48 protein-coding genes and 1 riboswitch (2 of these 49 running past the window's edge) are annotated in these 57,540 nt (G+C 73.0%); of the genes, 30 read left to right on the top strand and 18 right to left on the bottom strand.

All coding sequences use genetic code 11. The features are described from left to right. The 3 genes from HCC30_RS10285 to thiO all read right to left on the bottom strand — a co-directional run. Positions 1–430: the 5' portion of a thiazole synthase gene (locus HCC30_RS10285; protein ID WP_169442113.1), read on the bottom strand. It extends 413 nt beyond the left edge of the window; 430 of the gene's 843 nt are visible here — the first part of the coding sequence; its start codon is at positions 428–430; its stop codon lies off the left edge, out of view. 5 nt (positions 431–435) lie between these two features. Then, positions 436–684, bottom strand: coding sequence for a sulfur carrier protein ThiS (gene thiS, locus HCC30_RS10280; RefSeq protein WP_169442112.1), 249 nt, complete (start codon positions 682–684; stop codon positions 436–438). Continuing rightward, positions 681–1,916, bottom strand: a complete 1,236-nt coding sequence (thiO, locus tag HCC30_RS10275; RefSeq protein ID WP_169442111.1) for a glycine oxidase ThiO — start codon at positions 1,914–1,916, stop codon at positions 681–683. Before thiO ends, thiS begins: the two co-directional genes overlap by 4 nt. Further along, positions 1,914–2,025: riboswitch (TPP riboswitch) on the bottom strand. It overlaps the preceding gene by 3 nt. Before the next feature lie 216 nt (positions 2,026–2,241). Between thiO and HCC30_RS10270 the strand changes: the two genes are divergently transcribed. The 5 genes from HCC30_RS10270 (at position 2,242) to HCC30_RS10250 (ending at position 6,794) form a co-directional block, all read left to right on the top strand. Then, positions 2,242–3,426, top strand: a complete 1,185-nt coding sequence (locus tag HCC30_RS10270; protein ID WP_206323656.1) for an FAD-dependent oxidoreductase — start codon at positions 2,242–2,244, stop codon at positions 3,424–3,426. A gap of 33 nt (positions 3,427–3,459) precedes the next feature. After that, positions 3,460–3,825: an Rv2175c family DNA-binding protein gene (locus HCC30_RS10265; RefSeq protein WP_169442109.1), complete on the top strand. Its 366-nt coding sequence runs from the start codon at positions 3,460–3,462 to the stop codon at positions 3,823–3,825. Positions 3,826–3,941: 116 nt separating this feature from the next. Continuing rightward, complete coding sequence (gene thiE / locus HCC30_RS10260) at positions 3,942–4,604, top strand: thiamine phosphate synthase (protein ID WP_169442108.1); 663 nt, start codon at positions 3,942–3,944, stop codon at positions 4,602–4,604. Between the two features lie 100 nt (positions 4,605–4,704). Then, positions 4,705–5,622: a methylenetetrahydrofolate reductase [NAD(P)H] gene (metF, locus tag HCC30_RS10255; RefSeq protein WP_169442107.1), complete on the top strand. Its 918-nt coding sequence runs from the start codon at positions 4,705–4,707 to the stop codon at positions 5,620–5,622. Between the two features lie 41 nt (positions 5,623–5,663). Continuing rightward, positions 5,664–6,794 (top strand): hypothetical protein, encoded by a 1,131-nt coding sequence (locus HCC30_RS10250; RefSeq protein ID WP_206323609.1) that lies wholly within the window; start codon positions 5,664–5,666, stop codon positions 6,792–6,794. A 12-nt stretch (positions 6,795–6,806) separates the two neighbouring features. Here HCC30_RS10250 and HCC30_RS10245 read toward each other — a convergent pair whose 3' ends face one another. The 4 genes from HCC30_RS10245 to HCC30_RS10230 form a co-directional block, all read right to left on the bottom strand. Then, positions 6,807–8,270 (bottom strand): NAD(P)/FAD-dependent oxidoreductase, encoded by a 1,464-nt coding sequence (locus HCC30_RS10245; RefSeq protein ID WP_169442106.1) that lies wholly within the window; start codon positions 8,268–8,270, stop codon positions 6,807–6,809. Positions 8,271–8,833: 563 nt separating this feature from the next. Further along, positions 8,834–9,493: a TetR/AcrR family transcriptional regulator gene (locus HCC30_RS10240; protein WP_169442261.1), complete on the bottom strand. Its 660-nt coding sequence runs from the start codon at positions 9,491–9,493 to the stop codon at positions 8,834–8,836. A 155-nt stretch (positions 9,494–9,648) separates the two neighbouring features. After that, positions 9,649–11,781, bottom strand: a complete 2,133-nt coding sequence (locus HCC30_RS10235; RefSeq protein WP_169442105.1) for a YhgE/Pip domain-containing protein — start codon at positions 11,779–11,781, stop codon at positions 9,649–9,651. After that, positions 11,768–12,493, bottom strand: a complete 726-nt coding sequence (locus tag HCC30_RS10230; protein ID WP_240979487.1) for an ATP-binding cassette domain-containing protein — start codon at positions 12,491–12,493, stop codon at positions 11,768–11,770. Before HCC30_RS10230 ends, HCC30_RS10235 begins: the two co-directional genes overlap by 14 nt. A 342-nt stretch (positions 12,494–12,835) precedes the next feature. Here HCC30_RS10230 and HCC30_RS10225 point away from each other — a divergent pair, with 342 nt between their 5' ends. The 3 genes from HCC30_RS10225 (at position 12,836) to HCC30_RS10215 (ending at position 14,970) form a co-directional block, all read left to right on the top strand. Continuing rightward, a complete protein-coding gene (locus HCC30_RS10225; protein WP_169442103.1) occupies positions 12,836–13,390 on the top strand; it encodes an SAV_6107 family HEPN domain-containing protein in 555 nt (184 codons plus the stop codon). A 94-nt stretch (positions 13,391–13,484) separates the two neighbouring features. Further along, positions 13,485–14,255, top strand: a complete 771-nt coding sequence (locus HCC30_RS10220; protein ID WP_169442102.1) for a methyltransferase — start codon at positions 13,485–13,487, stop codon at positions 14,253–14,255. A 259-nt stretch (positions 14,256–14,514) separates the two neighbouring features. Beyond that, entirely contained in the window at positions 14,515–14,970 is a 456-nt protein-coding gene (locus HCC30_RS10215; protein WP_169442101.1) for a DUF3040 domain-containing protein, read from the top strand. A gap of 215 nt (positions 14,971–15,185) precedes the next feature. Here the strand turns inward: HCC30_RS10215 and HCC30_RS10210 are convergent, their stop codons facing one another. The 3 genes from HCC30_RS10210 to HCC30_RS10200 are packed head-to-tail and all read right to left on the bottom strand — an operon-like array spanning position 15,186 to position 19,995. After that, the gene (locus tag HCC30_RS10210) at positions 15,186–17,636 is read right to left on the bottom strand and encodes a DUF3488 and transglutaminase-like domain-containing protein (RefSeq protein WP_346776569.1); all 2,451 of its coding nucleotides are present in this window, start codon (positions 17,634–17,636) and stop codon (positions 15,186–15,188) included. After that, positions 17,633–19,003, bottom strand: coding sequence for a DUF58 domain-containing protein (locus tag HCC30_RS10205; RefSeq protein WP_169442100.1), 1,371 nt, complete (start codon positions 19,001–19,003; stop codon positions 17,633–17,635). The genes HCC30_RS10210 and HCC30_RS10205 overlap by 4 nt, the downstream gene beginning before the upstream one ends. Then, on the bottom strand, positions 19,003–19,995 hold the full coding sequence (locus HCC30_RS10200) for an AAA family ATPase (RefSeq protein ID WP_169442099.1): 993 nt from the start codon (positions 19,993–19,995) through the stop codon (positions 19,003–19,005). The genes HCC30_RS10205 and HCC30_RS10200 overlap by 1 nt, the downstream gene beginning before the upstream one ends. A gap of 688 nt (positions 19,996–20,683) precedes the next feature. On the opposite strand from HCC30_RS10200, the gene rsmH reads away from it, so the two are divergent. The 16 genes from rsmH to HCC30_RS10120 all read left to right on the top strand — a co-directional run bounded on the left by rsmH (position 20,684) and on the right by HCC30_RS10120 (position 39,060). Beyond that, the gene (rsmH, locus tag HCC30_RS10195) at positions 20,684–21,661 is read left to right on the top strand and encodes a 16S rRNA (cytosine(1402)-N(4))-methyltransferase RsmH (protein ID WP_169442098.1); all 978 of its coding nucleotides are present in this window, start codon (positions 20,684–20,686) and stop codon (positions 21,659–21,661) included. Beyond that, on the top strand, positions 21,658–22,035 hold the full coding sequence (locus HCC30_RS10190; RefSeq protein WP_169442097.1) for a septum formation initiator family protein: 378 nt from the start codon (positions 21,658–21,660) through the stop codon (positions 22,033–22,035). The genes rsmH and HCC30_RS10190 overlap by 4 nt, the downstream gene beginning before the upstream one ends. A gap of 368 nt (positions 22,036–22,403) precedes the next feature. Then, entirely contained in the window at positions 22,404–24,218 is a 1,815-nt protein-coding gene (locus HCC30_RS10185) for a penicillin-binding protein 2 (protein WP_206323651.1), read from the top strand. A gap of 117 nt (positions 24,219–24,335) precedes the next feature. After that, on the top strand, positions 24,336–25,943 hold the full coding sequence (locus HCC30_RS10180; RefSeq protein ID WP_346776568.1) for a UDP-N-acetylmuramoyl-L-alanyl-D-glutamate--2,6-diaminopimelate ligase: 1,608 nt from the start codon (positions 24,336–24,338) through the stop codon (positions 25,941–25,943). 6 nt (positions 25,944–25,949) lie between these two features. Then, a complete protein-coding gene (gene murF, locus HCC30_RS10175; RefSeq protein ID WP_169442094.1) occupies positions 25,950–27,386 on the top strand; it encodes a UDP-N-acetylmuramoyl-tripeptide--D-alanyl-D-alanine ligase in 1,437 nt (478 codons plus the stop codon). Further along, positions 27,383–28,447, top strand: coding sequence for a phospho-N-acetylmuramoyl-pentapeptide-transferase (gene mraY, locus HCC30_RS10170; RefSeq protein ID WP_169442093.1), 1,065 nt, complete (start codon positions 27,383–27,385; stop codon positions 28,445–28,447). Before murF ends, mraY begins: the two co-directional genes overlap by 4 nt. Then, positions 28,447–29,916, top strand: coding sequence for a UDP-N-acetylmuramoyl-L-alanine--D-glutamate ligase (murD, locus tag HCC30_RS10165; RefSeq protein WP_169442092.1), 1,470 nt, complete (start codon positions 28,447–28,449; stop codon positions 29,914–29,916). The genes mraY and murD overlap by 1 nt, the downstream gene beginning before the upstream one ends. 329 nt (positions 29,917–30,245) lie before the next feature. Further along, positions 30,246–31,682, top strand: a complete 1,437-nt coding sequence (ftsW, locus tag HCC30_RS10160; RefSeq protein WP_169442259.1) for a putative lipid II flippase FtsW — start codon at positions 30,246–30,248, stop codon at positions 31,680–31,682. A gap of 6 nt (positions 31,683–31,688) precedes the next feature. Further along, positions 31,689–32,783, top strand: coding sequence for an undecaprenyldiphospho-muramoylpentapeptide beta-N-acetylglucosaminyltransferase (gene murG / locus HCC30_RS10155; protein WP_169442091.1), 1,095 nt, complete (start codon positions 31,689–31,691; stop codon positions 32,781–32,783). A gap of 145 nt (positions 32,784–32,928) precedes the next feature. Beyond that, positions 32,929–33,651, top strand: a complete 723-nt coding sequence (locus HCC30_RS10150; RefSeq protein ID WP_169442258.1) for an FtsQ-type POTRA domain-containing protein — start codon at positions 32,929–32,931, stop codon at positions 33,649–33,651. Positions 33,652–33,889: 238 nt separating this feature from the next. Beyond that, positions 33,890–35,137 (top strand): cell division protein FtsZ, encoded by a 1,248-nt coding sequence (gene ftsZ / locus HCC30_RS10145; RefSeq protein WP_169442090.1) that lies wholly within the window; start codon positions 33,890–33,892, stop codon positions 35,135–35,137. Further along, positions 35,134–35,883 (top strand): peptidoglycan editing factor PgeF, encoded by a 750-nt coding sequence (pgeF, locus tag HCC30_RS10140; RefSeq protein ID WP_169442089.1) that lies wholly within the window; start codon positions 35,134–35,136, stop codon positions 35,881–35,883. The genes ftsZ and pgeF overlap by 4 nt, the downstream gene beginning before the upstream one ends. Next, the gene (locus HCC30_RS10135; protein WP_169442088.1) at positions 35,880–36,617 is read left to right on the top strand and encodes a YggS family pyridoxal phosphate-dependent enzyme; all 738 of its coding nucleotides are present in this window, start codon (positions 35,880–35,882) and stop codon (positions 36,615–36,617) included. Before pgeF ends, HCC30_RS10135 begins: the two co-directional genes overlap by 4 nt. Positions 36,618–36,748: 131 nt before the next feature. After that, positions 36,749–37,387 (top strand): cell division protein SepF, encoded by a 639-nt coding sequence (locus HCC30_RS10130; protein ID WP_169442087.1) that lies wholly within the window; start codon positions 36,749–36,751, stop codon positions 37,385–37,387. A gap of 73 nt (positions 37,388–37,460) precedes the next feature. Next, positions 37,461–37,745 (top strand): YggT family protein, encoded by a 285-nt coding sequence (locus tag HCC30_RS10125; RefSeq protein ID WP_019355489.1) that lies wholly within the window; start codon positions 37,461–37,463, stop codon positions 37,743–37,745. A gap of 52 nt (positions 37,746–37,797) precedes the next feature. After that, on the top strand, positions 37,798–39,060 hold the full coding sequence (locus tag HCC30_RS10120) for a DivIVA domain-containing protein (RefSeq protein ID WP_169442086.1): 1,263 nt from the start codon (positions 37,798–37,800) through the stop codon (positions 39,058–39,060). A gap of 171 nt (positions 39,061–39,231) precedes the next feature. On the opposite strand, the gene ileS is transcribed toward HCC30_RS10120, so the two are convergent. Continuing rightward, on the bottom strand, positions 39,232–42,369 hold the full coding sequence (gene ileS, locus HCC30_RS10115; protein WP_169442085.1) for an isoleucine--tRNA ligase: 3,138 nt from the start codon (positions 42,367–42,369) through the stop codon (positions 39,232–39,234). A gap of 451 nt (positions 42,370–42,820) precedes the next feature. Here ileS and HCC30_RS10105 point away from each other — a divergent pair, with 451 nt between their 5' ends. Both HCC30_RS10105 and lspA read left to right on the top strand, forming a co-directional pair. After that, entirely contained in the window at positions 42,821–43,738 is a 918-nt protein-coding gene (locus tag HCC30_RS10105; protein WP_169442084.1) for a TraR/DksA family transcriptional regulator, read from the top strand. A gap of 34 nt (positions 43,739–43,772) precedes the next feature. Further along, positions 43,773–44,348: a signal peptidase II gene (lspA, locus tag HCC30_RS10100; RefSeq protein WP_169442083.1), complete on the top strand. Its 576-nt coding sequence runs from the start codon at positions 43,773–43,775 to the stop codon at positions 44,346–44,348. Positions 44,349–44,411: 63 nt separating this feature from the next. Here lspA and HCC30_RS10095 read toward each other — a convergent pair whose 3' ends face one another. Continuing rightward, a complete protein-coding gene (locus HCC30_RS10095; protein WP_169442082.1) occupies positions 44,412–45,671 on the bottom strand; it encodes a peptidase M6 in 1,260 nt (419 codons plus the stop codon). Positions 45,672–45,806: 135 nt separating this feature from the next. On the opposite strand from HCC30_RS10095, the gene HCC30_RS10090 reads away from it, so the two are divergent. Both HCC30_RS10090 and HCC30_RS10085 read left to right on the top strand, forming a co-directional pair. Further along, complete coding sequence (locus HCC30_RS10090) at positions 45,807–46,748, top strand: RluA family pseudouridine synthase (RefSeq protein WP_169442081.1); 942 nt, start codon at positions 45,807–45,809, stop codon at positions 46,746–46,748. 3 nt (positions 46,749–46,751) lie between these two features. Then, positions 46,752–48,344 (top strand): Na+/H+ antiporter, encoded by a 1,593-nt coding sequence (locus tag HCC30_RS10085; protein ID WP_169442080.1) that lies wholly within the window; start codon positions 46,752–46,754, stop codon positions 48,342–48,344. A gap of 54 nt (positions 48,345–48,398) precedes the next feature. On the opposite strand, the gene HCC30_RS10080 is transcribed toward HCC30_RS10085, so the two are convergent. Further along, positions 48,399–49,493 carry a mechanosensitive ion channel family protein gene (locus tag HCC30_RS10080; RefSeq protein ID WP_206323648.1) on the bottom strand — a complete coding sequence of 365 codons (1,095 nt, stop codon included), beginning with the start codon at positions 49,491–49,493 and terminating at the stop codon, positions 48,399–48,401. Positions 49,494–49,612: 119 nt separating this feature from the next. On the opposite strand from HCC30_RS10080, the gene HCC30_RS10075 reads away from it, so the two are divergent. Further along, on the top strand, positions 49,613–50,185 hold the full coding sequence (locus tag HCC30_RS10075) for a dienelactone hydrolase family protein (protein WP_346776567.1): 573 nt from the start codon (positions 49,613–49,615) through the stop codon (positions 50,183–50,185). Positions 50,186–50,225: 40 nt separating this feature from the next. On the opposite strand, the gene HCC30_RS10070 is transcribed toward HCC30_RS10075, so the two are convergent. The 5 genes from HCC30_RS10070 to HCC30_RS10050 all read right to left on the bottom strand — a co-directional run bounded on the left by HCC30_RS10070 (position 50,226) and on the right by HCC30_RS10050 (position 56,813). Continuing rightward, positions 50,226–51,905: a serine/threonine-protein kinase gene (locus HCC30_RS10070; protein ID WP_169442077.1), complete on the bottom strand. Its 1,680-nt coding sequence runs from the start codon at positions 51,903–51,905 to the stop codon at positions 50,226–50,228. A gap of 5 nt (positions 51,906–51,910) precedes the next feature. Continuing rightward, the gene (locus HCC30_RS10065) at positions 51,911–53,506 is read right to left on the bottom strand and encodes an alkaline phosphatase D family protein (RefSeq protein ID WP_240979485.1); all 1,596 of its coding nucleotides are present in this window, start codon (positions 53,504–53,506) and stop codon (positions 51,911–51,913) included. Positions 53,507–53,810: 304 nt separating this feature from the next. Next, complete coding sequence (locus HCC30_RS10060; RefSeq protein ID WP_169442075.1) at positions 53,811–54,632, bottom strand: thioredoxin domain-containing protein; 822 nt, start codon at positions 54,630–54,632, stop codon at positions 53,811–53,813. Positions 54,633–54,698: 66 nt separating this feature from the next. Further along, positions 54,699–55,385, bottom strand: a complete 687-nt coding sequence (locus HCC30_RS10055) for a hypothetical protein (RefSeq protein ID WP_169442074.1) — start codon at positions 55,383–55,385, stop codon at positions 54,699–54,701. 72 nt (positions 55,386–55,457) lie between these two features. Next, on the bottom strand, positions 55,458–56,813 hold the full coding sequence (locus tag HCC30_RS10050) for a DUF2252 domain-containing protein (protein WP_169442073.1): 1,356 nt from the start codon (positions 56,811–56,813) through the stop codon (positions 55,458–55,460). A 268-nt stretch (positions 56,814–57,081) separates the two neighbouring features. Between HCC30_RS10050 and dnaE the strand changes: the two genes are divergently transcribed. Next, positions 57,082–57,540 carry the 5' portion of a DNA polymerase III subunit alpha gene (gene dnaE / locus HCC30_RS10045; protein WP_169442072.1) on the top strand. The gene runs 3,084 nt beyond the window's last position, so 459 of the gene's 3,543 nt are visible here — the first part of the coding sequence; its start codon is at positions 57,082–57,084; its stop codon lies beyond the right edge, outside the window.

Genomic DNA, 57,540 nt, shown 5'->3' with positions numbered 1-57,540 from the left:
CGGTGAAGCCGTCGTCGACGAGGGTCTCGGCCGCGTCCAGCAGTTCGACCGGGTCGGGCAGCAGGGTGTCCTCGTCGGCGATGACCTCCAGCTTCACCCAGTCCGTGCCCAGCGCCTCGCGCGCCAGCCGCGCGGTCAGCACCGCCTCGCCCGCGGTGTAGCAGCCCGCGGTGTTCGGCAGGACGCGGATGCCGTGCCGTTCCAGCACGGAGAGCACGGAGCCCTGCACCGTCGGGTCCAGGCGCCGCATCGCGACGGTGGTCAGCTCGGTGCCCGAGGCCAGCAGCGAGCGCTCCAGCACGTCCAGGCTGGGCGCCCCGCCGGTGCCCATGATCAGACGGGAGGCGAAGGAGGTGCCGCCGATGGTCAGCGGATCGGCGGCCGCGGACGGTGAGGGCGCGGCGTGCGGCAGCACGGTGGTGTCGGTCATGCCGCTCAGCCTCCCTGCACCGCGGTCAGCACCTCGACCCGGTCGCCCTCGGCCAGCCGCAGCCCGGCCCACTGGCCACGCGGCACCACGGCCTCGTTGACCGCGGCGGCCACCCCGGACGGCGCCGTGCTCAACGTGGCGACGAGCCGGTCGAGCGTGACCCCGGCCGGAACGCGGCGCACCTCCCCGTTCACGGAGACGTCCAGCGTGGCGTGGGGCTCGGGGGTTTCGGGGGCGGAGGACAGAGAGGTCATACCGGCAGCTCCGTGGATTCCGGTGGTGCGAGGACTGGGTGAGGCGGTGCCGCGGAACCGCCCGGCGTGAACCGCCCCGGCCGGAAGGCCCGCGCCCGCTCCGGCAGTTCGCCCGTGGTGAGGACCTCGGCCAGGATGTCGCCGGTGGCGGGGGTGAGCAGGATGCCGTTGCGGAAGTGGCCGGTGGCCAGGTGCAGGTCCGGCAGGGCGGTGGGGCCCAGCAGGGGGGCGTTGTCGGGCGAGCCGGGACGGAGGCCCGCGCGGCTCTCGGCCAGCGGGAGCTCGGTGAGCCCGGGCACCAACGCGTGCGCGTCCCGCAGGAGTTCGTAGACCCCGCCGGCCGTCACGGTCGTGTCCCAGCCCATCTCCTCGGTGGTGGCGCCGATCACCAGCTCGCCGTCGGCGCGCGGCACCAGGTACACCGGCCGGCCGCGCACCACGGCGCGGACCGTACGGGAGAGGAACGGGCCGTACTTCTCCGCCGCCGTGCCCGACGGCATCCGCAGCCGCAGCACCTGCCCCTTCACCGGGCGCACCGGCGGCAGGAGCTCCGGCGGCAGCCCCTCGATCCGGCCGCTGAACGAGCCCGCGGCCAGGACCGTCTGCCCCGAGCTCAGGGTGCGGCCGTCGTCGAGGGCGACGCCCAACGCGCGTCCGCCGTCGCTCAGCACCCGTACCGCGGTGGCCCGTTCGAAGCCGACGCCGGCCCGCTCGCAGGCGGCCAGCAGCGCGGCGGTCAGGCGGCGCGGGTCGGTCTGGTGGTCGCCGTCCACCCGCAGGCCGCCGCGGACGGACGGCGCGAGCATCGGCTCCAGGCGGCGGCTCTCCCGGCCCGTCAGCCACGCGGACTCCAGGCCGCAGCGCTGCTGCAACGCGTGCAGCTCGCGCAGGAAGGCCCGGTCGTCGGCGTCGAAGGCGACCGCGAGCGTGCCGCAGCGGCGGTAGCCCGTCGTGAGCCCGGTGGCCTCCTCCAGCTCCGCGACGAACGATGGATAACGCTCGGCGGAGGCGAGGTTGAGGCCGAGCAGGGTCTCCTCGCCGTAGTGGAGTTCGGTGACCGCGGCGAGCATCCCGGCAGCGACCTGTGCGGCGCCGCCGCCCGGAGCCGGGTCGACGACGGTGGTGCGCAGCCCGCGCTGCGCGGAGCGCCAGGCGGTGACGAGGCCGATCACGCCGCCGCCGACGACGGTCACGTCCGGAAGGGCCGCGCGTGCGGACAGCTCGGTGCGCATGAGAATCCTGCTCCTCCCTTCGCCGGTGTGAACCGGATCAGGTTCGTACGGTCGGAGGCCGCCAGCCTCCCTCTCAGCCCGGTGCGTCCGGACTCCCGCGTTCCGCGCGCGGCCGCCCTCGCGGGCCGCCGTACGCGGTGTGCCAATGCCGCCGACCACCCTACTGCGCCTCTCTCACGCCGGGTAAGGGGCCGGTGGGGACGCGGGGGACGGGGGAGCCCGGGCGGGAAGGGCGGTACCCGTGTGCCCGCGGGGTGCCGCGGCATACAGTGATCGTGTGAATGACAGTCAGAAGCGGCAGCGGGTGGTCGTCGTCGGAGCGGGCATGGCCGGGGTGCAGACGGCCGTGCAACTGCGGGCACAGGGGTGGAGCGGCCCGGTCCGGCTGATCGGCGCGGAGCCGCACCAGCCGTACGACCGGCCGCCGCTGTCCAAGGCGGTACTCCTCGGACAGGCCGAGAGCTCGGCCTTCGACGTCGACTTCGACGACCTCGGCATCGAGCTGGAGCTCGGCCGGGACGTGACGGGCCTGCGCCCCGAGGAACACCTCCTCGACACCGAGTCGGGGCCCGTCCCCTACGACCGGCTCGTCATCGCCACCGGGGCCGAACCGCTGACGCTGCCCGGCAGCGAGGGCGTGCCGGGGGTGCACCTGCTGCGCACCCTGGACGACGCGGCCAGGCTGCGGCCGGTGCTGGCCGGACGGCAGTCGGTGGTGGTCGTCGGCGCCGGGTGGATCGGCGCCGAATTCGCCACCGCCGCACGGGAGTCGGGCTGCGCCGTCACCGTCGTGGAGGCGGCCGAGGGGCCGCTGCCGGGCGCGCTGCCCGCCGAGGTCACCGCGCCGATGCGGGCCTGGTACGAGCAGAGCGGGGCCGAACTGCGCACGGGCGTCGCCGTCGCCTCCGTCGAGGAGGGCGGCGTCCTCCTCACCGACGGTTCGCGGCTGCCCGCCGACGCCGTCGTCGTCGGCATCGGCTCGCGCCCCGCCACCCGCTGGCTGGAGGGCTCCGGCGTCGCGCTGGACGAGCACGGTGCGGTGCTGGCCGACGCGCATCTGCGCGCCTCGGTGCCCGACGTCTACGCCGTCGGCGACTGCGCCTCCTTCCCCTCCGCGCGCTACGGCCGCAGGCTGCTCGTCCACCACTGGGACAACGCGCTCCAGGGCCCGCAGGCCGTCGCCGCGAACCTGCTGGCCGAGGGCTACGCCGACGGCACCCCCGAGGCGCGGGTCTACGACCCGGTGCCCTACTTCTGGTCGGAGCAGTTCGGCCGGTTCGTGCAGTACGCCGGGCATCACCTGCCGGGTGACGAACTGGTGCGCCGCGGCGACCCGGAGGGTGCGGCCTGGGCCGTGTGCTGGCTGCGCGAGGAGCGCCTGACCGCGGTCCTCGCCGTCGGCAGGCCGCGCGACCTCGCGCAGGCCAGGAAGCTGATGCAGCAGGGGACGCCGGTCGAGCGGGACCGTCTGGCGGACGTCTCCACCAGCCTGAAGAAGGCCGCGCGCTAGTGACTGTCGGTGCGGGATGGCAGGCTTGGGACCGTGACCGAGATTGACGCAAAGACCGATGCTCTCGTCCCCGCCTGGCTCAACCTTCCCGACGTCGCCGAGAAGCTCGGCGTCGAAGTGACGCGTGTCCGGCAGCTGGTCAAGGAGGCTCAGCTGATCGCGGTGCGCCGCGGGGAGAACCGGGTGCTCATGGTGCCCGCCGACTTCATCGGCGAGGGCCGGATCGTGAAGGGCCTCGTCGGCACCATCACGCTCCTCAAGGACGACGGCTTCAGCGACGAGGAGATGCTGGAGTGGCTGTTCACCGCGGACGACAGCCTGCCGGGAACCCCGGCCCAGGCCCTGCGGGAGAACCGCGGGACCGAGGTGAAGCGCCGCGCCCAGGCCCTCGCGGTCTGACACCGGCCGAACCGACCGGCGCCCCCGCGCGCCGGTGACGACACAGCACACCACCGCCCGCACGGGCCGGGGCGCCGCGCCCCGGCCCGTACGGGCTCGATCCGGGGGGACTCTTCGTGACCGCCACCGCCCGCCGACAGCTCGCCGACGCGCGGCTGTACCTGTGCACCGACGCCCGCAGGGAGCAGGGCGACCTGCCCGAGTTCCTGGACGCGGTGCTCGGCTCCGGCGTCGACATCGTGCAGCTGCGGGACAAGGGCATGGAGGCGGCCCAGGAGCTGGAGCACCTCGCCGTCCTCGCCGAGGCGTGCCGCCGGCACGGCAAGCTCCTCGCCGTCAACGACCGCGCCGACGTGGCGCACGCGGCCGGTGCCGACGTGCTGCATCTCGGCCAGGGCGATCTGCCCGTCCCCGCGGCCCGCGCGCTGCTCGGCGAGGCGCCGCTGATCGGCCGCTCCACCCACGCCGAGGCCGAGGTCGACGCCGCGATCGCCGAGCCCGGCACCGACTACTTCTGCACCGGCCCCTGCTGGCCCACCCCGACGAAGCCGGGGCGGCACGCGCCCGGCCTGTCCCTCGTCCGGTACGCGGCGGCGCGGGCGCCCGAGCGTCCGTGGTTCGCGATCGGCGGAATCGACGAGGACAACCTCGACGAGGTGCTCGACGCGGGAGCGCGCCGGGTCGTCGTCGTTCGCGCGATCACGGCCGCGAAGGACCCGGCGAAGGCCGCGGCCCGGCTCGCCGAGCGGCTCCGGGAGCGTGCCGAACCAGCCCCCTGACGTCCACGAAGTGGACAACCTGCGGAACGGAAGCGGACGGATGGGCACGTAACACCCCCGCTCTCGACCAGCCATGGCCCGATGGGACTAGCCTGCCCGTATGGCCATTGGTATCTCAGCTACCAGGACAGACCGCACGCCGACCGTACGTGAGCTCCTCGCGACCGGGGAGAAGTCCTACTCCTTCGAATTCTTCGCGCCGAAGACCGAGAAGGGTGAACGCACGCTCTGGGACGCACTGCGGCGCATCGAGGCCGTCTCACCGACGTTCGTCTCCGTCACCTACGGCGCGGGGGGCTCCTCCCGCGAGGGCACGGTCCGCAACACGGAGCGGATCACCTCGGAGACGACCCTCACCCCCGTCGCCCACCTCACCGCGGTGAACCACTCGCGCAGCGAGCTGCGCAACGTCATCGGGCAGTACCTCGACGCGGGCATCCGCAACGTGCTCGCGGTCCGCGGCGACCCGCCCGGCGACCCGATGGGCGAGTGGGTCAAGCACCCCGACGGGCTCCTGTACGCGGCCGACCTCGTCGAGCTGCTCAAGGAGTCGGGCGACTTCAGCGTCGGCGTCGCGGCGTTCCCGGAGATGCACCCCCGGTCCGACGACTGGGACACCGACGTCCGGCACTTCGTCAACAAGTGCAAAGCCGGTGCCGACTACGCGATCACGCAGATGTTCTTCCGCGCCGAGGACTACTTCCGGCTGCGGGACAGCGTGGCGGCCGCGGGTTGCGAAACGCCGATCATCCCCGAGATCATGCCCGTCACCAGCGTGCGGCAGATCGAGCGGTTTGCTCAGCTCAGCAACGCGACCATTCCGCAAGACATGTTGGACCGTCTCCGCGCAGTCGAAGACGACCCGGCGGCTGTACGCTCGGTCGGGATCGAGTGCGCCACGGAACTCTGCACGAAGCTGATGGCCGAGGACGTCCCCGGACTCCACTTCATTACGCTCAACCACTCCACGGCGACGCTCGAGATCCACGAGAACCTGGGACTGAACAAGCGGTCCTGAGCGAGCGCTGACCGGCCGCGGCAGCGGAAAGAGGGGCGGACATGGGCTGGACGGTCCTCTACATCGCCTTTGGCGTCGTCGCCTTGTGGCTGCTGGCAGAAGTCCTGCTGCAGTACAAGGCGCGGCTGCGGTGGCGGCTGCTCGCCTTCGCCGGATTCGCCGGAGTGGTGGCGGGGGCGGTGATCCCCTCGGTCGTCGTGATCGGGATCGGGATCGCCGCCTTCGCCACAGGACAGACCTATGTGACGCTCTCCCACCGGCGGGGATTCGTGAACGGCTGGGCGCTGACCGGGAAGCCGGGCGCCGGCCGTCGCGGGCGTCGCGAACGCGCCCCCGAGGCCGAGCCGACGCTCCAGGTCTCCGGCCTGGAGGCGGAGGCGCCGGGTGCCGCACCCGCCGAGGCCCCGGCCGCCGGCGGCTTCGACACCGGCACCTTCGAGATCCCCGCCTACGGCAGCCCGGGCTTCGGCCCGTCCGACCTGCCCGGGCAGCGGCCCGACGAGGACGTGCTGGCCGAGCCGTCCGTCTTCCAGCCGGGCCCGCTGCCCGACGAGACGGACCAGTACCCGGCCTACGGCCACTACGACCGCCAGCCCCAGGCCGACCTCTTCGGCGGCGGCTACGCCCCCGAGGACCAGACCGCCTACCCGGCGCAGGGCTACGACGGTTACGGCCACCCCGCGCAGGACGGCTTCCAGGGCCAGCAGTCGTACGCCGCCTACTCCGACCCGTACATCGCCTACGACGGCAGCGGCTCCTACGCGGGCCCCGACGGCTACGCGGCCCCCGGCGGCTACGACACGGGCTGGACGAACGCCCCCGGCTACCCGGCACCGGACGGGTACGACACCTCGGGCTACGACCCGCTGACCTACGACCCGCCCGGCTACGACCCGCTGACCGGGAACCCGGCACCTCAGCAGTACGCGGCGGACGGCTACGGCAGCCCGTACGGCGAGCAGCCCGGCCCCTACGGCTACGACGGGTCCTACGACGGGCAGTTCGCCACCCAGGGCGGTGCGGGCGACGGGCTCTGGTTCCCGCAGCAGCGCGACCCGAACGCGCCCTTCCCGCCGGAGCAGCAGTACTACGGCGCCGAGACGTACGGCGCGGCGCAGGGCTACGACCCGGCCGCGCCCGGCGTCCGCCCCGAGGAGCAGCGCGGCTACTGACCGCCCGCGCGGCTACTGCGAGCCGCGCCAGCCCTTGCCCTCCACGATGAGCCCGGCGGCCATCGCCCCGGACATGCCCGCGTGCGCCAGCCCGCCGCCGGGGTGCGCCCAGCCGCCCACCAGGTAAAGCCCGTCCAGCGGCGCGGTGTTGGGCGTGCGCGCGGGACGGCCGCCGGGCCCGGCGCCGGCGAGCGCGGGGGCGGGGACGAGCCCGTCGCGGGCGCCGGTCTCGGCCGCGTTGTCGGCCGGGGTGCGGATCTCGCGCCACAGCACCCGTGGGCCCAGCTCCAGCCCGGCCGCGTCGGCCGCGGCGAGCAGCCCGTCGGCGGCGGCCCCGTACTCCGGGTTCCGGGCCTCGGCGGCCGGGACGGGGACGGACAGGACGGCGGTGGCGTGCGCGTCGTCCGGGCGCAGCGCGGGATCGTCGGGGCGCAGCACGGTGAGCGGGGGCGCGTCCGCGCGGTGCACGACGGTGCGGTGCGCGGTGCCCTCGGGGTGCGCGCCGCGCAGCGCGAGCAGCACCGTCAGCCGGGCGCGCGCGGTGCCGTCCTCGCCCGCCCTCGTCACGACGTCGGGTCCGGAGCCGTCCGCCGCGCCGGGCAGGGCGTGCGGCGGGACGCCCGCGACCACGGCGTCGGCCTCCCGCGCCCCCTCGGACGTCTCGACGCCCACGGCCCGGCCGTCCCGCTCCAGAACGCGCAGCACCTCGGTGCCGAAGCGGAACGCGACGCGGCGCTCCTCGCAGCGCCGGTGCAGCGCGTCCGCGAGCGCGCGCATGCCGCCGCGTACGTACCAGGTGCCGAAGGTGTGCTCCATGTACGGCAGGACGGCGGCTCCGGCGGGGGCCGTCGCCGGGTCGAGCCCGTAGGCGTACGCGTAGCTCTCCAGGAGGGCGACGAGGCGCGGGTCGCGCAGTTCGTCGGCCGCGGCCTCGGCGAGCGTGGGCGTACGGCGGCGGAGCAGGCCCTTCCGGCGCAGCGCCGGATACGGGTCCCGGGCCAGCCGGGGCGGGGCCTGGGCATCCGGCGCGGTGGTGAGCGGCTCCTCCAGCAGCGGGCGGCGGGTGGCGTCCCAGCCCTCGCGGGCGCGGGTGAGCAGGTCCGTCCAGCGGGCGCCCGCGCCCTCGCCGAGCGCGGAGTCGAGCGCCGAAATGACGCCCGCGCGGGAAGAGTTGGGCAGCCGGACGCGGGTGCCGTCGGCGAAGACGTGCTCGGCCGCCGGGTCCGCCTGGACCAGCTCGACGCACTTCTCCAGCGGCTCGCGGCCGGTCTTCACGAACAGGTCGCGGTACACGGCGGGCAGCGGGAGCAGGCCGGGCCCGGTGTCGAAGGCGAAGCCCTCGCGTGCGTAGCGGCCCACTCCGCCGCCGTGGGTGGAGCCCCGTTCGTACACCGTCACCTGGTGTCCCGCCACGGCCAGCCGGGCGGCCGCCGCCATCGCGCCCATGCCGGCGCCGATCACCGCAATACGTGCCATGAGGAGCGACTTTATCCGGCGGCGGGGGAGCGGCGGCGGGCCGGGGCGGCCGCGCGGGGGCGCTCCCGTGGGGTCGGGTGCGCAGGCGTGAGTACCGCTACCTAGATCGCCGGTTGAGTAGCGCAGCGGATAGGCCGGCACCCTCCCGGGACGGCAGAGTGTGGGACACGGAAACGGGGCGCGGCGCCGCACCGCCGGCACGGGGCGGCGGAACGGCGCGGCGGCCCCCTCCACGGGGGTGAGGGGGCCGCGAAGGCGCCCTCGGGGGGAACGGGGATCACGGGGGATCCGCGGGGGGACCGACGGGGGTCGGGGGAACGACCACGGGGGAACCCGGGGGGCCGACGAGGACTCGGGGGAGTCCACGTCGGTCGTACGGGGGAACGGGGGAACCCACGGGGGAACACGGGGGAACGGGGGAAACGAAAGGGGCGGTGTGCCGCTCCCGGGGCCGGCCGGCAGTCGCCGGGGGCCACGGGGAAGCACACCGCCCCTTTCGTTCGCGTCCGGGCGCCTGCCGAACTCGCGTACCGCGTACGCCGGTCGGCAGGCGCCCGCGCCCGTCAGTCCGCGCGCGTCTCCCGGCGGGGTGTGCCGCCGACGCGGCCCTGCAACAGCAGGGAGAGCGAGGCGTGCACGTCGTCCAGGGAGCGTTCCGGCTGGAACGCCTTCCAGTCGAGCGCGGCGACGAGCACCATGCCGACCAGCGCGGCGGCGGTCAGCTTGATGTCGATCTCGTCGCTCAGTTCGCCCTCGGCGACGCCCTCGCGCAGCACCGTCTCCACGACGGCGACCGCCTTCTCGCGCACGACCATCAGCGTCGAGTTCCACGCCCGGTTGGTGCGCCACAGCTCGGCGACGTACAGCTGCGTGAAGGACGGGTACCGGTCGATGAAGACCAGGCCGGAGTGGACCATCGCGTCCAGCGCGTCCACCCGCCCGCCGCCCGCCGCCGCCGTCTCGTCGGCGGCGCGCAGCAGGTCGGCGGTGAGCATCTCGACGCCGTGCTTCAGCAGTTCCTCGAAGAGCTCGGTCTTGCTCGCGAAGTTGTAGTAGACCGTGCCCTTGGCGACCCCGGCGTGCTCGGCGATCTCCTCCACCGTGGTGGAGGAGAAGCCCTGCTCGGCGATGAGCGTGACCGCCGCCTGGAACAGCTTCTGCCGGGTGGCGGTGGTACGGGCGCGGCGCGGGCGGGCGCCCGCCGCGGTGCCGGCGTCCGGCATCGCGCCGTGCCCGTCGGTCGTGGCGTCCGCGTCGTCCCTGTCGCTCCGCTGAGGAGTGCCGCTCGTCATGGCGTCGATTGTCCCTGCCCCGGCGGTGCCGCCGCGCACGGTGGTCACCGCCGGAGTCCGGGAACCGGTCACGCCGGGGCCGCCGGTCACAGCGAGATCTCCGGGTGCAGCCGGTTGATCGACCACACCTGCTTCTGCCGCGCGGTGAACGCGGTCAGCAGCAGCGAGCCCACCGTGAACGCCAGCAGCACCAGGCATGCCCGCCACACCGTCCACAGGTCACCGCCCGTGATCAGGTGCCGCAGCCCCTCGACGACGTAGGTCATCGGCAGATACGGGTGCAGCGCGTTGAAGAAGCCCGGGCTGGTCTGGATCGGGTACGTGCCCCCGGCCGAGGTCAGCTGGAGCATCAGCATCGCCAGGACGAGGATGCGTCCGGCCGGGCCGAAGCGGGCGTTGAGGAACTGGATGATCGACGTGAAGCAGACCGTCACCAGGACCAGGAAGCCCACCGTGCCCGCGCCGCGCGCCATTTCGAGCCCGAGCCCCCAGTGCAGCACGCTGAGCAGCGCACCGACCTGGAGCACCCCGATCGCGGCGACCGGCAGCCACGCGGCCAGCGCGATCCGCCAGGCGGGAGCGCCGGAGGCGAGGGCGCGCTTGTTGAGCGGCTGGAGCAGCATGTACGCGACCATCGCGCCGACCCAGAGGGAGAGCGGGATGAAGTACGGGGCGAAGCCCGTCCCGTAGTTGGGCGCCGCGTGCACCTTGTCGGAGTTCAGGTCGATCGGGTCGGCCATCACGCCGGTGCGGTCCTCGCGCTCGTCCTTGTCGTAGTCCGGGATCTGCTCCGCCCCGTCCTTCAGACCCTCGGAGAGCTTGCCCGAACCGTCGGTGAGCTTGCCGGAACCGTCCGCGAGCTTGTACAGACCGCCGTCCAACGACTTGGCGCCGGCGGAGAGTTCACCCAGACCCGAGTCCAGCTCGGAGGCGCCGCTCTGGGCGCTGACGAGGCCGGTGTGCAGCTGGCCCGCGCCCGTGGCGACCTGGTGGGCGCCCTTGTTGAGCCGGTTGACGTCCTTCACGGCCGCGTCCAGGTCCTCGGTGAGGTTCGGGGCGCGCTCGGCGAGGGCGTCGGCGTGCTTCTGGAGCTTGTCGAGGTCCTTGTCGAGGGTGGCCAGGTTGTCGGCCGCCTTCTCCCGCTGGATCAGCGCGTTCAGGTCCTCGGCGACCTGCTGCGTGGTCTCCGCGGCCTCGACGGCCTTCTTCAGCTCGGGGCAGGACTCCTCCAGGGAGAGCTTGCCCTCGCACTGCGCCGTGTAGAGCGTGTTCAGCGTCTTGTACGCGCCGCGCGCCCCGGTCTGCGACACCTTCGCCGCCGTGGGCAGGTGCTCCAGGTTGTCCTGCATGGTCTTGCTGACGCGGGAGACGTCACGGGCCGCCGTGGCGATGTCCTGCTCGTGCTCGGAGACCGTCGGACGCAGGTCCTTCGAGACGCCGTTGACCATGTCGGCGATCTTCTGCGTGCCGTCGGACACCTGCTTGGCGCCGTCGTGCAGCTCGCCGGCCCCGTTGGCCAGCTGGGAGGTGCCGCTCTTCAGGTCGCCGCTGCCGTTCTTGGCGTCGCCGAGCCCGTCCTTCAGCCGGCCCGCGCCGTCCTTCGCCTCGCCGACGCCCTTCTCCAGGTCACCGGCGCCCTTCTCCAGATCGCCCGCGCCCTCGGCGGCCTCCGTGGTCTTGCCGTGGAGGGTCGAGAACGAGACGAACATCTTGTCGAAGAACGAGCGGGACGTCTTGCTCGACGCCGCCGCGCGGACCTCGGAGAAGACGCTGCGGGATATCTGCCCGACGATGTAGTTGCTGGAGTCGTTCGACTTCACCTGGAGCGCGCCCGTCTCGGGGCTGTCACCCGAACTGGACGCGACCCGCTCGCTGAAGTCCGAGGGGATCGTCAGCGACAGGTAGTAGCTGCCGTCCTCGACGCCCTTGCGCGCGTCGCCCGCGCCGGTCTCCTGCCAGTCGAAGGTGTCGCTGTCGTGCAGTGCCTTGACGATCGAGTCGCCCGCCGCCAGCTTCTCGCCGTCGACCTGCGTGCCCTTGTCCTCGTTCACGAGCGCGACCGGGATCTTGTCCAGCCGGTCGTACGGGTCCCAGAAGGACCACAGGTACAGCGCGCCGTACAGCAGCGGCAGCAGCAGCATCGCCGCCATCGCGGCGCGGGGGAGCTTGCCCCGTCCGAAGCGCTTCAGCTCCAGCGCGGCGAGCCTAGGCGAGCGCATCAGCGGACTCTCCCTTCACCTCGGTGTTCGCGGTCTTCGTGGCCGTCGCGGGCTTCGCTTCCGCGCCGCCGGTGCGGATGACGAGCGCGTCCTCGGGGGCGCGGGTGCACACGGCGAGGACGGTCGTGCCGGCCGCGGCCAGCGAGCGCAGCAGCGCCCACGCCTCCTCGCGCTCCTCCTCCGAGAGCTTGATGTCGGTGTCGTCCACGGCGATCAGCCGCGGCTCGCTGATCAGCGCGAGCGCCAGCCCCAGCCGCAGCGACTCCATCCGCTCCAGGTCCCGTACGCGGGTGCGCTCGCCCTTCGGCAGCGCGTCGAGCGAGAGCCCGGTGGCCTCAAGCGCCCCGTCCAGCCGGGCCTTGCGGGCGGCCGCGCGCTCCTTGCGCGGACGGAACAGACCGCGCAGCGAGTCCCCGAACCGCTGCTCCAGCAGGACGCGTTCGCGCAGATGCTCGGCGACGCTCAGCGACGGGTCGAGGTCGGTGACGTCCGGCACCGGCCCCAGCGCGCTGATCCGGCGCACGGCCGCCATCTGCTTGGGCAGCCGGCTGCGCCCCACGCGGACCTCGCCCGCGGTCGCCTTCATCCGCCCGGTGAGCGCGAGCAGCAGGCACGTACGGCCGCTGCCCGACGGGCCCACGATGGCGCCGAGCCCGCCCGCGGGGAGCTCGAAGCCGATGTCGCGGAAGATCGCGCCGCGCGGGCCGTCCATCCCGAAGCCCTCGGCGGAGAGGGAGACCCCTGTGCGCTGTCCGCTGCCGCCGTCCGCGGCCTGTGTGCCGTCCTTCGCCGCCGGGTCCGCCCCCGGGCTCTCCCCCTGGCCCTGGGAGCCGTCTTCGTCGGCCATGGCTCCTCCCCTTCTTTGAACTGACCGGTCAGTTCAAAGTATGCCTCACGGTCTCCGGTGCTCCGGCACCCGGCCCCCACCTCCGCTTCCCGCGCATCGGCGCAGGCCGGCGCGATTGTCAGTGGCCTCCCGCACGATGGGTACCGACAGCCGCATCGGACGGCCGCATCAGCGCAACTGCCGGACAACGACCGGAGGTTGGTTCTCATGCACGGTTCCCGAAGCACACCCGCGACGCCCCACGGCCGGGGCGACGTCCACCCCGTCCTCCGCCGGGCCGCCGAGGCACACGGGTCCTCCCCGGTGCCCGGCCTGCTCGCCCAGGCCCAGCACGGGCTCGACGAGGCCGCCCGGCTGACGGACCCCAACGAGCGGTACGCCACCGCCCACCTCGCCGCCCTGCGCACCGCGGCCGCCGTCCTCGCCGCGCGCACGTCCCCCGCGCGCGGCCGGGGCCGACGCCGCAGGCCCGGCATCCGCCCGGTGTGGGAGGTGCTGACCGAGGTCGCGCCCGAACTCGCGGAGTGGAGCGCCCTGTTCGCCTCCGGCGCCGACCGCAGGGCCCGCGCCGAGGCCGGGATACCCGGCGCCGCCGGAGCGCGCGAGGCCGCGGAACTGCTGCACGCGGCCGAGGTGTTCCTGCGGCTCGTCGAGCGGACGCTGGTCACCCAGCCCGCCCTGCCCCAGCCCCGCGTCGCCCCCGCCGACGAGGAGCCCCCGGCGGACGCGTACGGGAGGCCGGGGCGCCGTCGCGCGGGGTGACCCGGCGTGCCGGGTACCGGCCCGGAGCGCCCGTCGCGGGGAGGCAATAGGGTTGGGGCTGTCCGTACCAGAAGCCGCCGAGGAGCACCCTGCTATGTCCCGCCCCAGCGCAACTCTCCGTACAGCCGTGGTCCGGGAGGTACTGCAAGGCGCTCTCGAACGGCGGGTGAAGACCTCGGGCCGCGACACCCTGGAGATCCTCGACACCGGCGGCGGCACGGGGAACTTCGCCGTCCCCGTCGCCCGCCTCGGCCACCGCGTCACCGTGGTCGACCCGAGCCCGAACGCCCTCTTCGGCCTGGAGCGCCGGGCCGCCGAGGCCGGGCTCGCGGGCCAGGTCCGCGGCGTGCAGGGGGACGCGAGCGGCCTGTTCGACGTGGTCGAGCGCGGCGGGTACGACGCGGTCCTGTGCCACGGCGTCCTGGAGTACGTCGACGACCCGGCCGAGGGCCTGCGCAACGTCGTCGACGCGCTCCGCCCCGAGGGCGGCACCCTCAGCCTCCTCGCCGCCGGGCTCGGCGGCGCCGTCCTCGGCCGCGCGCTGGCCGGCCACTTCACCGAGGCCCGCACCGCGCTCGGCTCCGACGACGGGCGCTGGGGCGAGAGCGACCCGATGCCCCGCCGCTTCACCGCCGAGCAGCTGCGCGCGCTCGTCGGCGCCACCGGTCTGGAGATCGCGGCGCTGCACGGCGTACGCGTCTTCTCCGACCTGGTGCCCGGCGCCCTCGTCGACACCGAGCCGGACGCCCAGGAGGCGCTGGCGCGGCTGGAGGCGGCGGCGGCCGAGTCCCCCGCGTTCCAGGCGGTCGCCAGCCAGCTGCACGTACTGGCGGAGACGGCCGGAACCCCGCAGAAGGATCACTGACCAGCGCACTCTTCCCGGAGCGGAGTCGGACGAGCCGACCCGGACGGTCGCCACCCGCCGTATGATCGAGGAACACCGTCCGGCATGGCGGAATGACGGCAGGGGAATGCACGCATTGCGTGACCCGTGCCGCCGTCCGGCATCCGGGTCCTGGTGGGAGGAACTGGCGTAGAGGGGCGGGTTTCACGGGGGCGATTCCCTGCCTATCCTTGAAGGGTCGCATCCGGTCGCCCCCGCGACCGACGAGTAGGAGGACTCCGTGCCGCTCTCTGAGCACGAGCAGCGGATGCTCGAGCAGATGGAGCGAGCGCTGTACGCCGAAGATCCCAAGTTCGCGACAGCGCTCGAGGGAAGCGAGCTGCGCAGGTACACCCGCAAGCGGGTCTACCAGGCGATCGCCGGCTTCCTTGTGGGTATCGCCCTGCTCATGGCTGGGATGGTCATCCAGGAAATCATCTGGGTCAGCGTCGTGGGCTTCCTCGTCATGCTCGGATGCGCCGTACTGGCGGTGACCGGCTGGCGCAAGGCCCCCCGCAACGGCGAGCAGCAGGGCCAGGGACAAGGCCAGGGCCAAGGTGCTCCGCCGGGCGGAGCACGGGCAGGCGGCGGAGGCAGCACTCCGCAGGCCCGCCGTCAGGCCCGGTCACGCCGTTCGATGATGGACAGGATCGAGCAGCGGTGGCAGCGCCGCCGGGACGAGGGCCAGGGCCGCTGAGCCGCCCCTCCGCCGTACGGTGAACCCGCCGGCCCCGCCACCGGGGCCGTCCGACCGGGCCGTGCACGGGCCCGGGCCGGACACCGGCCCCAGCCAGGACCAGCCCCACGGGCAGGACAGCTTTCCCCGGCTCCGGCCGGGAACGGGTGTGGGGCCGCTCTCCTTCGCGGAGAGCGGCCCCACACCCGTTTTCCGTAGGGGGAGGGGACGGGTTTTCAGGTGTTCTCGCGCGGGTGGCGGTTCGTCGCGCGGCGGAGTTTCGCGGCGCAGGCGGCCAGGGCCGAGGAGGCGCGGTCGCCGGCCCGGGCCCAGTGGCCGGCCGCGGACCACAGCAGTCGGACCGCCGAGTTCGGCAGCAGCACGGCCCGTACCCGCAGGCGGCGCGGGGCGGCGGCGCGCAGGCCCGCGTGCGCGAGGCGTACGTCGTCCGCGATGCCGGGTGCGGGGCGCGGGTGGGGGGCGTACAGCGTCTGTTCGACGGCGAGGGCGACCCGGTGCACGGCCTCGGCCGGGCCGGGGGCCAGCTCGCCGACGCGGACGAGGCGGTCGGCGGCGGCCCGCGGGGTCGCCGAACCGTCGGGGGCGACGCCGTGGTCCCAGCCCGTGTCGAGCAGCTCGCGCCAGGCGGCCAGTACGGCGCCGGTCGCCGCCTCGCCCGGCCCCGGTGGAGCGGAGGCGGCGCGGCGCAGGCGGCGGGTGCGGGCCCGCCGCCGCCACAGCATCGGCAGCAGCGCACCGCCGGTGACCAGCAGGACCGCGCCCGAGCCCGCGAGGACGGAGCCGAGCGGGAAGCCGGAGTCTCCGCCGCCGCCGGACGCGGCCTGGCCGCAGGACGGGTCGGTGGAGTCGTCGGAGGCGCAGGTGTCGGGCTGTTCCGGTTCGGGCGCCGGGTCGGAGGCGGAGTCCCGGTCGGGCAGCTGCTCCTGCGGGGTGTCGCCCGGGTCGGGGAGCTGCGGCGCCGCGTACTCGGGGGTGGTGCCCCGGGTGGGGGTGGGCTCGAAGCGGGTCCAGCCGACGCCCTCGAAGTACAGCTCGGGCCAGGCGTGCGCGTCCTTCAGGCCGACGTCCATGGTGCCGTCGCCGCGTGCCGTACCGGGGGTGAAGCCGACGGCGACGCGGGCCGGGATGTCGAGGGTCCTGGCCATCGCGGCCATGGAGAACGCGAAGTGGACGCAGAAACCCTCCTTCTGCTCCAGGAAGTTGACGATCGCGGCCGAGCCGCTGCCCGCGCGTACCTGGGTGTCGTAGGTGAAGCCGCCTTCGGTGGTGAACCAGTCCTGGAGCTTCACCGCGCGCTCGTAGTCGTCCCGCGCGCCCCGGGTGACCTGGAGCGCCCGCTCGCGGACGACCGAGGGCAGCGACTCGGGCACCCGCGTGTACTCCTCGCGCAACTGCCGCGGGGGCTCCGGCGCCTCGCGCAACTGCTCGGCCGTGGGGGACACCTGGAGGCTCTCCACCTGGTACCGCGCGCCCCGCGTCGTCTGCCCCCGGTCGCCGACGAGGGTGCGGCCCTCGGGCTCGAACCGCCAGCGCCCGCCGATCCGTACGTCGGTGGCGGGGTACGGGAGGGGCAGCCAGTTCTGCGCGTACCAGTCGGCGGTGACGACGGTGCTGCGCACCTTCCGCCGCTCCACGTCCCGCGCCAGCCCCGGGGCCGGCGGCAGCGGGCTCGGTACGGAGTCGATGCGGCGCTCGGAGGGCTTCCAGGCGGAGCCGTCGAAGCGGTCCAGGGCGACGATCCGCAGATACATCTCCCGGGTGTCCTCGGCGTCCGTGGTGTACGTGAGCGCGGTGCGGTCGGCCGGCTGGTTGAGGCTGTCCTGGAGCGCCACCAGCGGGTTCACCGCCGACACCGTGCCGCCGTCCTGCTGCTTGCCCGAGCTCTCGCCGGGCGGCCCGAGCAGCCCGTCGCCCAGCGAGGGCAGCACGGCGGGCACGGCCAGCGCGATGCCCAGCGTGAGGACGCCGATCCGCTGCCCCGTCCGCAGCGGGGCCGTGCCGGGGCCGCGGCCGGTACGCCGCCAGGGGCCGCCGGGCGGCGGGGAGTGCGGCGCCGCGTCCCGGGGAGCGGCGAAGAACTGGCCCCAGCCGGCGGTGCGTTCCCGCCCCTCGGCGAGGAGGAGCAGCAGGTAGCCCACGGCGGCGCACAGGAACCACAGCCAGCGGGTGCCGTCGTGCCGGCCGAGTCCGGCGGCCACCGAGTACAGCGCCAGCAGCGGCAGCCCGGCGGGTGCCGCGCTGCGGAAGGTCACGGCGAGGACGTCCACGAGCAGCCCGATCAGCAGCACGCCGCCGACGAGCATCAGCCGGATGCCGTCCGTGGCCGGGGCCGGTATGGCGAAGCGGCCCACGTCCTGGCCGCCCTGCGCCAGCAGGCTGCTGAACTCCGCGAGCGCGTCGGGCCCGGGCAGCAGCCCCGCGACGGCCGCGTCCCGGGCGAAGAGCACCGTGAGCAGCAGCAGCGAGAGCACGGCCTGGACGAGGGGCACCACCGGCGGCGGCGCGGAGGCCCGGCGCAGCGCGACGCCGGCCCCGGCCTGCACGACGACCAGCGCGGCGGCCTGGAGCAGCCACCACGCCGGGTCGGCCAGCGGCAGCAGGGCGCAGGCGGAGGCCAGGGTGGCCAGCGCCGCGAAGCAGGCGAGTCGGGTGCGTCCGGTGGTCACCGCAGGCCCTCCAGGGTCGGGTCGCCGATGTGCCGCCACAGGTCACCGAGCGGCCGCCCGGGCCCGCCGGCCAGGACCGTCCAGCCCGCCTCGCGCAGGGTCCGGTGGGCCGGCGCCGCCGTCGCGTCCACCGGCGAACTCCCGCCGCCCGGGCCCCCGGTGGCGTACGGCGGGCCCTCGGCGTCCGGCAGCCCCGCGACGAAGGCGACGGCGTGGCCCGTGCGGTGCCGGAGCCCGGCCAGCGCGGTGGCCTGTGCCTCGTCGAGGGTGCCGAGGAACGCGAGCAGCGGGCCCGTCTCGCCGGGGCCGCCCGCGCCGTGGCGGAGCAGGTCGACGGCGCGTTCCAGGCCGGGCTCGGCGGAGTGCTCGACGGCGGCGAGGGTGTCCAGCAGGAGCCCGGCGGCGTCCGCGCCGCTCCCGGCGAGCAGCCCGCCCTCGGGGCCCGGCACGGCCGGGCCCGCCTCCGTCATCAGCCGCACGGCGTAGCCGCGCTCGTGCAGGTGCAGCGCGACGGAGGCGGCGCCCGAGACGGCCCACTCGAAGGGCGAGCCGGGCCCCGAGCCCGCGTACGCCACGCGCCGGGTGTCCAGCAGCAGCGTGCAGCGGGCCTGCCGGGGCTGCTCCTCGCGACGGACCATCAGCTCGCCGTGCCGCGCCGTGGACCGCCAGTGCACCCGGCGCAGGTCGTCCCCGCGCCGGTAGCCGCGGGGGATGACGTCGTCGTCACCGGCGAGGGACGGGGCGCCCTGCCGTCCGTCGCCGTGGCCCGCGCTTCCGCCCGGCAGGCGTACCGGGGGCAGCGACTCGGTGCGGGGGACGACGGTGAGCGCGTCCTGCGGGCTGAAGGCGCGGGTCATCTCGCACATCCCGAACGGGTCGGTGAGCCGTAGCTCCAGCGGGCCCAGCGGGTACCGTCCGCGCAGGTCGGAGCGCACCCGGTAGGACACCTCGCGGCGCCCGCCCGGCTCGATCCGGTCCACCATGAACCGCGGGCGCGGCCCCAGCACGTACGGCACCCGGTCCTGGAGCATCAGCAGCCCGGTCGGCAGCCGCGAGACGTTCTCCACGCTCAGCCGGACCCGGGACTCCGCGCCCGCCGGCACCCGGCCGGGGGAGAGGCCGCGCGAACCGGCGACCCGGTGCCGGGTGCGGTGCAGCACCAGGACGCACACCAGCGGCAGCGCCGCCAGCAGCAGCCCGACCCGCAGCAGATCCGTCTGCCCCAGCACGTACGCGCAGACCGCGGCCGCCACCCCGGCGGCGAGGAACGAGCGGCCGCGCGTGGTCAGCCCGCCCAGCGCGCCGCGCAGACCGTCGCGCGCGGGCCCGGACGCGGGGGCCTCGGCCGGGCCGGGGCCGCCGGCCATCAGTGGCTCCGGGCGCGCCGCTGCCCGTACGGGTCGGGCACGGGCACGCTGCGCACGATCTCGGCGACGATCTGCTCCGACGTCCGCCGGTTCAGCTGGGCCTGCGCCGTGGGCAGCAGCCGGTGCGCCAGCACGGGGACGGCCAGCGCCTGCGCGTCGTCCGGCAGCGCGAAGTCCCGTCCGGCCAGGGCCGCGGCGGCGCGGGCGGCGCGCAGCAGGTGCAGCGTCGCGCGCGGGGAGGCGCCCAGGCGCAGCTCCGCGTGCGCGCGGGTGGCCGCGACCAGGTCGACCGCGTACCTGCGCACCCCCTCCGCGACGTGCACGCCGCGCACCGCCTCGACCAGCCGGCCGATCTCGTGCGCGTGCGTCACCGGGTTCAGGCCGTCGAGCGGGGAGGCGCCGCCGTGCACGTCGAGCATCTCCAGCTCGGCCTCCGGGCTCGGGTAGCCGATGGAGACGCGGGCCATGAAGCGGTCGCGCTGGGCCTCGGGGAGCGGGTAGGTGCCCTCCATCTCGACCGGGTTCTGGGTGGCGACGACCATGAACGGCTCGGGCAGCTCGTAGGTGTGCCCGTCGATCGTGACCTGCCGCTCCTCCATCGACTCCAGCAGCGCGGACTGGGTCTTGGGCGAGGCGCGGTTGATCTCGTCACCGATCACGATCTGCGCGAAGACCGCGCCCGGCTTGAACTCGAACTCCCTGCGCTGCTGGTCGTAGACGCTCACGCCGGTGATGTCCGAGGGCAGCAGGTCGGGGGTGAACTGGATGCGCCGCACGCTGCAGTCGATCGACCGGGCCAGCGCCTTGGCCAGCATGGTCTTGCCGACGCCGGGGACGTCCTCGATCAGCAGGTGCCCCTCGGCCAGCAGCACGGTCAGCGAGAGCTGCACCACCTCGGGCTTGCCCTCGATCACCGTCTCGACCGAGCCGCGGACCCGATCCGCCGTCCTGCTCAGATCCCTCAGGTCCGCTCGCTCGTCAAAGGTCGTCACCCGGCCCTCCTCGGCCCTGCCCCGTTGTCGTCCCGTGCTGCCACTCGGAACGCATTCTTCCTGCCGAGCGGCCCTCGCGTCACCGTTCCCCGGGGAGTTGGGGAACCGTCCCCCGCCGCGGAGGCGCGATCCGGTGCCCCGGAACGCCGCGGCCGGCAGCCCCGTACGCGCGGGAGCGCCCGGCGTGGTCACGACCGTAGACGCCCGCGGCGGCCGGGGCGCGGCGTGGGCGACATGTGAGGCAACCCACAGTGTTCACGGGGCTGCCGCCCGTGTCCCGCCGTCCCGGGCGCCCGGGACGGTACGGGCCCGCCCGCCGAGGGTCCGTCCGCGACCGGAAACCGGTCGCTCCGTGACCGGGTCCGACCGCTCCCGAGGGCCTCCGGGAGCTGCGCGGACGCGCCTCTCGGCCCGTGGTTGACCGCCGTGCCCAGTGGACTAGAGTTGCGCGACGTGGGAGGCGCGACACTCCCCAGGCCCCGGAATCCCTCGCGCACACGGCGCGTGCGGCTCGGCCTCCTCCCGTTCCCCGCCCGCCGGCAGGCCCCCTCGCGGCCTGCGCCCCGGCGGCCCCCGGCCGAGCGGACGGAGCGGCGGCGGCACGCGAGCGCGGCCGAGGACGGGGAGCGTGGACGCCACGGGCCCTGCCGCCGGGCGGTCTTGAGCCCGTAAGAGAGTGAGAGGGCACATGACCAGCGACGAGCGGACAGCCGGCGAGCGGCACAACCCGGTGATGCTGCGGCGCTGCCTGGATCTGCTGGCCCCCGCCCTCACCGAACCCGGAGCGGTCGTCGTCGACTGCACGCTCGGGCTCGGCGGCCACAGCGAGGCCCTGCTGAGCACCTTCCCCGAGGCCCGGCTCATCGGCCTCGACCGCGACCCGCGCGCCCTGGAACTCGCGGGCGAGCGGCTGGCCCCGTACGGCGAGCGGGCCACGCTGGTGCACGCCGTGTACGACGAACTCCCCGAGGTCCTCCAGCGGCTCGGCCTGCCCCGCGTGCAGGGCGTCCTCTTCGACCTCGGCGTCTCCTCCATGCAGCTCGACGAGGCCCAACGCGGCTTCGCCTACGCGCAGGACGCGCCGCTCGACATGCGCATGGACCAGACGACGGGCATCAGCGCGGCCGAGGTGCTCAACACCTACCCGCCGGGCGAACTCGTCCGCATCCTGCGGCAGTACGGCGAGGAGAAGCAGGCGAAGCGGATCGTCGAGGCCGTGGTGAAGGAGCGCGCCAAGCAGCCCTTCGACCGCAGCGCCCGCCTCGTCGAGCTGATCCGCGACGCCCTCCCGCAGGCCGCCAAGCGGACGGGCGGCAACCCGGCGAAGCGCACCTTCCAGGCGCTGCGTATCGAGGTCAACGGCGAACTCGCGGTGCTGGAGCGGGCGATCCCCGCCGCGGTGGCGGCGCTCGGCGTCGGCGGCCGCATCGCCGTCCTCTCGTACCACTCGCTGGAGGACCGGCTCACCAAGCAGGTGCTGACCGCGGGGGCCACCAGCACGGCGCCCGAGGGGCTGCCCGTCGTGCCCGAGCAGTACCAGCCGCGGCTCAAGCTGCTCACCCGTGGTGCCGAACTTCCCACCGAGGACGAGATCTCCGAGAACCGCCGTGCCGCCCCGGCCAGGCTGCGCGGTGCCGAACGGATCAGGGAGGCCCACACGCCATGAGTGGAACGCAACGGCTCGCCCGGCTCTCCCGCCTGGTGCCCTCGGGCACGTCGACGGCGGCCCGCGCGCCGTTCGTTCTGCTCGTCGTCCTGATACTGGGTTCGGGACTGCTGGCCCTGCTGTTGCTCAACGCCTCGGTGAACCAGGGGTCGTTCAAGCTCAGCAAGCTGGAGAAGCAGACGGAGGAGCTGACCGACGAGCAGCAGGCGCTGCAGCAGCAGGTCGACTCGTACTCGGCGCCCGGCAGTCTGGAGAAGCGGGCGCGGGAGCTCGGGCTGGTCCCGGGCGGCACCCCCGCGTTCCTGGAGCCGGACGGCACGGTGAAGGGAAAGCCCGAGCCCGCAGCGAACGACCCGCAGCAGGAGGCACGGTGAGCGAGCGTCCCCGTGAACCGCGCCGGCGCCCGAGCGGCTCCGGCGCCGAACCGCCGGGCTCGTCGGGGCGGCCGGCGCCTTCCGGCCGGCCGGCTTCGTCGGGGCGTCCCGCGTCGCCGGGGCGAGCGTCCGCGTCCGGCCGTCCGTCCGGTGGCGAGGGGCAGCGGCGTGCGGACGGGGCGCCGGCCAAGGGCGGACGGCGTCCGGCCGGGAGTGCGGCCTCCGCCAAGTCCGGGGCGCGCGGCGGGAGTTCGCGCGCCGGAGCGGGGGCGCGTGGCGGCAGCGGGCCGAAGGGGCCGCGCGGGCCCGGGGGACCGGCGGGGCGCCCGGGCGGTTCCGGGGGTTCCGGTTCCGGTGGCGGCGCCGGGCTGCGGCTGGCGAAGCCGAAGCCGCGGCTCCGGCTGATCACCTTCGGGCTCACCTTCGTCGTGCTCGTCTTCACCGCCCGGCTCCTCCAGGTGCAGGCCGTGGACGCCAGCGCCTTCGCCGAGAAGGCCGCCGTCAACCGCTACATCACCGTCCCGCAGGTCGCCGAGCGCGGCACCATCGCGGCGCGGGACGGCTCGGCGCTGGCCACCACCGTCGACGCGTACGACATCACCGCCGACCCGTACCTCTTCACCCGCAAGCAGACCGGCGTCGCCGACGCGCCCGAGCGGGCCGCCGCGCAGCTCGCGCCGGTGCTGGGCGAGGACGAGCAGGAGCTGGCGGCCAAGCTGTCCAGGAAGAAGACCCGGTACGTGCTGCTCGCGCGGCAGCAGAGCCCGCAGGTCTGGCAGAAGATCAAGAAGCTGAAGGCCGATCTGGCCGAGGACGTCCCCGCCGGCAAGGGCAGCGTCCTGGCCGGGATCTACCGCGAGGAACACGCCAAGCGCGTCTACCCGAACGAGAAGCTCGCCTCCTCCGTCCTCGGCTTCGTCAACGCCGAGGGCAAGGGCGGAGCCGGCCTCGAGGCGCAGATGAACAAGCAACTCGCGGGCCGCGACGGCAAGATCACCTACGCCCAGTCCGGCGGCCGCCAGGTGCCCACGGCCGGCGTCCGCGAGCGCCCGCCCCGGCCAGGCGCCGACGTCGACCTCACGCTGGACCGCGACATCCAGTGGGCCGCGCAGAAGGCGATCGTCGAGCAGGTGGAGGAGTCGCAGGCCGACCGCGGCTACGTCATCGTCCAGGACACCCGCACCGGCGAACTCCTCGCGATGGCGAACGCGCCCGACTTCGACCCCGGCGACATCACCCGCGCCGACCCGGACGCGCTCGGCAACGCGGCCGTGCAGGACGCGTACGAGCCCGGTTCGACGGCGAAGCTGATGTCGATGGCGGCCGTGCTGGAGGAGGGCAAGGCCACCCCGGCCACCGAGGTCACGGTGCCCAACCGGCTCAAGCGCGCCGACCGTTCGTTCGCCGACGACGTCGACCACGAGACCTGGCACCTCACGCTGAACGGCGTCCTCGCCAAGTCCAGCAACATCGGCACGATTCTGGCCACCGAACAGCTCGGCAAGACCCAGAAACAGGCCAACCAGGTCCTCCACCGCTACCTGCGGGACTTCGGCATCGGCCGCGAGACCGGCCTCGGCATGCCCGGCGCGACCTCCGGCATCCTCCCGAAGCCGGAGGACTGGAGCGCCTCGCAGCAGTACACGATCCCGTTCGGCCAGGGCTTCTCGCTCAACGCCGTCCAGGCGGCGTCCATCTACTCGACGATCGCCAACGGCGGCGTCCGCACCGAGCCCTCGCTGCTGCGCGGCACCACCGGTCCGGACGGCCGCTACCGCAAGGCCCCGGAGCCGGAGAAGAACCGGGTCGTCAGCGAGAAGACGGCGAAGACGCTGGCGAAGATGCTGGAGTCCGTCGTCGACGACATGGAGGGCACCGGGACGACGGCGAAGATCCCCGGCTACCGGGTCGCGGGCAAGACCGGCACGGCCAACCGCGTCGACCCGCAGACGGGCCGCTACAAGGGCTACACGGCTTCCTTCGCGGGTTTCGCTCCCGCCGACAAGCCGCGCATCACGGTCTACTGCGCAGTGCAGAACCCCAAGAAGGGCAGCTACTTCGGCAGCAGCGTCTGCGGTCCCGTCTACAAGCAGGTCATGAAGTTCGCCCTGAAGTCCCTCCAGATCCCGCCCACCGGAGAGGGCCCGGCCAGGCTGCCGGTCCTCGCCCGGTCCGGCGACTGAGCGGAAGAGCGCCACGTGAGAACGATCACTCAGCAGCAGTGCAACCCTCAGGGGTCTCCGTCCCCCGCAAACCCCTCGCTTCGCCCCACGGGCGCCGGGCCCGGTACGCTCACCGCCGTGCCACAAGCTGATCAGAGTTACCCCGTACCGCCCCGTCCCACACATGTGCGACCGGTTCCGCTCGCGGAGCTGGCCCGGCAGCTGGGCGCCGAGGTCCCCGAGGGCGCTGAGAGCGATGCCGCCGCGACGGGCATCACGCACGACTCCCGTGCGGTCCGCCCCGGCGACGTCTACGCGGCCCTGCCAGGCGCCAGGTTCCACGGCGCCGACTTCGCGAACCAGGCCGCAGGGCTCGGCGCGGTGGCCGTCCTGACCGACCCGGCAGGCGCCGAGCGCGCGGCCGGCACCGGCCTCCCGGTGCTGACGGTCCCGGACCCGCGCGGCCGCATGGGCGCACTGGCGGCCACGGTGTACGGGGAGCCCGGCGAGGGCCTGCTCCAGATCGGCATCACCGGCACCTCGGGCAAGACCACCACCGCGTACCTGATCGACGGCGGCCTCCGCGAGCTCGCCAAGAAGGACGACGCGCCGACGGGTCTGATCGGCACCGTCGAGTCCCGGATCGGCGACGAGCGGATCAAGGCCGAGCGCACGACGCCCGAAGCCACCGAGCTGCAGGCGCTGTTCGCGGTCATGCGCGAGCGCGGCGTCAACTCGGTGACGATGGAGGTCTCCAGCCACGCGCTGGTCCTCGGCCGGGTCGACGGCTGCGTCTTCGACATCGCGGTCTTCAACAACCTCAGCCCGGAACACCTGGACTTCCACCCCGACATGGAGGACTACTTCCAGGCGAAACGGCAGCTGTTCACCAAGGCGCGCTCCCGCGCCGGAGTCGTCAACTTCGACGACGAGTACGGCTTCCGCCTGATCAGCGAATCCGAGGTGCCGGTCACCAGCTTCTCCGCCGAGGGCCACCCCGACGCGGACTGGCGTGCCGAGGACGTCGAGCTGGGCCCGCTCGGCTCGTCCTTCACCGCCGTCGGCCCCGACGGCCAGAAGGTACGGGCCGCTGCCCCGCTGCCGGGCCCGTTCAACGTCGCGAACGCGCTCGCCGCGATCACCGCGCTCGCCGCCGCCGGCATCGACCCGCAGACCGCGGCCGACGGCATCGCCTCCGTCGCGGGCGTCCCCGGCCGGCTGGAACGGGTCGACGCGGGCCAGGACTTCCTCGCCATCGTCGACTACGCGCACAAGCCGGACGCCGTCGAGTCCGTGCTCTACGCCGTCCGGAAGGTCACCGGCGGGAAGGTGCACGCCGTGCTCGGCTGCGGCGGCGACCGCGACCCGCACAAGCGCACGGCCATGGGCGCGGCGCTCGCGCGCCTCTCCGACACGGCCGTCCTCACTTCGGACAACCCCCGCTCCGAGGACCCGCTCGCGATCCTCGCCACCATGCTCGGCGGCGCCGCCGAGGTACCCGCGCACGAGCGCGGCACCGTGCTCCTGGAGGAGGAGCGGGCCGCCGCGATCGCCGTGGCGGTCGGCCACGCCGAACCCGGCGACACCGTGATCGTCCTCGGCAAGGGCCACGAGCAGGGCCAGGACATCGCGGGGGTCGTACGCCCCTTCGACGACACGCAGGAACTGCGCGAAGCCATCCGCCGCAAGCAGGCAGGGGCCTCCGCGACCACTCACCGGACAGAAACCCACCGGACAGACGCCTGAGAATCGATGATTCCCCTATCCCTCGCCGAGATCGCCGCTGTCGTCTCCGGGCAGCAGTGCGACATACCGGACCCGGAAGCCCGGGTCACCGGACCCGTGGTGATCGACTCCCGGGAAGCAGTTCCCGGCAGTCTCTTCGCCGCCTTCGCCGGAGAACGCGTCGACGGCCATGACTTCGCGCGTACCGCAGTGGAGACCGGAGCCGTGGGCGTGCTCGCGACCCGGCCCGTCGGTGTGCCCGCCGTCGTCGTCGACGACGTCACCCGCGCCCTCGGAGCCCTCGCCCGGTACACCACGGAGAAGCTGGGCACGCGCACCGTCGCGCTGACCGGCTCCTCCGGCAAGACCAGCACCAAGGACCTCATCGCGCAGCTCCTGGAGCGGATCGGCCCCACGGTCTGGCCCCAGGGCTCGCTCAACAACGAGATCGGGCTGCCGCTCACCGCGCTGCGCGCGGATGCGGACACCCGGCACCTCGTCCTGGAGATGGGCGCCCGCGGCATCGGCCACATCCGCTACCTCGCGGGCCTCACCCCGCCCGCGATCGGCGTCGTGCTGAACGTCGGGACGGCGCACATCGGCGAGTTCGGCGGCCGCGAGCAGATCGCACAGGCAAAGGGCGAACTCGTCGAGGTCCTTCCCGAGGACGGCCTCGCCGTGCTCAACGCCGACGATCCCTACGTACGCGCCATGAGCGCCCGTACCCGGGCCCGCGTGCTCACCTTCGGCGAGTCCGAGGACGCCGACATCCGCGCCGAGAACGTCCGGCTCACAGGGAACGGTCAGCCCTCCTTCACGCTCAGCACACCCACCGGGTGCGGTGACGTGACCATGCGGCTGTACGGTGAGCACCACGTGTCGAACGCGCTCGCCGCGGCGGCCGTCGCCCACGAACTGGGCATGCCCGCAGGGGAGATCGCCGACGCGCTCTCCGCCGCGGGCACGCTCTCGCGTTGGCGGATGGAGGTCACCGAACGCGCCGACGGTGTCACGGTCGTCAACGACGCCTACAACGCCAACCCCGACTCGACCAGGGCAGCGCTCCGCGCCCTGGCCGCGATGGGCGGGGCGCGCAAGGAGTCGGGGGGCCGTACCTGGGCGGTGCTCGGCGAGATGGCCGAGCTCGGCGAGGATGCGCTCGCCGAGCACGACGCTGTCGGACGGCTCGTCGTCCGGCTCAACGTCAGCAAGCTCGTGGCGGTGGGCGGCCAGGAGGCCGCCTGGCTCGACATGGGCGCCAAGAACGAGGGTTCGTGGGGTGAGGAGTCGGTGCACGTGTCCGACGCTGAGGCGGCAGTCGACCTGTTGAGAGGCGAACTGCGCCCGGGGGATGTCGTACTGGTCAAGGCTTCCCGGTCCGTCGGCCTGGAGCGCGTGGCCGGCGCCCTGCTCCAGGGCGGCCACGGTGCTGCGGGTGCCGAGGGTGAGGTCGCCCAGCGATGAGGCAGATCCTCTTCTCCGGTGTCATCGGCATGATCCTGTCCCTGGTCGGCACCCCGCTGCTGATCAAGCTGCTGGCCTCCAAGGGCTACGGGCAGTTCATCCGTGACGACGGTCCGCAGAACCACCACAGCAAGCGCGGCACCCCCACCATGGGCGGTATCGCCTTCATCCTGGCGACGCTCCTCGCGTACGCCCTCACGAAGCTGCTGACGGGCAGCCAGCCGACGTTCTCCGGCGTGCTGGTGCTGTTCCTCTTCGCGGGCATGGGCCTGGTCGGCTTCCTCGACGACTACATCAAGATCGTCAAGCAGCGCAGCCTCGGCCTCCGGGCCAAGGCGAAGATGGCGGGCCAGCTGATCGTCGGCATCGCCTTCGCCGTCCTCGCGCTCAACTTCCCGGACGCGCGCGGCCAGACCCCCGCGTCCGACAAGCTCTCCTTCACCCAGGACTTCGGCTGGTCCATCGGACCGGTGCTGTTCGTCATCTGGGCGCTGTTCATGATCCTCGCGATGTCGAACGGCGTGAACCTCACCGACGGCCTCGACGGCCTGGCCACCGGCGCCTCGGTGATGGTCTTCGGCGCGTACGTCTTCATCTGCATCTGGGAGTACCAGGAGTCCTGCGCCAACGCGCTGACCGCCGGGCCCGGCTGCTACGAGGTACGCGACCCGCTCGATCTCGCCGTCGTCTCGGCCGCGTTGATGGGTGCCTGCTTCGGCTTCCTGTGGTGGAACACCTCGCCCGCGAAGATCTTCATGGGTGACACCGGCTCCCTCGCCCTCGGCGGCGCGCTCGCCGGTCTGGCCATCACCTCCCGCACGGAGCTGCTGCTCGCCGTCCTCGGCGGCCTGTTCGTCATCATCACCATGTCCGTGGTCATCCAGGTCGGTTCCTTCCGGCTCACGGGCAAGCGGGTCTTCAAGATGGCGCCGCTCCAGCACCACTTCGAGCTCAAGGGCTGGTCCGAGGTCCTCGTCGTGGTCCGCTTCTGGATCATCCAGGGCATCTGCGCCATCGTCGGCGTCGGCATCTTCTACGCGGGCTGGGCGGCGGTGAACTGATGACGGAGCCCACGCAGCCGCCCGCCCCGGCCGAGGAGTTCGCCGGACGCGAGGTCACCGTCGCCGGGCTCGGCGTCAGCGGCATCAGCGCCGCCCGCGCGCTGGCCCGCTTCGGCGCCCGCGTCACCGTCGTCGACGGCGGCGACAGCGAGACCCACCGCGGCCGGGCCGCCGAGCTGGAGTCCGCCACCGGCGGCGCCGTCACGGTCCGCCTCGGCGACGCCGGGACCCTGCCGCCCGGCACCACGCTGGTCGTCACCTCGCCCGGCTGGAAGCCGGACAGCCCGCTGTTCGCCGCCGCGGCCGAGGCCGGCGTCCCCGTCTGGGGCGACGTCGAACTGGCCTGGCGGCTGCGCGGGCCCGACGCCCCGCCCTGGCTGGCCGTCACCGGCACCAACGGCAAGACGACGACGGTGCAGATGCTCGCGTCGATCCTGCGGGCCGCCGGCCACCGCGCCCCCGCGGTCGGCAACATCGGCACCCCGCTGGTCGACGTCGTCCTCTCGGAAGAGCCGTACGACGTCCTCGCCGTCGAGCTCTCCAGCTACCAGCTGCACTGGGCACCGAGCCTGCGCCCGCACTCCGCGACGGTGCTCAACCTCGCGCCCGACCACCTCGACTGGCACGGCAGCATGCGCGCCTACGCCGACGACAAGGGCCGCATCTACGAGGGCAACCGCACGGCCTGCGTCTACAACGTCGCCGACCCCGAGACCGAACGCCTGGTCCGCCAGGCCGACGTGGTCGAGGGCTGCCGGGCCATCGGCTTCACGCTGGGCAGCCCCCGGCCGTCCGAACTCGGCGTCGTCGACGGCATCCTGGTCGACCGCGCCTTCGTCGAGAACCGCGCGGAGCAGGCCCAGGAACTCGCCGAGGTCTCCGACGTGACCCCGGCGGCCCCGCACAACATCGCCAACGCGCTGGCCGCTGCGGCCCTCGCCAGGGCCTTCGGCGTCCCGGCCAACGCGGTACGCGAGGGCCTGCGCGCCTTCCAGCCGGACGCGCACCGCATCCAGCACGTCGCGGACGTCGACGGCGTCGCGTACGTCGACGACTCCAAGGCCACCAACACCCACGCCACCGAGGCGTCCCTGGCCGCCTACGACCCGATCGTCTGGGTCGCGGGCGGCCTCGCCAAGGGCGCGACGTTCGACGAGCTCGTACGGAACGCGGCGAAGCGGCTGCGGGCCGCCGTCCTCATCGGTGCCGACCGCCACCTCATCCGGGAGGCCCTGGCGCGACACGCCCCGGATGTTCCCGTGGTCGACCTCGAACGGACCGACACTGGAGCGATGTCAGCGGCGGTCGCGGAAGCCTCGCGCCTGGCCGTCACCGGCGACACGGTCCTGCTGGCACCGGCCTGTGCGTCGATGGACATGTTCGTCAACTACAACGCCCGCGGCGACGCCTTCGCCGACGCGGTGCGTGACCTGGCCGCCGACGGCCGGGAGCGGCAAGAGCAGCAGTAGCCCGCGGCGGGTCCCCGGTGACCGCGGCGCGGGCAATCCACAGGGGGCACACGACTATGACGGCTGTCGGCGACCGCTCACCGGCGGCACCTCGTGACGGGGCGCGGGACGGGCAGTTCGGGCCGGACGGGCCGAACTGCCCCGTCCACGAGGGCGGCAGAGACGCACCTCCGGACCCGGAAGCCCGGGCCGGCGCTCCGGCGTCCCGGCTCCGGTCCTCCCTCCTCGCCTCCCTGCGCCTCCCGTTGCCCGCCCTGCCGCCGCTGTTCGCCCCGCTCGGCGGGCTCGCGGCGGCGGGGGCACCGGCGTCCGCGTACGGTCCGGGGACGCTGCTGCGCGGAACCCAGCGTTCCTCCGGCGCCAAGTCCCCGGCGGGATCCGGCGGCTCCTCCGCCGGGCGCGCCTCCACCCCGCGGCCGCGCCGTACCCCCGCGCCCGCGCCCCGGCGCCCGCCACGTCCCGAACGCGGCGGCAAGCGGCAGGGCGGCGGGCGCACCTCGCCCCTCAAGCGGTTCCACACCCGGGTACGGCGCACCTGGGACCGGCCGCTGACCGCGTACTACCTGATCCTCGGCGGCAGCCTGCTGCTCACCGTGCTCGGCCTGGTGATGGTCTTCTCGGCCTCCCAGATCGAGGCGCTCCAACAGGGCCTGAACTCCACGTACTTCTTCAGCAAGCAGCTCGTCGCCGCGGCCATCGGCGGCGTGCTCCTGCTGTCCGCCGCCCGGATGCCGCTCCGCCTGCACCGGGCCCTGTCGTACCCGCTGCTCGCGGTCTCCGTCGTCCTGCTGTGCATGGTCCAGGTGCCCGGGATAGGGCGGATGGTGAACGGCAACCAGAACTGGATCTACCTCGGCGGCCCGTTCCAGCTCCAGCCCAGCGAGTTCGCCAAGCTCGCGCTCGTCCTGTGGGGCGCCGACCTGCTCGCGCGCAAGGGCGACAAGGGGATGCTGACGCAGTGGAAGCACCTGCTCGTCCCGTTCGTCCCCGTCACCCTGCTCCTGCTCGGACTCATCATGCTCGGCGGGGACATGGGCACTGCGATCATTCTCACGGCCGTCCTCTTCGGACTGCTCTGGCTCGCGGGCGCCCCCACCCGGCTGTTCGCGGGCGTCCTGTTCTCCGCGCTGGCCGTCGGCGCCCTGCTGATCTGGACCAGCCCCAACCGCATGTCCAGGCTCTCCTGCATCGCCGCCACCGACCCGGGCGCCAACGACCAGTGCTGGCAGGCCGTCCACGGCATCTACGCGCTGGCCTCCGGCGGATGGTTCGGTTCCGGCCTCGGAGCGAGTGTGGAAAAATGGGGTCAACTCCCTGAACCGCACACCGACTTCATCTTCGCCGTGACCGGGGAGGAACTCGGCCTGGCGGGGACGCTGTCGGTACTCGCTCTCTTCGCGGCTCTAGGCTATGCGGGTATCCGCGTGGCCGGACGCACGGAGGACCCCTTCGTGAGGTACGCCGCGGGAGGCGTGACCACCTGGATCACGGCCCAGGCCGTGGTCAACATCGGTGCGGTGCTCGGCCTGCTGCCGATCGCCGGTGTCCCGCTCCCGCTGTTCTCCTACGGTGGGTCGGCCCTGCTGCCGACGATGTTCGCGATCGGGCTGCTGATCGCCCTCGCGCGCAGCGACCCGGCGGCCCGGGCGGCCCTGGCCATGCGGCAGCCTGTTCTGCGGCAGCTCGCTCCGCGGGGGAGGCCGGCAGGGGTGAGATGGACAACGATGAGACGGCGGACGAAACGGCCGCCGTCCGGAGAGCGGTGAATCAGCGTGCACGTCGTACTCGCCGGTGGGGGGACCGCCGGCCATATCGAGCCCGCGCTCGCCCTCGCGGACGCCCTGCGCCGGCAGGACCCGACCGTGGGGATCACGGCCCTCGGCACCGAACGCGGCCTGGAGACACGGCTCGTGCCCGAGAGGGGATACGACCTGGAGCTCATCCCGGCCGTCCCGCTCCCGCGCAAGCCCACCCCTGAGCTGATCACGGTGCCCGGGCGGCTGCGCGGCACGATCAAGGCCACCGAGGCGATCCTGGAGAAGACGAAGGCCGACTGCGTCGTCGGCTTCGGCGGCTACGTCGCCCTGCCCGGCTTCCTCGCGGCCAAGCGCCTCGGGGTGCCGATCGTCGTCCACGAGGCCAACGCCCGCCCCGGGCTGGCCAACAAGATCGGCTCGCGGTACACCCGTCACGTCGCCGTCTCCACGCCGGACAGCAAGCTGCGCAACGCGCGCTACGTCGGCATCCCGCTGCGCCGCGCCATCGCGACCCTGGACCGCGCGGCGGCCAGACCCGAGGCCCGCGCCGCCTTCGGCCTCGACCCGAACCTGCCGACGCTCCTGGTCTCCGGCGGCTCGCAGGGCGCCCGGCGGCTCAACGAGGTCGTGCAGCAGGCCGTTCCGCACCTCCAGCGCGCGGGCATCCAGGTGCTGCACGCGGTCGGCCCGAAGAACGAACTGCCGCAGATCGACAACATGCCCGGTATGCCGCCGTACGTCCCGGTACCGTATGTGGACCGCATGGACCTCGCGTACGCGGCGGCCGACATGATGCTCTGCCGCGCGGGCGCGATGACCGTCGCGGAGCTGTCCGCGGTCGGCCTCCCGGCCGCGTACGTGCCGCTGCCGGTCGGCAACGGTGAACAGCGCCTGAACGCACAGCCGGTGGTCAAGGCGGGCGGCGGACTCCTCGTCGACGACGCGGAACTGACGACCCAGTGGATCCAGAGCGACGTGCTCCCGGTCCTGGCCGACCCGCACCGGCTGCACGAGATGGCGCGTGCCGCCGCCGAGTTCGGCCGCCGTGACGCCGACGAACTGCTCGTCGGCATGGTGCACGAGGCGATCGCGGCACGCCAGGGAGCGTGACGGAAGGCAGGGGACTGTGGCAGGACCGGCCGGATCGGCGGGGCCCACGGCACCGGTGAGGAACAGGCCTCGCGGACGGCGCGACGACGACGTCCGCGAGGCCCCCGGCGCACCCGGGGAGCCGGGCGACGGCTCCCCGCGCGGCCTGCGGGGGCGGTGGAGAAAGCCGCGCCGCCTCACCGTGATCCTCGCCCTCGTCGCCACCGTCGCCCTGACCGGGTTCGCGGTCTGGGCGCTGTACGGCTCCGACTGGCTGCGCGTCGAGAAGGTCTCGGTCAGCGGCACCCGGGTGCTCTCCGAGCAGGAGGTCCGGCACGCGGCCGGCATCCCGCTCGGCGACCCCGTCATCACCGTCGACAGACCCGCCGTCGAACGCGCGCTCCTGGCGGAACTCCCGCGGCTCGCCACGGCCGACGTCGTTCGCGCATGGCCGACCGGAATCGGCCTGAACGTGACCGAACGCAGACCCGAACTCGTCCAGGAGAAGGCCGGGAAGTACGTCGAGGTCGACCGCGACGGCGTGCGATTCGCCACAACCACCACGCGCCCCAAGGGCGTTCCGCTTCTGGTGATGAACCTTCAGGATTCGCCGAACGCCGCCCACTTCGGGCCTGCGAGGATGCGCCGCGAAGCGGTCCGCGTGGCACAGTCCCTCCCGGCTTCCGTCGCCCGCGACACGCGCGCGATCCGCGTCCGTTCCTTCGATTCCGTCCGCCTCGAGCTGTCGGGGGGCCGTACGGTGTTGTGGGGCAGCGGCGAGCGGGGCGCGGCGAAGGCCAAGTCCCTCACGGCGCTGATGAAAGCGGCGAAGGGCTCCGACCACTTCGACGTCAGCGTTCCCAGCGCCCCTGCGGCGTCCGGGAGTTGACGGCATCGCCGCAGGCCAGCACCCTGGATGGCTACTGGACGGCCTGATCACATAGGGTGAAAAGAAAAACGGGAGGTTCGGCGTGTTCGTTGAACACCCACCACTTGTCGACTTAGTGTCCGTTCCGGAGAGTCCAGGGAAGACGGACACTGGTAACCCTAAACTTCACGCTTAGGGTTCGGGTCGGCGTTCGGACCGCCCTACAGGGATACGTAACTCGAGGCGAGAGGCCTTCGACGTGGCAGCACCGCAGAACTACCTCGCAGTCATCAAGGTCGTCGGCATTGGCGGCGGTGGCGTGAATGCCATCAACCGGATGATCGAGGTCGGTCTCAAGGGCGTCGAGTTCATCGCGATCAACACTGATGCGCAAGCCCTGTTGATGAGCGACGCCGACGTCAAGCTCGATGTGGGCCGGGAGATGACCCGCGGCCTCGGCGCGGGCGCGAACCCCGATGTCGGCCGCAAGGCCGCCGAGGACCACCGCGAGGAGATCGAGGAGGTCCTCAAGGGGGCCGACATGGTCTTCGTGACGGCGGGCGAGGGCGGCGGCACCGGCACCGGTGGCGCACCGGTCGTCGCGAACATCGCGCGCTCGCTCGGCGCCCTGACGATCGGCGTCGTCACCCGCCCCTTCACCTTCGAGGGCCGCCGCCGCGCCAACCAGGCCGAGGACGGCATCGCCTCGCTGCGCGAAGAGGTCGACACCCTCATCGTCATCCCCAACGACCGACTGCTGTCGATCTCCGACCGCCAGGTCAGCGTCCTGGACGCCTTCAAGTCGGCGGACCAGGTGCTGCTCTCCGGCGTGCAGGGCATCACCGACCTCATCACCACCCCAGGCCTGATCAACCTCGACTTCGCGGACGTCAAGTCCGTGATGTCCGAGGCCGGTTCGGCGCTCATGGGTATCGGCTCGGCGCGCGGGGACGACCGCGCGGTGGCGGCGGCCGAGATGGCCATCTCCTCGCCACTGCTCGAGGCGTCCATCGATGGCGCGAGAGGCGTACTGCTGTCCATCTCCGGCGGCTCGGACCTCGGTCTCTTCGAGATCAACGAGGCCGCGCAGCTGGTGAGCGAGGCGGCACACCCCGAGGCGAACATCATCTTCGGCGCGGTCATCGACGACGCGCTCGGCGACGAGGTGCGCGTCACCGTCATCGCCGCCGGCTTCGACGGCGGTCAGCCGCCGTCCAAGACCCGGGAGAAGGCGCTCGGTTCGCAGGGCAACGGCGCGGGCAAGGACGAGCAGTCCGCGGCCACCTCGCTGCCCGCCCCCGAGCCGGAGAAGGAGCGCCCCTCCTTCAGCGGACTCGGCGCGCTCGCCCCGCGCGAGACGGAGCCGGCCCCGGCGTCCGACCCCTCGCCGGTCGGTGAGGTCCCGCCGCCCCCGGCGTCCGCGCCGCAGGCCCCGCAGGTTCCGCCGGCCCGTCCGTACCAGGACAGCCAGGCCGAAGAGCTGGATGTGCCGGACTTCTTGAAGTGATAGGGCAGTTCGACTCGCAGAGCGGCGCGCATTTCGCCTTCACCGACAGGTGGGGCGGGGTGAGCGCCGCTCCGTATGCGGCACTCAATCTCGGCGGCGCGGTCGGTGACGACTCCGCGGCCGTCCTGAAGAACCGGCGGATCGCCGCCGAAGCGCTCGGCCTCGACGCGGACCACGTCGTGTGGATGAACCAGGTGCACGGCCGGGACGTCGCCCTCGTCGACGGACCGTTCCAGGGCGACGGACGGAGCGAACTCCAGCCGCTCGACGGCATCGTGACCCTGCGCCGCGGACTCGCGCTCGCCGTGCTGACCGCCGACTGCACCCCCGTGCTGCTCGCCGACCCCGTCGCGGGTGTCGCCGGCGCGGCGCACGCGGGCAGACCGGGTCTCGTCGCCGGTGTCGTTCCGGCGCTCGTCGAGGAGATGGTCCGGCGCGGCGCCGAGCCCGGCAGAATCCTGGCCCGCACGGGCCCCGCGGTCTGCGGCCGGTGCTACGAGGTGCCGGAGCGGATGCGCGAAGAGGTCGCCGAACTCGTCCCCGAAGCCTGGGCGACGACGAGTTGGGGTACCCCGGCCGTCGACATGGCCGCGGGGGTGCGGGCGCAGCTCGCCTCGCGCGGCGTCACAACATTGGAACAGTCTTCCGTCTGCACACTCGAATCGGGCGATCATTTCTCGTACCGGCGCGAGGGCACCACCGGGCGGCTCGCGAGTTACGTCTGGTTGGAGGCGGCGCAGGCATGACGGATCTCACCGATCCCGGCGAGCGGAAGGCCGAACTCGCCGGAAACCTGGCACGGGTCGAGGAGCGCATCGCGCGTGCGTGCGCCGCGGCCGGGCGTTCCCGGGACGAGGTCACCCTCGTCGTCGTGACCAAGACCTACCCGGCCGGCGATGTCCGACTGCTGGCCGAACTGGGCGTCCGGCACGTCGCGGAGAACCGCGACCAGGACGCCGCACCGAAGGCCGCGGCCTGCGCGGACCTCGGGCTCACGTGGCATTTCGTCGGCCAGTTGCAGACCAACAAGGTGCGGTCCGTGGCGGGTTACGCGGATTTCGTCCATTCCGTGGACCGTTCCCGGCTCGTCCGCTCCCTCGAAGGGGCGGCGGAGAGAGCCGGTCGCGAGCTGGGCTGCCTGATCCAGGTGGCACTTGACGCGGAGTCAGGACAGCGCGGGGAAAGAGGCGGTGCGGCTCCGGCGGACGTGGACGAACTGGCGGACGAACTGGCCAAGGCCCAAGGGCTGCGGCTGGACGGCGTGATGACGGTGGCTCCGCTCGCGGGGCCGTACGCGGGGTCCCCCTCGGAGGCCTTCGGGAGACTGAGGGAAATCTCAACCCGCCTGCGTACAGCGCATCCTGCTGCGAAAATGGTGTCCGCCGGGATGAGCTCGGACCTCGAAGAGGCGGTGGCTGCCGGGGCGACACATGTACGTGTCGGCAGTGCGGTACTCGGACAGCGACCCCGGCTCGGGTAACGTCGCGAAACAAGTCGGACCACAGCAGAAAATATGGTCATTTCCGCCGGAACAGGCCAGGTGGGAAGACCGCGTGGATCCCTGGTCACCGGTGACGGAACCGATCCACCACAGAGCGGAGGACGCAGAGAATGGCCGGCGCGATGCGCAAGATGGCGGTCTACCTCGGCCTCGTGGAGGACGATGGGTACGACGGCCCGGGGTTCGACCCCGATGACGAGTTCGAGCCCGAGCCGGAGCCCGAGCGGGACCGTCGGCGGCACGAGACCCAACAGGCTCATCACTCCCTGCAGAAGGCCGAGCCCGAGGAGCCGGTGCGCACTGTTTCGCCACCGCCTCAGCGGGAGCGCGAACCGTCGCCGCCCCCCGCGGCGGTCGCCGAAAGCGGACGATCCGGGAGAATTGCTCCCGTGTCATCCATCACACCTGAACGTCAGAACCTGGAGAAGAGCGCACCGGTGATCATGCCCAAGGTCGTGTCCGAGCGAGAGCCGTACCGGATCACGACACTCCACCCGCGGACCTACAACGAGGCCCGTACCATCGGGGAACACTTCCGTGAGGGCACCCCGGTGATCATGAATCTGACGGAGATGGATGACACTGACGCGAAGCGACTTGTCGACTTTGCGGCTGGTTTGGTCTTCGGGTTGCACGGCAGCATTGAGCGCGTGACGCAGAAGGTGTTCCTGCTGTCTCCTGCTAACGTCGATGTCACGGCGGAGGACAAGGCCCGCATCGCAGAGGGCGGGTTCTTCAACCAGAGCTGAGACGCAGGAACCGAGGGAACGGCCGCAAGGCCGCACGAGAGCGCCGAAGAGGCATGGGGAGAGGGCAGCGCAGATGAGAACCGCACTCGACGTGGTCCAAATCGCGCTGTATTGCTTCCTGCTCGTGTTGATCTTCCGGCTGGTGATGGACTACGTCTTCCAGTTCGCCCGCTCATGGCAACCCGGCAAGGCGATGGTGGTCGTTCTGGAGGCCACCTACACTGTCACTGATCCGCCACTCAAGCTTCTGCGGCGGTTTATCCCGCCGCTGCGCTTCGGGGGCGTGGCGCTCGACCTGTCCTTCTTCGTGCTCATGATCATCGTCTACATCCTGATCAACGTCGTGGCCAGGCTGTGAACGATCGGAATGGTCTTGCCGATATGCCGACGACTTACGTTGAGGTGAAGAGATGCCACTGACCCCCGAGGACGTGCGGAACAAGCAGTTCACGACCGTCCGCCTTCGAGAAGGCTATGACGAGGACGAGGTCGATGCCTTCCTCGATGAGGTCGAAGCCGAACTGACGCGTCTGCTGCGTGAGAACGAGGACCTGCGCGCCAAGCTGGCGGCGGCTACTCGTGCTGCTGCGCAGAGCCAGCAGCAGGGCGGCTTGCGCAAGCAGCCCGAGCAGCAGGAGCGGAATGGTGGGGGTCCTGTGCCCGCCGCCATATCCGGACCGCAGCCGGTGCCCCCCGGCCAGGGCGGCCCCCAGCAGGGTGGTCCCCAGCAGCAGGGCGGCCCGCAGCAGCAGGGTGGTCCCCAGCAGGGGGGCCCGCAGCAGGGCAACCACATGGGTGGTCCGCCCCAGTTGCCCGGTTCGCAGCCCGCGCTTCCGGCCGGCCCCGGTGGTCCCGGCGGCCCGCAGCAGCAGGGCGGCAACCCGCTCGCCGGACCGCAGGCCGGTCCCGGTGGTCCGGGTGGCCCCGGCGGTCCCCAGCAGCAGGGCGGCGGCGGTCCGTTGGGCGCTCCGCAGATGCCCGGTCAGGGCGGTGGCCAGAACAACGACAGCGCCGCACGCGTGCTGTCGCTGGCTCAGCAGACCGCTGACCAGGCCATTGCGGAGGCTCGTTCCGAGGCCAACAAGATTGTCGGCGAGGCCCGTAGCCGTGCCGAGGGTCTGGAGCGGGACGCCCGCGCCAAGGCCGACGCGCTGGAGCGGGACGCGCAGGAGAAGCACCGCGTCGCGATGGGCTCGCTGGAGTCGGCCCGCGCGACCCTGGAGCGCAAGGTCGAGGACCTGCGCGGCTTCGAGCGCGAGTACCGCACCCGCCTGAAGTCGTACCTGGAGAGCCAGCTGCGTCAGCTGGAGAACCAGGCGGACGACTCGCTGGCTCCGCCGCGGACTCCGGCTGCCGCGACCGCTTCGCTGCCGTCGCCCTCGATGGCCTCGGCGGGTGCGCCCGCCGGTGCCGGTGCGAGCTCCGGCGGTGGCATGGGCGGTGGCAACCACCAGTCCATGGGCGGGAACCACACCATGGGTGGCGGTGCCCCGTCCGGCCAGTCCGGCAACCACACGCAGGGTGGCGGCCAGACCTACGGCGGTGGCAGCAGCCAGCAGCAGATGTCGCCCGCGATGACGCAGCCGATGGCTCCGGTCCGCCCGCAGGGTGGCCCGCAGCAGCAGGCTCCGTCCCCGATGCGCGGTTTCCTCATCGACGAGGACGACAGCTGATCCGCTGACGCGCCAGGCGCACAGACGACGGGCCGGGCCCGGGAGTTGAACTCCCGGGCCCGGCCCGTTTTCGTGTGTCCGCATGGGTGCGGTCCCGTCCCGGACGCAGCTCGCCCCCGGCACATCGGGTGTGCCGGGGGCGAGTTGGTCAGGCGGGGGCTGCTGTCCGGGTCACGCCTTGCGGAGGCGGAAGGTGAGGGACAGGGCCTCGTCCTCGAAGGGTTCGCCGAAGCCGTCGTGGCCGTCGGCCTCGCCGGGCTCGAACTCCGTGGCGAGGACCTCCTCCGCGATGAGGCCGGCGTGGTCGACGAGGGCCTGGGTGACTTCGTCGTCCGAGGAGGACCAGCGCAGGGCGATGCGGTCCGCGACGTCCAGCCCGGAGTTCTTGCGGGCCTCCTGGACGAGCCGGATCACGTCACGGGCGAGGCCGGCGCGGCGGAGTTCGGGGGTGATCTCCAGGTCGAGCGCGACGGTGGCGCCGGAGTCCGAGGCCACCGACCAGCCCTCGCGCGGGGTTTCGGTGATGATGACCTCTTCGGCCTCCAGCGGGACGGTCTCGCCGTCGACCTCGACCGTCGCCGTCCCGTCGCGCAGGGCCACGGAGAGCGCGGCGGCGTCGGCCTCGGCGATGGCCTTGGCGACGGCCTGGGTGCCCTTGCCGAAACGGCGGCCCAGCGCGCGGAAGTTGCCCTTGGCCGTGGTGTCGACGAGGGAGCCGCTGACCTCCGAGAGGGAGGCGAGGTCGAAGACGTTGAGCTCCTCGGCGATCTGCGCGCGCAGGTCCGGCGAGAGCGTCGCGAAGCCCTGGGCCGCGACGAGGGCGCGGGAGAGCGGCTGACGGGTCTTCACCCCGGACTCGGCGCGGGTGGCGCGGCCGAGTTCGACCAGCCTGCGGACGAGGAGGACGTCCTGCGAGAGCTCCGGGTCGATCCTGCCGAGGTCGGCGACCGGCCAGGAGGCGAGGTGCACGGACTCGGGCGCCTCCGGGTCGACGGGGACGACGAGGTCCTGCCACACGCGCTCGGTGATGAAGGGGACGATCGGCGCCATCAGGCGGGTGATCGTCTCCAGCGTCTCGTGCAGGGTGCGCAGGGCCGCGGGGTCGGCCTGCCAGAAGCGGCGGCGGGAGCGGCGGACGTACCAGTTGGAGAGGTCGTCGACGAAGGTGGACAGCAGCTTGCCGGCGCGCTGGGTGTCGTAGTTCTCCATGGCGAGCGTCACCTGGTCGGTGAGCGCGTGGAGTTCGCTGAGCAGCCAGCGGTCCAGCAGCGGGCGGTCGGCCGGCTCCGGGTCGGCGTCGGACGGGGCCCACTCGGCGGTGCGCGCGTACAGGGCCTGGAAGGCGACGGTGTTCCAGTACGTCAGCAGGGTCTTGCGGACGACCTCCTGGATCGTGCCGTGACCGACGCGGCGGGCCGCCCAGGGGGAGCCGCCCGCGGCCATGAACCAGCGGACGGCGTCGGCGCCGTGCTGGTCCATGAGCGGGATGGGCTCCAGGATGTTGCCCAGGTGCTTGGACATCTTGCGGCCGTCCTCGGCGAGGATGTGGCCGAGGCAGACGACGTTCTCGTAGGAGGACTTGTCGAAGACGAGGGTGCCGACCGCCATCAGCGTGTAGAACCAGCCGCGGGTCTGGTCGATGGCCTCGGAGATGAACTGCGCCGGGTAGCGCTTCTCGAACAGCTCCTTGTTCCGGTACGGGTAGCCCCACTGCGCGAACGGCATGGAACCCGAGTCGTACCAGGCGTCGATGACCTCGGGGACGCGCTCGGCGGTGAGCGAGCAGCCCTCGGCCGGGCAGCCGAAGGTGACGGCGTCGATGTACGGGCGGTGCGGGTCGAGCTCCGACTGGTCGCTGCCGGTCAGTTCGGTCAGCTCGGCGCGCGAGCCGACGCACGTCAAGTGGCCTTCCTCGCAGCGCCAGATGGGGAGCGGGGTGCCCCAGTACCGGTTGCGGCTGAGGGCCCAGTCGATGTTGTTGTCGAGCCAGTCGCCGAAGCGGCCGTGCTTGACCGACTCCGGATACCAGTTGGTGCCCTCGTTCTCGCGGACCAGGGCGTCCTTGATCTGGGTGGTGCGGATGTACCAGGACGGCTGTGCGTAGTAGAGCAGCGCGGTGTGGCAGCGCCAGCAGTGCGGGTAGCTGTGCTCGTACGGGACGTGCCGGAAGAGCAGGCCGCGGGTGTCCAGGTCGGCGACGAGCGCCTCGTCCGCCTTCTTGAAGAACTGGCCGCCGATCAGCTCCAGTTCCTCCTCGAAGGTGCCGTCGGGGCGTACGGGGTTGACGACGGGCAGGCCGTAGGCGCGGCAGGTCGCGAGGTCGTCCTCACCGAAGGCGGGGGACTGGTGGACGAGGCCGGTGCCGTCCTCGGTGGTGACGTACTCCGCGTTGACGACGAAGTGCGCGCCCTCGATCTCGACCAGCTCGTACGGGCGCCGGTAGCTCCAGCGCTCCATCTCGGCGCCGGTGAAGCGCCGGCCCGTCGGCTCCCAGCCCTCGCCGAGCGCCTTCTCCACCAGGGCCTCGGCGACGACGATCTTCTCCGCGCCGTCGGTGGCGACGACGTACGTCACCTCGGGGTGCGCGGCGACGGCGGTGTTCGAGACGAGCGTCCAGGGGGTGGTCGTCCACACCAGGAGGGACGCCTCGCCCGCGAGCGGACCCGAGGTCAGGGGGAAGCGGACGAAGACGGAGGGGTCGACGACCGTCTCGTAGCCCTGCGCCAGCTCGTGGTCGGAGAGGCCGGTGCCGCAGCGGGGGCACCAGGGGGCGACGCGGTGGTCCTGCACCAGCAGGCCCTTGCCGAAGATCTCCTTCAGCGACCACCACACGGAGTCGACGTATTCCGGGTCCATCGTGCGGTACGCCTCGTCCATGTCCACCCAGTAACCCATGCGGGTCGTGAGCTCGGAGAAGGCGTCGGTGTGCCGGGTCACGGACTCGCGGCACTTGGCGTTGAACTCGGCGATGCCGTAGTTCTCGATGTCCTGCTTGCCGTTGAAGCCGAGCTCCTTCTCCACCGCGAGCTCGACGGGCAGGCCGTGGCAGTCCCAGCCGGCCTTGCGGGCCACGTGGTAGCCGCGCATGGTGCGGAAGCGGGGGAAGACGTCCTTGAAGACGCGGGCCTCGATGTGGTGTGCCCCGGGCATGCCGTTCGCGGTGGGCGGGCCCTCGTAGAAGACCCACTCGGGACGGCCCTCGGACTGTTCGAGGGTGCGCGCGAAGACCTTGTTGTCCCGCCAGAAGTCGAGCACGGCGTGCTCGAGCGCTGGCAGATCGACCTGGGCTGGCACCTGGCGGTATTGCATCGTCGGGACTTCCTCCGGCGGACAGGCAGGACATGTATCCGTCGGAGGGACGAGAGGGGCCGCCACGACGGCGACGCTCCCGCGGTACCACCCTCCTTGGCGACGGGACGTGCCCGCCGCCCCCTCATTGGGGCCGCGCTGCCGGTTCTACTCGCCTGACGGCTTTCTTCCGGCGGCTCCGGGGTGATCTTCACGCCGCGCGTACCCTCCGGGCTCACACCGTCCCCGGATCGCTGATGGCCGCTCGACGACGCTACTCGTCCCCATCGATGCCTTTCGCTGTGCCCAGTGTACGGGGCCGCGGGGGCGGGCCAGGAGCGGTTTTCGCAGGGCCGCGCGGGGCACAACGCCAGGAGGCCCGGCGCGCCCCTGTTGCCGCACCGTTGTAGTCGATTTATCGTTCCGGTCACGTTTCGCGAGCAAGATCACAATATGTGAAGGGGCCGCGGTCATGGTGGCGAGAAGGACAGCGGCGAACGGGGCGTCCGCCGCTCGGACCCCCGGCTCCGAGAACACGGAGGAGGCCGCTCCGGAACAGCCGGAGACGGGCACCCCGGAGAAGACGGCAGCGAAGAAGACGGCCAAGGCCACGGCGAAGAAGACGACGGCGAAGAAGGCCGCCGCGAAGAAGACCGCGGCGAAGAAGGAGCCGTCCGGGAGCGCGGCGAAGAAGACCGCGCGGGCCGCGAAGAAGACGGAGAAGGCCGCCGGCGCGAAAAAGGCGGCGGCGGAGCGGACCGCGGGGGAGGACGCCGCGGTGAAGAGCTCCGGTACGGGGAAGAGCACCACGGAGAAGGAATCCGCCGGGGGGAATAAGCCGGCGGGGAGCATCGCTGAGACGGCGGCCGGTCCCGAGGGAGCGGCCGTGCCCGAGGACGCCGCGAAGACGACAGGAGCCGAGACGGTGGCTGCGAAGAAGACCCCTGTGGCGAAGCCCGAGACGGTGCCCACGGCTCGCACTGCGGCGAGAGCTGCGAGCGAACTCGCCGTGCGTCCCGGTGAGGACCCGTGGACGGAGGAGGAGGTCGAGGAGGCGCGGTCCGGTCTGCACGACGAGGTCGAGCGGCTCCGCGACGAGATCCGTTCCTCCGAGGAGTCCCTCGCTGGGCTCATGCGGGACTCCGGTGACGGCGCCGGCGACGACGAGGCCGACACCGGCGCGAAGAACATCACCCGCGAGCACGAGATGTCGATCGCGGCCAACGCCCGCGAGATGCTCTATCAGAACGAGCGCGCGCTGGAGCAGTTGGAGGCCGGCACCTACGGGCTCTGCGAGAACTGCGGGCAGCCGGTCGGGAAGGCGCGGATGCAGGCGTTCCCGCGCGCCACGCTGTGCGTCGAGTGCAAGCAGAAGCAGGAGCGCCGATGACGATGGGTGCCGGCGGGTGTCGTAGGCTCATCGTGTGACTGAGGTGGAGCGGGCGATCGATACTCCGGACGAAGCCGGTAAGGACGCGGCCGACGAAACGCCGGGGGAGGAGCCCACCCCCGCAGGCAAGCGGCGGATCGCCGTACTCATCGGCGTGGCCGCGCTCGCTTACGTGCTGGATCTGGGCACGAAGCTGCTGGTCGTCGCCGAGCTGGAGCACCGGGCGCCGATCCAGGTGATCGGGACGCTGCTCCAGTTCGACGTCATCCGGAACCGCGGCGCGGCCTTCGGGATCGGCGAGGCGCTGACGATCGTGCTGACGCTGATCGCGGCCGTGGTGATCGTGGTGATCGCGCGGATCGCGCGGAAGCTCTACAGCGCGCCGTGGGCGGTGGCCCTGGGGCTGCTGCTCGGCGGGGCGCTGGGGAACCTGACGGACCGGATCTTCCGTTCGCCGGGCGTCTTCCGCGGCGCGGTGGTCGACTTCATCGCGCCCTCGCACTTCGCGGTGTTCAACCTCGCGGACTCGGCGATCGTGTGCGGCGGCATCCTCATCGTGATCCTCTCCTTCCGGGGCCTGGACCCGGACGGCACCGTGCACAAGGACTGAAGCAAGAGCGGCAGCGTCGACGGCCGGGCCCCGCGCGGGGCCCGGCCGTCGACGTGTGCGGGTTCAGCGTTTGGTGACGCGTATCGAGTAGCCGCCGTCCGGGGTGCCGCCGATGACGCGTACGGTCACGCCGCCCGGGAGGGTGTGGCTCTCGCCGGGGCGGAAGGGGGCGTCGCCGAGTTCGGCGAGGGCGGCGGGTTCGCGGCCGCCGCAGGCGGCGCCGCCCTTGCTGTGCGGCCGGGAGTCGGCGACGCGTACGGGGCCCTCGCCGGTGGCCACCCGGGAGTCGACCGTGTAGAGCAGGACGCCCTCGGAGCAGATCTCGCCGTCCAGGCCGGTGCGGGTGCGGGCCTCGGCGACGACGGCGCGGCTGGGGCCGGTGCGGGCGACGGTGATCCGGGCGCCGTCCTTGCCGCCGACGGGGTCGAGGCGGTGGGTCTCGGTCCCGGTGGAGTCGAGGCAGTTGACCTGGTCGCGGCCGAGCCAGCCGAGCTTCCACTTGTGCCAGCCGAGCAGGTCGGAGATCCCGGCCATGCTCATGGTGTCCCAGCCTCCGGCCCACTCGACGGTGGCGCCGCGGGAGACGTTGTACAGGTCGGGCAGGCCGTAGAGATGGTGGCCCTCGTGCACGAAGTTGCCGCGCTGCCACAGTGCCGAGTCCTGGTGCCGGCCGAAGACGAGCGCGGCGCCGTGGATGGTCTGGTCGCCGGTGCGCAGGCCGGTGAAGACGTTGGCCTGGGAGACGCTGGGCGAGGCCGGGACGTTCTCGTCGGCGACGACGTAGACGACGTCGGTGCCCGCGAAGTCGGTGCCCGCCTGCTCGCGTGCGGCGTCGAGCGCGTCCTGCACGTAGGCGCGGGTCGTCTCGGGGGGATTGCCCCGGCTGATTCCGTAGCTGGACCAGGGCCGGGGCATGCGTATCCACTTCGGGGTGGCCTCCAGGTCCAGCTGGTACTTGCCGTACGAGGCGCGGTCCAGGTGGGCGCGGCCGTAGTCGGCGAAGAAGGAGGAGCGGTCGGCGGCCTCGGCGGAGGCCGGGAGGTCGGGGAAGTCGACCATGATCATCGCGGCCTTCTTGTGGCCGACGGGGTGGACCAGGTCCGACGCGGGCGGTCCCTCGTCGAATCCGGGGCCCGGGTCGACGGCGCAGGGCCCGGACATCGGCGGGGTGTGCGCCGCGGCCGCCGCGGTGTTGACCGGGACCACGATCAGGGTGGCGGTCGCGAGCGCGGTCGTCGAGGCCAGGGCGCTCGCCCCGCGTCCGCGGGTGCGGTACGCGCGGCTGCGTATCCGATGGGTCCGGCGGTGGGGCGCTGCGGCCATGCGGCCTCCCTCGCGACTCGGCGCCTGGGTACGTCACAGCCTCGCCAGCCGGGCCGGGGGCCGCACCCCGGGCCGTGTCGCCGGTCGGCCGAGCGGGTGAGAGCGGTGTGGGCGCCGTCCGGCATACTCGATCAGGTGAGCACGCTTCCCGAAACACGCACCTTGCCCGTTCCGGACAGTCTCGAAGGGGAACGCATCGACGCCGCGTTGTCCCGGATGTTCGGCTTCTCCCGCACCAAGGCCGCCGAGCTGGCCGCGGGCGGCAAAGTCCTGATGGACGGCGCCGAGGCCGGAAAGTCCACGCGCGTCCACGGCGGAGCCTGGGTGGAGGTCGAACTCCCCCCGCCACCGGAGCCGGTGCGGATCGTGGCGGAGCCCGTCGAGGGCATGGAGATCGTGCACGACGACGAGGACATCGTCGTCATCGTGAAGCCCGTCGGCGTGGCCGCGCACCCCAGCCCCGGCTGGCAGGGCCCCACCGTCATCGGCGGGCTGGCCGCCGCCGGGTACACCATCGCGACCTCGGGCGCGGCCGAGCGGCAGGGCATCGTGCACCGGCTGGACGTCGGCACCTCGGGGCTGATGGTCGTCGCCAAGTCCGAGCGCGCGTACACGCTGCTGAAGCAGCAGTTCCGGGAGCGCACGGTCGACAAGAAGTACCACGCGCTGGTCCAGGGCCACCCGGACCCGCTGAGCGGCACCATCGACGCGCCGGTCGGCCGGCACCCGCAGCACGACTACAAGTGGGCGGTCACCGCCGACGGCAAGCCGTCCGTCACGCACTACGACCTCGTCGAGGCGTTCCGCGCCGCGAGCCTGCTCGACATCAAGCTGGAGACGGGCCGTACGCACCAGATCCGCGTGCACATGTCCGCGCACCGGCACCCCTGCGTCGGCGACCTCACCTACGGGGCCGATCCGACGCTGGCCAAGCGGCTGCGGCTGGAGCGCCAGTGGCTGCACGCGGTGGCGCTCGCCTTCGAGCACCCCTCGGACGGGCGCCGCGTCGAGTTCGAGAGCGCGTACCCGGAGGACCTCCAGCGCGCCCTGGACAGAGTGCGGGCGGAGAGCGCCTGATCCATGGACCAGCTCGCGCTTCTGTTCGCTCTGCTGCTGGCCGCCGTCGTCATGGTCCCCCTCGGGGACCGGATCGGGCTGCCCTCGCCCGTGCTGATGACGATCTTCGGCGGGGTGCTCGCCCTGCTCCCGTTCGTCCCCAACGTCGAGATACCGCCCGGGCTGATCCTGCCGCTGGTGCTGCCGCCGCTGCTGTACGCGGCGACGCAGCGCACCTCCTGGCGGCAGTTCGCGGCGAACAAGCGGCCGATCTTCCTGCTGGCGGTGGCGCTGGTCTTCGTGACCACGGCCGCCGTCGCCGGGGTCGCCAACGCGCTGGTGCCGGGGCTCGGCATCGCCGGTGCGGTGGCGCTCGGCGCGCTGGTGGCGCCGCCCGACCCGGTCGCGGCCACCTCCGTCGCGGGGAAGATCGGACTGCCCAGGCGGCTCGTCTCCATCCTGGAGGGCGAGGGGCTGTTCAACGACGTCACGGCGATCACGCTGTACCACGTCGCCGTCGCCGCCGCCGTGACCGGCAGCTTCTCCTTCCCCGGCGCGGTCGGCCAGCTGGTGCTCTCCGCCGTCGTCGCGGTGGCCGTCGGGCTCGCGCTCGGCTGGGGCGCGAACAAGCTGGCCACCGTGCTCGGTGACGCGACGCTCCAGACGGGGCTCTCGCTGCTCGTCCCCTTCGCCTCGTACGTGCTGGCCGAGGAGCTGCACGGCTCCGGTGTGCTGGCGGTGCTGGCCACCGCGCTGTACATGTCCTCCAGCCGGGCCGTCGACGCCGACGACGTGCAGGGGCGGCTGGCCGGGCACACCTTCTGGTCGGTCGTCGACACCCTCGTCACCGGTATCGCGTTCGGGCTGATCGGGCTCGAACTGGCCGTCGTCATGGGCCCGGTGGCCGACCGCTGGCAGCAGCTGCTCCCGGCGGCTGTGGCCGTCGTCGCCACGGTCGTGGTCGTCCGGCTGCTGTGGCTGCTGCCGGCCGCGTGGCTGGCGAAGCGGCTGCACCGGAAGAAGGACCTGGACGAGGACATCCCGGTCAACTGGCGGGAGACCGTCGTGGTCTGGTGGTCCGGGATGCGCGGGGTGGCCTCGGTCGCGCTGGCGATCGCCGTCCCGCTCACGGTGGACGGCGGCGAGCCCTTCCCCGAGCGGGAGGCGATCCTCTTCATCGCCTTCGCGGTCGTCCTCGTCACCCTCGTCTTCCAGGGGCTGACGCTGCCGTGGCTGGTGAAGAAGCTGCGCGTACGGCACGACAGCGCGGCCGAGCGGGAGATGGAGCGGCAGCTGGCGCTCCGCGTCGCGAAGGCCACCAAGAAGCGGCTGCGGGAGATCGAGCAGGACGAGGACCTGCCGGACGAGATCTCCGAGGCGCTGGCCCGCCGCGCCTACGACGTCGGGGTGCGGATCTCCCCGGACATCGTCGAGGAGGAGCGGCACGAGGCGTACAAGCAGCGGGTGACGCGGCTGAAGAAGATCCACCGGCTGCAGAACGAGCTGCTCTCGGCCGCGCGGCACGAGGTGCTGACGGCGCGCAGCGAGCAGGGCGTCGACCCGGAGGTCTGCGACCGCGTGCTGCACCAGCTGGACCTGCGCAGCTACCGGGGCTGAGACCGGGACCGGACGGGACGCCGGGCGGGGGCTCCGCCCGGCGTCCCGCGGGCGTCAGAGGACCTTGTCGTCCGCGGGCTTGCGGACGGCCGCGGCGCCGTCGGCGTCCTGGCCGGGGAAGGCGGCCGCCGAGGAGACCCGCAGCCCGGGCAGGGCGTACGGGTGCTCGGCCTGGAGCCAGGCGATCAGCTGCTCGCGCAGATCGCAGCGGAGCGTCCACAGGTCGTCCGAGGTGCGGGCCGTGGCGGCGGCGCGGACCTCGATGGTGCTGGCGGTGGTGTCGGTGACGACGAGGCTCCAGCTGCGGCCGTCCCAGCTGTCGCTGGCCCGGACCAGCTCCTCGGTCTTGGCGCGCAGCGCGGCGACCGGGGTGTTGTGGTCGAGCTGGAGGTAGACGGTGCCGGTCATCTGCGGGCCGCCGCGCGACCAGTTCTCGAACGGCTTGCTGGTGAAGTACGAGACGGGCATCGTCACGCGCCGGTCGTCCCAGGTGCGGACGACGAGGTAGGAGACGGTGATCTCGTCGACGGTGCCGAACTCCCCGTCCACGACGACCTCGTCGCCGATCCGCACCATGTCGCCGAAGGCGATGGACAGCCCGGCGAAGAGGTTCCCCAGCGTCGACTGGGCCGCCACACCGGCGACGATGCCGAGCACACCGGCGGAGGCCAGCATCGAGGCGCCGAGCTTCTCCATCGCCGGGAACTGGAGCAGCATCGCGGAGGCCGCGATGATCACGACGACGGTGGTCACCAGCCGCTGGATCAGCGTGAGTTGGGTCTTGACCCGGCGGGCACGTGCCGCGTCGGCGGCGACGCCCGCGTAGCGCGTCGTGAACGTCTCCACGACGGCCGCGATGATCCGCAGCACCAGCCAGGCCGTGGCGCCGATCAGTATGATCCGCAGCCACAGGTCGACGGTGTCCTGGTGCTCGCTGGTGATGTGCGTCTGGTCGTAGAAGCCGTTCAGCAGGGCGACGAACACGACCGCCTGGAACGGCACCCGGCCCCGGCGGAGCAGCCCCCACATGGGCGTCTCGGGGTGCCGGTCGTCGATCCGCTTCAGCAGGTGGTCGACGGCCCAGCCGATGAGAAATGCCAGGGCAGCCGCACCGCCGAAGACGATGAGCGGCCGCAGGACTTTCTCCAGATCCATCGTGGGGTGACTCCTCGGGGGGACAAATGGTTCTGCTGACGGTACCTGGCACGATGGGGGTGACCCCGCCCTGGGCCAGGGACGCGGGCAGGATCTGTGAGGGAAGTGACACCGTGGCCACCGTCGTTCTGTTCCACTCCGTGTACGGGCTGCGACCCGCCGTCCACAGCGCCGCCGAGCGGCTGCGCGCCGCCGGGCACGAGGTGCACACCCCCGACCTGTTCGAGGGCCGCACCGCCGACTCCGTCGAGGCGGGAATGGAGCTGAAGGACGAGATCGGCCGCGACGAGCTCCTCAAGCGGGCCATCACCGCGACCGCGCCGCTCTCCGAGCGGGGCCTGGTCTACGCGGGCCTCTCGCTCGGCGGTTCCATCGCGCAGAACCTCGCGCTGGGCGACACCAGGGCCCGCGGCCTGCTCCTGCTGCACGGCACCTCGGACATCGCCGAGGACGCCGCCGTCGACGACCTGCCCGTCCAGCTGCACGTCGCCGACCCCGACCCGTACGAGCCGCACGACTGGCTGAACGCCTGGTACCTGCGGATGCGCCGGGCCGGCGCGGACGTCGAGGTGTTCCGCTACGCGGGCGCCGGGCACCTGTTCACCGACGACGGGCTGGACGACCACGACGCGGAGAGCGCCGAGTCGGCCTGGCGGATCGCCCTCGACTTCGTCGCGGACCTCTGAGCCCCTGAGCCCCTGAGCCGGGACTGAGCCCGCCGCGGGCTCAGTCCCGTTCGCAGCGGCCGGTGCCGCGGCTCTTGTCCGGGGCGCAGATGTAGACCCGGTCGGCCTTGTCGTGGCTGAGGTAGCGGCCGACGCACTGGTCGGCGCCGGGCATGTCGTGCTCGGCGCACCAGCGTGCCGCCGCCTTCCCGCCGCCGAAGCCGCCGGGACGGTAGAAGAACCAGTAACCGGGGCGCAGCGAGGCGAACTTGTCGCTGTCCAGCCAGCGCGCGCCGTCCACCTTCTTGTCCAGCTCGTCCTGCTGCCTGGCCCGCGCGTCCTTCCCGTCCGCCTTCGGCACGGAGGCGAGCTGCGCGACCCAGGAGTTCACGTACTGCTCGCCCCGCACGGACTGGTCGGGCCGGTCGGGGCCGGGCTTGTCCGGGCCGTCGCCGGGACGCTCCTTCGGCCGTTCGGGGTGCTCCGGATCGGAGACGCCTTCGGACGGCGGGGCCTCCGGGTCCCGGGAGGGCTGCTCCGGGGACTTCGGGGTCTCCTCCGGCTGCGCGCTGACGGTTCCGCCGCCCGCGCCGCCGGTCTCCGTGCCGCCGGAGGGCGTGGCCAGCAGGTACGTCACCCCGGCCACCAGCGCGGCGGCGAGCACCGCCGCCGTCGTCACCAGCGCCCGGTTGCCCGGCTGACGGCTCCGGCCGTCGGGCATCGGCCCCGTCGGCCCGCCGCCGTACGGCTGTTGCTGGGCGTCGTGCGGGGTGGGCGCGGGCGGGGTGTGCGGTGCGGGGGCGGGGCCGTACGCGCCGGGCGGCGGGCCCGGTACGGCGTGCGGTCGGCCGGAGTCCTGGGTCGGGAAGTACGCGCCCGGGGCGGCCTGCGGGGTGCGGCCCTCCGCGGCCGCGGTGAGCATCCGGTGCAACTCCTCGGCGCTCGGCCGCTGTTCGCGGTCGCGTACGAGCAACGCCTGGAGCACGGGCGTCAGTTCGCCGCTGCGGACCGGCGGGGGCAGCGGCTCGTCGAGGACGGCGGCCAGCGTCGCCAGGCTCGTCCCGCGGCGCAGCGGGCTGTGGCCCTCGGTGCAGACGTACAGCGTCATGCCGAGGGACCACAGGTCGGCCGACGGGTCCTCGTCCCGGCCCCGGATCCGCTCCGGTGCCATGAACTCGGGGGAGCCGAGGAAGTCGCCGGTCGCGGTCAGCGTCGTCGAGCCCTGGAGTGCGGCGATCCCGAAGTCGGTGAGGACGGCCGAACCGTCCGCGCGCAGCAGGACGTTGGCCGGCTTCACGTCCCGGTGCTGGATGCCGGCCGCGTGCGCCGTGCGCAGCGCGGAGAGCACCTCCAGGCCGGTGCGCGCGGCCTCGCGCGGCGGGATCGGTCCCTCCCGCAAACGGTCCTGGAGGGTGCTGCCCGGCAGCAGCTCCATCACCAGCCACGGGTACGGGCGTTCGTCCACGATGTGGTGGATCGTCACCACGTGCGGGTCGCTGCTGAGCCGGGCCAGCGCGCGGGCCTCGCGCAGCACGCGTTCCCGCAGCATGCGCGAGCCCTCGGACTCCCCGGAGCCGTCCCGGCCGAGTTCCGGGTCGGTGGGCCGTACCTCCTTCAGCGCGACGTCCCGGTGCAGCGCCGTGTCCCGCGCGCGCCACACCGTGCCCATGCCGCCTCTGCCGAGCTGCTCCAGCAGCTCGAAGCGGCCGTCGACGATCTGTCCCTCACTGCCCCCAGCCATGGGGCTCAGGGTACGGGCTGGTCCGCGCGTTCGAGACGCTGGCTGCCGGAGAGCGTGCGGTACGAGCGCCGGACCTCGGCGGTCGCCTGCGGGTCCTTCTTGTCGGAGATGACGTAGTAGTCCATCTGTGCCCGTTCGGCGGTGAGGTCGAGCAGCCCGAAGCCGTGCGAGTCCATGTCCAGCCAGCGCACGTGCCGGTTGGCGGCCCGGATGGCGGCCTCGGCGGCGCCGGAGACGGTGTCCGGGGCGACGCGCAGGATGTCGTCCACGTTGTCCGAGGTGACGGACGTGACGACGAACTCCGTGGCGACGGGCTCCTCGCGCGGGTACGCGGCGGCCTTCACCGGTACCTCGTTGGCGAAGGCCATGTGGATGTCGCCGGTGAGGAAGACGGTGTCCCGGATGCCGTTGTCCCGCAGGTGCGTGAGGAGTTCGCGGCGGTCGTCGGTGTAGCCGTCCCACTGGTCGAGGTTGACGGCCAGCCCCTCGCGGGGGATGTTCAGCAGCTCGGCGAGCGGGCCGAGGATGTCGGCGGGGACGGAGCCGAAGGCCATCGGCGAGATCATCACCGAGGTGCCGACCATCCGCCACTGCGGACCCGAGGCGGACAGCCCGGACTTGAGCCAGTCCAGCTGCTTCCGCCCGGTCAGGGTGCGCGCGGGGTCGTCGATCTCGCCGCCGTCCCCGAAGTCCGGCTGCTCGTCGCGGAAGCTGCGCAGGTCGAGCAGGTGCAGATCGGCGAGGGCGCCGAAGCGGAGCCTGCGGTAGGTGGTGCCGGACACGGAGGGACGCACCGGCATCCACTCGAAGTAGGCCCGCTTCGCGGCCTGTACGCGCGCCGCCCAGTCGCCCTCCTCCTCGGGCGCGTGGTTGCCGGCGCCGCCCGACCAGGCGTTGTCGGCGAACTCGTGGTCGTCCCACATGGCGATCACGGGGTGCGCCGCGTGCAGCGCGCGCAGGTCGGTGTCCTGCTTGTAGTGCCCGTGCCGGGCGCGGTAGTCGGCGAGCGTGACGATCTCGTGCTCGGGCCGGACGGTGCGGACGACGTCGTCCTCCAGCGGGTACTCGCCGTGCCCGTACTCGTAGAGGTAGTCGCCGACGTGCAGCACCGCGGTCAGGTCCGTGCGCGCGGCCAGGTGCCGGTAGGCGCTGAAGTACCCGCCCTCGTAGTTGGAGCAGGAGGCGACGCCGAAGCGGAGGCCCTCGACCGGAGCGTCCGGCGCCGGTGCCGTACGGGTGCGGCCCGCCGGTGACGTGACCCCGGCCGCGGTGAAGCGGAACCAGTAGGCGGTGTCCGGGGCCAGCCCGCGCACGTCCGCCTTGACGGTGTGGTCGCCCTCCGGCTTCGCGGTGACGGTGCCGCGGGCCGTGACGGCGTCGAAGGACGCGTCCTCGGCGACTTCCCACGTGACCGCGAGCGGCGCGCCCTTGCCGGAGCCGGGGGTCGCCTCGGGGGACGGGGTGACCCGGGTCCACAGCAGGACGCCGTCGGGCAGCGGATCGCCGGAGGCGACGCCGTGCAGGAACGCGGTCTCGCCCGCCGCGGCGGCCTGCCCGGACGTCGCCGCCCGCGCGGTGGAAGCGGCGCCGAGCGGCAGCAGCGCGGCGGTGGCGGCGGTCGCCGCGACGACGGTGCGGCGGGCGGGGTCCCGGGGAGCGCGCGGGGCGCGCGGCGGGGGTACGGGGGCGTGGGGGGTGGTGTGGGTGTCCGTCACGAGCGCCGATGTTACGCACAGGTAGCTTCCAACGGGAGCCCTCTGCACGGGAGTTCGCCGTCCCTTCGGCCGCCGTTCGCCGCCCCGTGACGGCGAGGGCGCACCGGGAACGGGCGAGGGCCCGCCCCGTGACGGATTGCCACGGGGCGGGCCCTCGGAGGAGCGGCGGCGGTGCGGCCGCCGGACGCGCCTACTTCTTGTCCTTCTCGTCCTTCTTCTCCGCGCCCTCGGGCTTCACGCCCAGCTCGGCGAGCTTGTTCGGCAGCTGCTCCTGCTGCACCAGCTCACCGTTGACCTTGAACGCCGGGGTGCCCTCGATCTCGCCCTTGTCGAAGTCCTTGAGCATCTCCATCGTCCAGCGGTCGAACGTGCCGTTCTCCACGTCCTTCTGGAAGCCCTTGTCGTTCTTCAGCTCGGGGACGGTGTTCGCGACGTCGATCAGGTACGAGTTGTCGGCGAACTTGTCCTCGCTCTCCTGCGGGTGGAACTCCTTCGAGTACAGCTTCTCGTGGTACTCGCGGAAGGCGTCCTGGCTGACGTTCAGCGCCGAGCCCAGCGCGCTGATGGCGTTCCGGGAGCCCTCGCCGCCCAGGCCGTTGTCGATGATGCCGCCGAGGTGCAGCTGCAGCTTGTACTTGCCGTCGTCGGCGCCCTTCTGCAGCAGCTCGCCCGCGCTCTGCTCGAAGCTGGCGCAGGCCGGGCAGCGCAGGTCCTCGTACACCTCGATGGTGTCCTTGGACTTCTCGCCGCCGAGGGTGACCTCCGTGCCGTACTTGCCCTTCGCGTTCTCGGGCGTGACGAGCTTCTTGTCGGAGGCGGCCTCCCACCGGGTCGGCTCGTTCATCTTCATCACGCCGTAGCCGATGCCGCCGGCCACGGCGAGGATGCCGAGGACCGAGACCGAGACGAGTACCTGCCGCCTGACCTTGTCCCGCTTCGCCTGCCGTGCCCGCTCCGCCTGAAGACGCTCGCGGGCCGCGCGCTTGGCTTCCTGGCTGTTGCGCTTGCTCATGCTGATCTGCTCCGTGTCCGTGGTCCGTGGGATGTGTGCCGTCGCGGGCGCGCCCCGACCGGTCGGTCAGGCCGCGCGGACGAGCACCGGCGGGCCACGGCGGTGCACGGAGTGCGTGAGCAGCGGCTGCGTACGGGGCCGCGCCGCCGCGGGGACGGGCCGGGTGCCGACGGCGCCGGTGCCCTCGTCGGCCGCGGCCCACGCGAGCAGCACCAGCCGCAGCGGCCGGAACGCGACCGTCGCCGCCGCGCGCAGCAGGCGCGCCAGCGCCGCCTCGCCCCGCCGCAGCCAGGCGGCCGCGACGAGCCCGACGAGGACGTGCGCGGCGAGCAGCAGCCACGGGGTGGCCGGAGCGGTGAGGGCGCCCTGCTGCGCGAGCGCCTCGGGGCGGCCGGCGACGCGGGCCAGCGGGGTGCCGACGGCGCCGCCGCACAGCAGGTCCACGCCGAACGAGCGCAGCGGCCCGGCCACCGGCCCGGCCGCCTTCCCGTAACAGGCGTGCTGACCCGCGGTGAAGACCGTGTCGGCGAACAGCTCCAGCGGGATCAGCAGGGCCGCGATCCGGCCGAAGCCGCGCTCGCGCGCGGCGAGCGCGAAGGCCACGAGGAAGACGGCGCCGCTGAGCGCGAGCAGCGGGGCGAGGGGCAACGGGGCCCCGGAGAGCAGCACATGGGCGCCGGCGGACAGCGTGAGGCACACCGCGGTGAAGACCGCGGCGCGCGCCGCACGGAGTCCTGCACTGTCGATGCCCATCGCCGCACGAGTGTGCCACGGACACGGCTAAAGGGTTCCTAAAGGGTGAGCCCTGGCCGGATTCCGGCTCCGTCACAGCCCCGGGACGCGGCCGTTGCGGAAGAGGTCGACGAAGATCTGGTGGTCCCGCCTGGCCGTCCGCCCGTACGCGTGCGCGAAGTCGACCAGCATCAGCGGGAAGCCCTCCTCGTCCCCGGCGATCGCGGCGTCGATCGCGTGCTCCGTGGAGAACGGGACCAGCGAGTGCCCGCTCTCGTCGTCCGCCGCCGCGTGCATCGCCGCCGTGGCCCGGCCCAGGTCGCCGACGACCTCGGCGATCCGGGCCGGGTCGTCCAGGTCCGTCCAGTCCAGGTCGACGGCGTACGGCGAGACCTCGGCGACCAGCTGGCCCGCGCCGTCCAGCTCCGTCCACCCCAGCCAGGGGTCGGCGTGCGCCTGGAGGGCGCGCTGCGAGATCACGGTGCGGTGCCCCTCGTGCCGGAAGTAGCCGGCGATCGCGGGGTCGGTGACGTGCCGGGAGACGGCCGGGGTCTGCGCCTGCTTCAGGTAGATGACCAGGTCGTTCTCCAGCGCGTCGCTGTGCCCCTCCAGCAGCAGGTTGTACGAGGGCAGCCCCGCGCTCCCGATCCCGATCCCGCGCCGCCCCACCACGTCCTTCACCCGGTACGCGTGCGTGCGCAGCCTGGTCGTGTCCGGCAGCGTGGCCAGGTACCGGTCGAAGGCGCCGAGCACCTTCTCGCGGGCGGCGTGCTCCAGTTCGACGGCGCCGCCGCCGGTGCGGAACCGCCGCTCCCAGTCGCGGATCTCGGTCATCCCGTCCAGCAGTCCGAAGCGGGTGTGGGTACGGGCCGAGCGCAGCGCTCCGAGCACGGGCCCGGAGGCGGTGTCCAGGGTGAGCGAGGGCGTCTCGTCGTCCTTGGCGCCGGCGGCGAGAGCGCGGATGCGCTCGCGGTAGGCGGCGGCGTAGATCCGGACGAGGCCGCTGATCTGCTCGTCGCTGAGCGCCTTGGTGTAGCCGATCAGCGCGACGGAGGCGGCGAAGCGCTTCAGGTCCCAGGTGAAGGGGCCGACGAAGGCCTCGTCGAAGTCGTTGACGTTGAAGGTCAGCCGCCCGTTGGCGTCCATGTAGGTGCCGAAGTTCTCGGCGTGCAGATCGCCGTGGATCCAGACCCGGCCGGTGCGCGCGTCCAGGTACGGGCCGCCGTGTCCGCCGTCCCGGCCCGCGTCGAGGTCCGCGTAGAACAGGGCGGCCGAGCCCCGGTAGAAGGCGAAGGCGGAGGCCGCCATCTTGCGGAACTTGACGCGGAAGGCGGCCGGGTCGGCGGCGAGCAGCTCGCCGAAGGCGGTGCCGAAGACCTCGAGTATCCGCTCGCCGCGCTCCGCGACCGGGGCCGGCTGGTGGGCCGGCTGTGCTGGCTGTGCTGGCATGAGCTGCCTCTCGGTGGTGCCGAGGCCGGTGGTGCTCCGGTGCCGCGATCCTCTCGCGCGGGCCGTCCCCGCGCCTGTGCTGGTGTGCGGGGGCCACCGGCCCTCCGGTAAACGGACGGGACGGTTCCGGAGTGCCGGGGCGCGGGCGCGGGGTGCGCACGGGTGTGCGGGAGGGGAGTGCGGGGCGCCCGGGGCGCGTCGGCTGTCGGTGGCGGGCCGTAGACTCCGAAGCCGCCCTGGAAGACCGCGCGTGGAGGTGCCCCGCCCCGTGACAAAGCAGCCGTTCACCCATCTGCATGTGCACACCCAGTATTCGCTGCTGGACGGTGCGGCGCGGCTGAAGGACATGTTCAACGCGTGCAACGAGATGGGCATGTCGCATGTCGCGATGACGGACCACGGCAATCTGCACGGCGCCTACGACTTCTTCCACCAGGCCCAGGCGGCGGGCGTCACCCCGGTCATCGGCATCGAGGCGTACCTCGCCCCGGAGCACCGCCGGAACCTGCGCCCGGTCAAGTGGGGCACCCCGCACCAGAAGCGGGACGACGTCTCCGGTAACGGCGCGTACACCCACATGACGATGTGGGCACGGAACGCGACGGGCCTGCACAACCTCTTCCGCGCCCAGTCCCGGGCCAGCCTGGAGGGCTTCTTCCGCAAGCCCCGGATGGACCGCGAGCTGCTCTCCGAGTACGCGGACGGCCTGATGGCCACCACCGGCTGC

The sequence above is a fragment of the Streptomyces sp. HNM0574 genome, from assembly GCF_012726235.1.
GTDB lineage: Bacteria > Actinomycetota > Actinomycetes > Streptomycetales > Streptomycetaceae > Streptomyces.
The sequence above is the reverse complement of the archived record's forward strand: the minus strand, read 5'-3'. Positions and strand labels throughout refer to the sequence as shown.

Excerpts from the sequence above, each read along its gene's own strand:
- HCC30_RS10270 (WP_206323656.1), top strand. The coding sequence starts at position 2,242 with ATGGCCGGGGTGCAGACGGCCGTGCAACTGCGGGCACAGGGGTGGAGC.
- HCC30_RS10085 (WP_169442080.1), top strand. The coding sequence starts at position 46,752 with ATGGACCAGCTCGCGCTTCTGTTCGCTCTGCTGCTGGCCGCCGTCGTC.
- HCC30_RS10245 (WP_169442106.1), bottom strand. The coding sequence starts at position 8,270 with ATGGCACGTATTGCGGTGATCGGCGCCGGCATGGGCGCGATGGCGGCG.
- HCC30_RS10095 (WP_169442082.1), bottom strand. The coding sequence starts at position 45,671 with ATGGCCGCAGCGCCCCACCGCCGGACCCATCGGATACGCAGCCGCGCG.
- murF (WP_169442094.1), top strand. The coding sequence starts at position 25,950 with ATGATTCCCCTATCCCTCGCCGAGATCGCCGCTGTCGTCTCCGGGCAG.
- HCC30_RS10205 (WP_169442100.1), bottom strand. The coding sequence starts at position 19,003 with ATGGCCGGCGGCCCCGGCCCGGCCGAGGCCCCCGCGTCCGGGCCCGCG.
- murD (WP_169442092.1), top strand. The coding sequence starts at position 28,447 with ATGACGGAGCCCACGCAGCCGCCCGCCCCGGCCGAGGAGTTCGCCGGA.
- HCC30_RS10250 (WP_206323609.1), top strand. The coding sequence starts at position 5,664 with ATGGGCTGGACGGTCCTCTACATCGCCTTTGGCGTCGTCGCCTTGTGG.
- metF (WP_169442107.1), top strand. The coding sequence starts at position 4,705 with ATGGCCATTGGTATCTCAGCTACCAGGACAGACCGCACGCCGACCGTA.
- HCC30_RS10135 (WP_169442088.1), top strand. The coding sequence starts at position 35,880 with ATGACGGATCTCACCGATCCCGGCGAGCGGAAGGCCGAACTCGCCGGA.
- mraY (WP_169442093.1), top strand. The coding sequence starts at position 27,383 with ATGAGGCAGATCCTCTTCTCCGGTGTCATCGGCATGATCCTGTCCCTG.
- HCC30_RS10230 (WP_240979487.1), bottom strand. The coding sequence starts at position 12,493 with ATGGACGGCCCGCGCGGCGCGATCTTCCGCGACATCGGCTTCGAGCTC.
- HCC30_RS10055 (WP_169442074.1), bottom strand. The coding sequence starts at position 55,385 with ATGGGCATCGACAGTGCAGGACTCCGTGCGGCGCGCGCCGCGGTCTTC.
- HCC30_RS10120 (WP_169442086.1), top strand. The coding sequence starts at position 37,798 with ATGCCACTGACCCCCGAGGACGTGCGGAACAAGCAGTTCACGACCGTC.
- thiS (WP_169442112.1), bottom strand. The coding sequence starts at position 684 with ATGACCTCTCTGTCCTCCGCCCCCGAAACCCCCGAGCCCCACGCCACG.
- HCC30_RS10125 (WP_019355489.1), top strand. The coding sequence starts at position 37,461 with ATGAGAACCGCACTCGACGTGGTCCAAATCGCGCTGTATTGCTTCCTG.
- HCC30_RS10240 (WP_169442261.1), bottom strand. The coding sequence starts at position 9,493 with ATGCCGGACGCCGGCACCGCGGCGGGCGCCCGCCCGCGCCGCGCCCGT.
- HCC30_RS10225 (WP_169442103.1), top strand. The coding sequence starts at position 12,836 with ATGCACGGTTCCCGAAGCACACCCGCGACGCCCCACGGCCGGGGCGAC.
- HCC30_RS10070 (WP_169442077.1), bottom strand. The coding sequence starts at position 51,905 with ATGGCTGGGGGCAGTGAGGGACAGATCGTCGACGGCCGCTTCGAGCTG.
- HCC30_RS10105 (WP_169442084.1), top strand. The coding sequence starts at position 42,821 with ATGGTGGCGAGAAGGACAGCGGCGAACGGGGCGTCCGCCGCTCGGACC.
- HCC30_RS10235 (WP_169442105.1), bottom strand. The coding sequence starts at position 11,781 with ATGCGCTCGCCTAGGCTCGCCGCGCTGGAGCTGAAGCGCTTCGGACGG.
- ileS (WP_169442085.1), bottom strand. The coding sequence starts at position 42,369 with ATGCAATACCGCCAGGTGCCAGCCCAGGTCGATCTGCCAGCGCTCGAG.
- HCC30_RS10050 (WP_169442073.1), bottom strand. The coding sequence starts at position 56,813 with ATGCCAGCACAGCCAGCACAGCCGGCCCACCAGCCGGCCCCGGTCGCG.
- rsmH (WP_169442098.1), top strand. The coding sequence starts at position 20,684 with ATGACCAGCGACGAGCGGACAGCCGGCGAGCGGCACAACCCGGTGATG.
- thiO (WP_169442111.1), bottom strand. The coding sequence starts at position 1,916 with ATGCGCACCGAGCTGTCCGCACGCGCGGCCCTTCCGGACGTGACCGTC.
- HCC30_RS10060 (WP_169442075.1), bottom strand. The coding sequence starts at position 54,632 with ATGAGCAAGCGCAACAGCCAGGAAGCCAAGCGCGCGGCCCGCGAGCGT.
- HCC30_RS10130 (WP_169442087.1), top strand. The coding sequence starts at position 36,749 with ATGGCCGGCGCGATGCGCAAGATGGCGGTCTACCTCGGCCTCGTGGAG.
- HCC30_RS10220 (WP_169442102.1), top strand. The coding sequence starts at position 13,485 with ATGTCCCGCCCCAGCGCAACTCTCCGTACAGCCGTGGTCCGGGAGGTA.
- HCC30_RS10190 (WP_169442097.1), top strand. The coding sequence starts at position 21,658 with ATGAGTGGAACGCAACGGCTCGCCCGGCTCTCCCGCCTGGTGCCCTCG.